This is a genomic window from Sphingomonas sp. BLCC-B65, from assembly GCF_028550675.1.
GTDB lineage: Bacteria > Actinomycetota > Actinomycetes > Actinomycetales > Microbacteriaceae > Microbacterium.
The window spans coordinates 1,596,857-1,654,527 of sequence record NZ_JAQQGL010000001.1 but is presented as its reverse complement, the minus strand read 5'-3'; the positions used below and the strand labels follow the sequence as shown (position 1 = coordinate 1,654,527).

Annotated in this window: 39 protein-coding genes (2 of these 39 running past the window's edge); 29 read left to right on the top strand and 10 right to left on the bottom strand. The window is 70.8% G+C overall.

The features are described 5' to 3' along the window. Positions 1-1,199, top strand: the 3' portion of a protein-coding gene (locus PP359_RS07840) for an acyl-CoA dehydrogenase family protein (RefSeq protein WP_036319123.1). Its footprint begins 907 nt before the window's first position; the window shows 1,199 of its 2,106 coding nt (coding positions 908-2,106); its start codon lies beyond the left edge, outside the window; the stop codon is at positions 1,197-1,199. Between the two features lie 24 nt (positions 1,200-1,223). Here the strand turns inward: PP359_RS07840 and PP359_RS07835 are convergent, their stop codons facing one another. Beyond that, positions 1,224-1,823, bottom strand: a complete 600-nt coding sequence (locus tag PP359_RS07835) for a DUF4166 domain-containing protein (protein WP_499250274.1) — start codon at positions 1,821-1,823, stop codon at positions 1,224-1,226. Between the two features lie 47 nt (positions 1,824-1,870). On the opposite strand from PP359_RS07835, the gene PP359_RS07830 reads away from it, so the two are divergent. The 18 genes from PP359_RS07830 (at position 1,871) to PP359_RS07745 (ending at position 30,953) form a co-directional block, all read left to right on the top strand. Further along, complete coding sequence (locus PP359_RS07830) at positions 1,871-2,905, top strand: epimerase (protein WP_499250273.1); 1,035 nt, start codon at positions 1,871-1,873, stop codon at positions 2,903-2,905. 9 nt (positions 2,906-2,914) lie between these two features. Further along, entirely contained in the window at positions 2,915-3,493 is a 579-nt protein-coding gene (locus PP359_RS07825) for a DNA-3-methyladenine glycosylase I (RefSeq protein ID WP_295777496.1), read from the top strand. 60 nt (positions 3,494-3,553) lie between these two features. Beyond that, positions 3,554-5,902, top strand: coding sequence for an ATP-binding cassette domain-containing protein (locus PP359_RS07820; RefSeq protein WP_499250272.1), 2,349 nt, complete (start codon positions 3,554-3,556; stop codon positions 5,900-5,902). 158 nt (positions 5,903-6,060) lie between these two features. Continuing rightward, the gene (locus tag PP359_RS07815; RefSeq protein WP_499250271.1) at positions 6,061-12,162 is read left to right on the top strand and encodes an Ig-like domain-containing protein; all 6,102 of its coding nucleotides are present in this window, start codon (positions 6,061-6,063) and stop codon (positions 12,160-12,162) included. A 37-nt stretch (positions 12,163-12,199) separates the two neighbouring features. After that, positions 12,200-13,171 carry an AAA family ATPase gene (locus PP359_RS07810; RefSeq protein WP_112932281.1) on the top strand — a complete coding sequence of 324 codons (972 nt, stop codon included), beginning with the start codon at positions 12,200-12,202 and terminating at the stop codon, positions 13,169-13,171. Positions 13,172-13,236: 65 nt separating this feature from the next. Continuing rightward, the gene (locus PP359_RS07805; RefSeq protein ID WP_239498513.1) at positions 13,237-14,556 is read left to right on the top strand and encodes a DUF58 domain-containing protein; all 1,320 of its coding nucleotides are present in this window, start codon (positions 13,237-13,239) and stop codon (positions 14,554-14,556) included. Continuing rightward, positions 14,553-16,976, top strand: coding sequence for a transglutaminase TgpA family protein (locus PP359_RS07800; protein ID WP_499250270.1), 2,424 nt, complete (start codon positions 14,553-14,555; stop codon positions 16,974-16,976). The genes PP359_RS07805 and PP359_RS07800 overlap by 4 nt, the downstream gene beginning before the upstream one ends. Continuing rightward, positions 16,969-18,141 carry an RDD family protein gene (locus tag PP359_RS07795; protein WP_378793671.1) on the top strand — a complete coding sequence of 391 codons (1,173 nt, stop codon included), beginning with the start codon at positions 16,969-16,971 and terminating at the stop codon, positions 18,139-18,141. The genes PP359_RS07800 and PP359_RS07795 overlap by 8 nt, the downstream gene beginning before the upstream one ends. After that, on the top strand, positions 18,138-18,980 hold the full coding sequence (locus PP359_RS07790) for a PP2C family protein-serine/threonine phosphatase (protein WP_294981068.1): 843 nt from the start codon (positions 18,138-18,140) through the stop codon (positions 18,978-18,980). Before PP359_RS07795 ends, PP359_RS07790 begins: the two co-directional genes overlap by 4 nt. An 11-nt stretch (positions 18,981-18,991) precedes the next feature. Then, positions 18,992-20,431 (top strand): FHA domain-containing protein, encoded by a 1,440-nt coding sequence (locus PP359_RS07785; protein ID WP_499250269.1) that lies wholly within the window; start codon positions 18,992-18,994, stop codon positions 20,429-20,431. Continuing rightward, entirely contained in the window at positions 20,428-22,098 is a 1,671-nt protein-coding gene (locus PP359_RS07780) for a serine/threonine-protein kinase (protein ID WP_499250268.1), read from the top strand. The genes PP359_RS07785 and PP359_RS07780 overlap by 4 nt, the downstream gene beginning before the upstream one ends. After that, positions 22,095-22,892 carry an FHA domain-containing protein gene (locus tag PP359_RS07775; RefSeq protein ID WP_036319079.1) on the top strand — a complete coding sequence of 266 codons (798 nt, stop codon included), beginning with the start codon at positions 22,095-22,097 and terminating at the stop codon, positions 22,890-22,892. Before PP359_RS07780 ends, PP359_RS07775 begins: the two co-directional genes overlap by 4 nt. After that, positions 22,889-27,397 carry a type VII secretion EssC family protein gene (locus tag PP359_RS07770; protein ID WP_499250267.1) on the top strand — a complete coding sequence of 1,503 codons (4,509 nt, stop codon included), beginning with the start codon at positions 22,889-22,891 and terminating at the stop codon, positions 27,395-27,397. The genes PP359_RS07775 and PP359_RS07770 overlap by 4 nt, the downstream gene beginning before the upstream one ends. Before the next feature lie 127 nt (positions 27,398-27,524). Continuing rightward, on the top strand, positions 27,525-27,821 hold the full coding sequence (locus PP359_RS07765; protein ID WP_005054492.1) for a WXG100 family type VII secretion target: 297 nt from the start codon (positions 27,525-27,527) through the stop codon (positions 27,819-27,821). Between the two features lie 109 nt (positions 27,822-27,930). Then, positions 27,931-28,251 (top strand): hypothetical protein, encoded by a 321-nt coding sequence (locus PP359_RS07760; RefSeq protein ID WP_135949618.1) that lies wholly within the window; start codon positions 27,931-27,933, stop codon positions 28,249-28,251. Then, entirely contained in the window at positions 28,251-29,876 is a 1,626-nt protein-coding gene (locus tag PP359_RS07755) for a hypothetical protein (RefSeq protein WP_499250266.1), read from the top strand. Before PP359_RS07760 ends, PP359_RS07755 begins: the two co-directional genes overlap by 1 nt. Next, positions 29,869-30,330: a hypothetical protein gene (locus PP359_RS07750; protein WP_239498516.1), complete on the top strand. Its 462-nt coding sequence runs from the start codon at positions 29,869-29,871 to the stop codon at positions 30,328-30,330. Before PP359_RS07755 ends, PP359_RS07750 begins: the two co-directional genes overlap by 8 nt. Beyond that, positions 30,327-30,953, top strand: coding sequence for a hypothetical protein (locus tag PP359_RS07745; protein ID WP_499250265.1), 627 nt, complete (start codon positions 30,327-30,329; stop codon positions 30,951-30,953). Before PP359_RS07750 ends, PP359_RS07745 begins: the two co-directional genes overlap by 4 nt. Positions 30,954-30,956: 3 nt before the next feature. On the opposite strand, the gene PP359_RS07740 is transcribed toward PP359_RS07745, so the two are convergent. The 3 genes from PP359_RS07740 to PP359_RS07730 are packed head-to-tail and all read right to left on the bottom strand — an operon-like array spanning position 30,957 to position 34,281. Continuing rightward, positions 30,957-31,385 carry a recombinase family protein gene (locus tag PP359_RS07740; RefSeq protein WP_499250264.1) on the bottom strand — a complete coding sequence of 143 codons (429 nt, stop codon included), beginning with the start codon at positions 31,383-31,385 and terminating at the stop codon, positions 30,957-30,959. Positions 31,386-31,442: 57 nt separating this feature from the next. Continuing rightward, complete coding sequence (locus PP359_RS07735) at positions 31,443-33,269, bottom strand: cation:proton antiporter (RefSeq protein ID WP_499250263.1); 1,827 nt, start codon at positions 33,267-33,269, stop codon at positions 31,443-31,445. Positions 33,270-33,276: 7 nt separating this feature from the next. Then, positions 33,277-34,281: a malate dehydrogenase gene (locus PP359_RS07730; RefSeq protein WP_499250262.1), complete on the bottom strand. Its 1,005-nt coding sequence runs from the start codon at positions 34,279-34,281 to the stop codon at positions 33,277-33,279. Positions 34,282-34,325: 44 nt separating this feature from the next. Here PP359_RS07730 and ypfJ point away from each other — a divergent pair, with 44 nt between their 5' ends. The 3 genes from ypfJ (at position 34,326) to PP359_RS07715 (ending at position 38,069) form a co-directional block, all read left to right on the top strand. Beyond that, complete coding sequence (gene ypfJ / locus PP359_RS07725; RefSeq protein WP_499250261.1) at positions 34,326-35,195, top strand: KPN_02809 family neutral zinc metallopeptidase; 870 nt, start codon at positions 34,326-34,328, stop codon at positions 35,193-35,195. Further along, positions 35,192-36,169, top strand: a complete 978-nt coding sequence (gene pip, locus PP359_RS07720) for a prolyl aminopeptidase (RefSeq protein WP_499250260.1) — start codon at positions 35,192-35,194, stop codon at positions 36,167-36,169. Before ypfJ ends, pip begins: the two co-directional genes overlap by 4 nt. Positions 36,170-36,479: 310 nt before the next feature. Further along, positions 36,480-38,069 carry a DEAD/DEAH box helicase gene (locus PP359_RS07715; RefSeq protein WP_499250259.1) on the top strand — a complete coding sequence of 530 codons (1,590 nt, stop codon included), beginning with the start codon at positions 36,480-36,482 and terminating at the stop codon, positions 38,067-38,069. A gap of 31 nt (positions 38,070-38,100) precedes the next feature. Here the strand turns inward: PP359_RS07715 and PP359_RS07710 are convergent, their stop codons facing one another. From PP359_RS07710 to PP359_RS07685, 6 genes are all read right to left on the bottom strand, one after another. Continuing rightward, entirely contained in the window at positions 38,101-39,747 is a 1,647-nt protein-coding gene (locus PP359_RS07710; RefSeq protein ID WP_499250258.1) for a GMC family oxidoreductase, read from the bottom strand. Then, entirely contained in the window at positions 39,744-41,525 is a 1,782-nt protein-coding gene (locus PP359_RS07705) for an aldehyde dehydrogenase family protein (protein ID WP_499250257.1), read from the bottom strand. Before PP359_RS07705 ends, PP359_RS07710 begins: the two co-directional genes overlap by 4 nt. 116 nt (positions 41,526-41,641) lie before the next feature. Next, positions 41,642-41,902 carry a glutaredoxin family protein gene (locus PP359_RS07700; protein WP_036319047.1) on the bottom strand — a complete coding sequence of 87 codons (261 nt, stop codon included), beginning with the start codon at positions 41,900-41,902 and terminating at the stop codon, positions 41,642-41,644. Then, complete coding sequence (locus PP359_RS07695) at positions 41,899-43,032, bottom strand: glycosyltransferase (protein ID WP_112932295.1); 1,134 nt, start codon at positions 43,030-43,032, stop codon at positions 41,899-41,901. The genes PP359_RS07700 and PP359_RS07695 overlap by 4 nt, the downstream gene beginning before the upstream one ends. Before the next feature lie 118 nt (positions 43,033-43,150). Next, on the bottom strand, positions 43,151-44,290 hold the full coding sequence (locus PP359_RS07690) for a polysaccharide deacetylase family protein (RefSeq protein ID WP_499250256.1): 1,140 nt from the start codon (positions 44,288-44,290) through the stop codon (positions 43,151-43,153). A 139-nt stretch (positions 44,291-44,429) separates the two neighbouring features. Beyond that, positions 44,430-44,891: an FAD synthase family protein gene (locus tag PP359_RS07685; protein ID WP_036319026.1), complete on the bottom strand. Its 462-nt coding sequence runs from the start codon at positions 44,889-44,891 to the stop codon at positions 44,430-44,432. Between the two features lie 219 nt (positions 44,892-45,110). Here PP359_RS07685 and PP359_RS07680 point away from each other — a divergent pair, with 219 nt between their 5' ends. The 7 genes from PP359_RS07680 to PP359_RS07650 all read left to right on the top strand — a co-directional run. Then, entirely contained in the window at positions 45,111-46,307 is a 1,197-nt protein-coding gene (locus PP359_RS07680) for a hypothetical protein (RefSeq protein ID WP_051039572.1), read from the top strand. A 130-nt stretch (positions 46,308-46,437) separates the two neighbouring features. Beyond that, positions 46,438-47,763 carry a YveK family protein gene (locus PP359_RS07675; protein WP_499250255.1) on the top strand — a complete coding sequence of 442 codons (1,326 nt, stop codon included), beginning with the start codon at positions 46,438-46,440 and terminating at the stop codon, positions 47,761-47,763. Beyond that, complete coding sequence (locus tag PP359_RS07670; protein ID WP_162722441.1) at positions 47,760-49,046, top strand: O-antigen ligase family protein; 1,287 nt, start codon at positions 47,760-47,762, stop codon at positions 49,044-49,046. Before PP359_RS07675 ends, PP359_RS07670 begins: the two co-directional genes overlap by 4 nt. A gap of 64 nt (positions 49,047-49,110) precedes the next feature. Next, positions 49,111-49,737 (top strand): hypothetical protein, encoded by a 627-nt coding sequence (locus PP359_RS07665; RefSeq protein WP_294943196.1) that lies wholly within the window; start codon positions 49,111-49,113, stop codon positions 49,735-49,737. Between the two features lie 73 nt (positions 49,738-49,810). Continuing rightward, a complete protein-coding gene (locus PP359_RS07660) occupies positions 49,811-55,165 on the top strand; it encodes a PKD domain-containing protein (protein ID WP_499250254.1) in 5,355 nt (1,784 codons plus the stop codon). Continuing rightward, on the top strand, positions 55,162-55,875 hold the full coding sequence (locus PP359_RS07655) for a CDP-alcohol phosphatidyltransferase family protein (RefSeq protein ID WP_036319022.1): 714 nt from the start codon (positions 55,162-55,164) through the stop codon (positions 55,873-55,875). The genes PP359_RS07660 and PP359_RS07655 overlap by 4 nt, the downstream gene beginning before the upstream one ends. A 134-nt stretch (positions 55,876-56,009) precedes the next feature. Next, positions 56,010-57,671, top strand: the 5' portion of a protein-coding gene (locus PP359_RS07650; RefSeq protein WP_499250253.1) for a right-handed parallel beta-helix repeat-containing protein. The gene runs 948 nt beyond the window's last position; the window shows 1,662 of its 2,610 coding nt (coding positions 1-1,662); its start codon is at positions 56,010-56,012; the stop codon falls past the right edge of the window.

The window sequence follows — 57,671 nt, the reverse complement described above, 5'->3', positions numbered from 1 at the left end:
GCTTCTTCACCATGCTCGGCGCGCTCGTGCAGGGCCGGGTCTCGCTCGACGGCGCGGCGACGACCGCGACCGCGCTCGCGCTGCACATCGCGATCACCTACGCCGGTCAGCGTCGCCAGTTCGACTCGGGGTCGGGCAGCGACGAGGTGGTGCTGCTGGATTACGGCAAGCACCAGCGGCGCCTGCTGCCCCGACTGGCGCAGGTGTACGCGCAGTTCTTCGCGAACGACGAGCTGCTGCGCACCTTCGACGGCGTCTTCAGCGGACGCACCGACACCCCCGACGAGCGCGAGAACCTCGAGACCCTCGCCGCCGCGCTGAAGCCGCTGTCCACGTGGAACGCTCTCGACACCATCCAGGAATGCCGCGAGGCCTGCGGAGGCTCGGGCTTCATGGCCGACAACCGTCTCGTCGGCCTCCACCACGACCTCGACGTCTACGTCACCTTCGAGGGCGACAACAACGTCCTGCTCCAGCTGGTCGGCAAGCGCCTGCTCAACGACTTCGCGAAGCAGTTCAAGGGCGCGGATGCCGCGAAGCTCGCGTCCTTCGCCGCGAAGCAGACCGCCGGCAAGGTGTTCCACGGGGCGGGGCTGCGCCAGCTCGGTCAGGCCGTCACCGACTTCGGCTCCACCGCGCGCTCGGTCGAGCTCGGGCTGCGGGCCGAGCAGCAGCACGAGCTGCTCGCGGAGCGCGTGCGGCAGATGATCGAAGACATCGCCGGGCGGCTGCGCCCGGCATCCAAGGCGTCGCCCGCCGAGGCAGCGGCGATCTTCAATGCCAATCAGGCCGAGCTGATCGAGGCGGCGCGGGCACACGGCGAGCTGCTGCAGTGGGAGGCATTCAGCGACGGCATCGCCGGCATCTCCGATCCCGGCACGGCGCAGGTGCTGGGGTGGCTGCGCGACCTGTTCGGTCTGCACCTCATCGAGAAGCACCTCGCCTGGTACCTCATCAACGGCCGACTGTCGGCACAGCGCGCGGCATCCGTCTCGAAGTACATCGACCGCCTGCTGCTGCGGCTGCGTCCGCACGCGCAGGATCTCGTCGACGCGTTCGCCTTCGAGCCTGAGCACGTCCGCGCGCCCATCGCCTCCGGTGCCGAGCAGGAGCGCCAGCGCGAGGCGCGGGCCTACTACGCCGATCTCGCCGCCGCCGGCGAGGCGCCCGTCTCGGAGAAGTCGCTCAAGAAGAAGTAGGTAGCGCCGCGGAGGGTGCGCTCCTCACCGGAGTTCGTAGGTGAAGCTGCCGCGGTAGCGGAACGCCGTGCCGATTCCGCGCAGGCGCACGACGGCATCCACTCGCTGCAGGCCGTCGGTGATCCGTTCATCGACGACGATTTGGGCGAACGGCGGCAGGGGGATGCGCCGGCCGGCGATCCGCCAGGCGAGCCGATCCGAGCGCAGCCGAAGGCCGCCATCGATCACGGCGGCAGCGAGGCGCACCTCCAACCCTCCCCGTCGCCCGAGCCGGTCGACGATCGCGCCCTCGACGGCCTGCATGCTGTCGAGCATGACGCGCTCGCGTCTGCGAAACCGGAAGGTGCGGACGGCGCGCAGGGTCCCGTCGGGCCCGCGCTCGTTGCGTACCGAGAACGGCACCTCCTGCTCGTTCTCGGGAAACAGCACGCGTCGCCATGCCAGGGCGACGAAGACGGGGCGCAGGAGAGCGATCCTCGCTCCGGCGACCTCGAAGGTGCCCTCGCCGGCGCCGACCGCGCCCGGGGGGATCGGTCCGAAGTAGACGCGTAGGCGTGGGTCGAGGTCGGCGAAGCGCAGACCGAGCACCTTCTGATAGACCGACGTGTCACTGGACGCGCTCATGCCTCCGAGGGTATCTTGTTTTGAACACGTTCAGAAAGGGGATGCCGGTGCACGAGCAGACACGGCGGCGCGTCGTCGTCGCCGGGGCGTCGGGCTTCATCGGGAGGGCCGTCGTCGCGTCGTTGCGCGCTCGTGGCGACGAGGTCACGGTCGTCGGTCGCACCACCGGCGTGGCCTGGAACGACGCCGCCGCACTCGTCAGAGCCGTCGAGGGAGCCGAGGTCGTCGTGAACTTGGCGGGGAAGTCGGTCAACTGCCGCTACACCGACCGCAACCGCGACGAGATCCTGCGCTCACGCATCGAGACGACGCGCGCCCTGCGGACGGCGATCGCGGCGGCGTCGTCGCCTCCGGCCGTGTGGCTGAACGCGTCCACCGCCACGATCTACCGGCACCGCACCGATGCCCCGCACACCGAGCATGCCGGTGAGCTCGGCACGGGATTCTCCGTCGACGTGGCGCGGGCGTGGGAGCACGAGCTTTTCGCGGGAGAGCTTCCGCAGACGCGCCGTGTCGCGATGCGGATGGCGATCGTGCTGGGCGACGGCCCCGCCACCCGGATGCTGACGACGCTCGCCCGTCTCGGCCTCGGCGGATCTCAGCGCGACGGCTGGTGGCTGCAGCACCGCCGCTACCGCGGCATCGGGCCGCATCCGAGCGGCGATGGTCGCGCGCCGCACCACCGCACCCGCGGACGCCAGCGCTTCAGCTGGGTGCACATCGACGACGTCGTGGCCGCGATGCACTTTCTGATCGAGCGTGACGAGCTGGCCGGCGTCGTCAACGTCGTCGCGCCGCAGGCCTCCGACAACCGCACGCTCATGCGCACACTGCGGCGCATCGTCGGCGCTCCCTTCGGGGTGCCCGCCTTCCGCTGGATGCTGGAGCCGGCGATGTGGCTGCTGCGCACCGAGCCGGAGCTCGTGCTGAAGAGCCGCTGGGTCGTCCCCGAGCGGCTGACCGCGGCCGGGTTCGTCTTCGCGCACCGTGACCTGGAGGAGGCGCTGCGAGCGAGTCTCGCATCAGCCGCCCCGCGCGGCGCCCGCGCCGGCGTCGCCGGGGATGTCGGCGCCCGCGGTTAGCCTGACCGGGTGGATGATCTGCGCGAAGGCCCGGACGGCCTGCTCCGGTGTGGCTGGGTGGGCGACGACCCGGAGTACCGGCGCTATCACGACGAGGAGTGGGGTCGTCCCCTGCACGGCGACCGCGCCCTCTTCGAGAAGATGAGCCTCGAGGGCTTCCAGGCGGGGCTGTCGTGGATCACGATCCTGCGGAAGCGCCCCCGATTCCGCGAGGTGTTCGCAAACTTCCAGCCCGCCGTGGTCGCGGAGTTCGACGAGGACGATGTCGAGCGGCTGATGGCGGATGCCGGGATCGTGCGCAACCGCGCGAAGATCCTCGCGACCATCGGCAACGCCCGCCTGGTGCGGGAGATGGAGCCGGGTGCGCTCGACGATCTCATGTGGTCGTTCGCGCCGCCGGTGCGGGCCGAGGGCGAGCGTCCGGTCGCGTTCGCCGACGTGCCGGCCGTGACCGCGGCATCCGATGCGCTCTCGAAGGCGCTGCGTGGCGCCGGCTTCCGCTTCGTGGGATCGACGACGATGTACGCACTCATGCAGTCGGCCGGGATGGTCGACGATCACCTCGCGGGGTGTCACCGCGCGGTGTGAACGCGCGAGCGGGTCGACGCGGGACTGTGCGACGTCGCACCCTCGCGGCAGACTGTCGCCATGACACCGGCATCCGAACACGTCGCCGACTCCCACGGCCTCATTCGCGTCGTGGGCGCACGCGAGAACAACCTGCAGGGCGTCGACGTGGAGATCCCGAAGCGTCGGCTCACGGTCTTCACCGGCGTCAGCGGCTCGGGCAAGTCGAGTCTCGTCTTCGGGACCATCGCGGCCGAGTCGCAGCGGCTGATCAACGAGACCTATCCGACGTTCGTGCAGCAGTTCATGGGCCAGGTCAACCGTCCCGAGGTCGACGCGCTCGAGAACATCAGTCCGGCGATCGTCGTCGACCAGGAGCGCATGGGCGCGAACGCACGCTCGACCGTCGGGACGGCGACCGATGTCCACGCGATGCTGCGTGTGCTGTACAGCCGCATCGGCCATCCGCACATCGGTTCGCCGCAGGCGTTCTCCTTCAACGTGCCATCCGCGTCCGGATCGGGATCCCTCACGGTCGCGGCGGGCGCGTCCACGACGCAGCACCGCCGATTCGAGATCACGGGCGGGATGTGCCCGGCGTGCGAGGGCCTGGGGCAGGCGAGCGAGATCGACATCGACGAGGTGCTCGACCGCTCGCTGTCTCTGCGTGACGGAGCCATTCGCGTGCCCGGCTACACGCCCGACGGTTGGATGGTGAAGGGGTACAGCGAGTCCGGTTTCTTCCCGCCCGACGAGCCCATCGCGCAGTTCACCGCGACGCAGCTGAACGACCTGCTCTACAAGGAGCAGACGAAGGTCAAGGTCGCCGGCATCAACATGACCTACGAAGGACTCATCCTCAAGATCACGAAGTCGATCCTGCAGAAGGATCGCGACAGTCTCCAGCCGCACGTGCGCAGTTTCGTCGACCGCGCGGTGAAGTTCATGCCGTGCACCGCCTGCGGCGGTACGCGCCTCAATGACGGAGCCCGGTCGTCGACCATCGCCGGGGTCAGCATCGCGGACGCGGCGGCCATGCAGATCACCGAGCTCGCGGAGTGGGTCGCCTCCATCACCGATGCTTCGGTGGCCCCGCTCGTCGCGGGCCTGCGTCAGACGCTCGACTCCTTCGTCGCGATCGGCCTCGGCTACCTGTCGCTCGATCGCGCCAGCGGCACACTGTCGGGAGGCGAGGCCCAGCGGACCAAGATGATCCGCCACCTCGGCTCGAGTCTCACCGATGTCACGTACGTCTTCGACGAACCCACCACGGGCCTGCACCCGCACGACATCCAGCGGATGAACGACCTGCTCCTGCTCCTGCGTGACAAGGGCAACACGGTTCTCGTCGTCGAGCACAAGCCCGAGGTCGTCGCCATCGCCGACCACGTCGTCGACCTCGGACCCGGTGCGGGCCGCGCCGGTGGACGCATCGTGTACGAGGGCGACGTCGCGGGGCTTCGTGCCTCGGGAACGCTCACCGGCACCCACCTCGATCACCGTGCGCGACTCAAGCCCGCGACGCGCGCGGCGCGCGGCGCACTCCAGATCCGCGGCGCAAATCTGCACAACCTGCGTTCCGTGGACGTCGACGTGCCTCTCGGCATCCTCACCGTCGTCACGGGAGTCGCGGGATCGGGCAAGTCGTCGCTCATCCACGGCAGCCTGCCGGCGTTCGACGACGTCGTCGTCGTCGACCAGACCGCCATCAAAGGCTCGCGCCGTTCGAGTCCGGCGACCTACACCGGTGTGCTGGATGCGATCCGCACCGCGTTCGCGAAGGCGAACGGCGTCAAGCCCGGATTGTTCAGCGCCAATTCCGAAGGCGCCTGCCCCGCGTGTCGAGGCCTCGGTGTCATCATCACCAATCTCGGGTTCACACAGAGTGTCGAGACCCGCTGCGAGCTGTGCGGCGGCAGCGGGTTCAGCGCCACCGTGCTCGAGTACCGGTGGCAGGGCAAGACGATCGCGGAGGTGCTGGCGATGTCGGCCGACGAGGCTGCCCCGTTCGTCGGCACGGGGCCGGCCCACGCGGTCCTGCGACGGATGATCGACGTCGGGCTGGGCTACACGACGCTGGGCCAGTCGCTCTCCTCGCTGTCAGGCGGCGAGCGGCAGCGTCTGAAGCTCGCGATCGCGATGGCCAAGCCCGGTGCCGTGTACGTTCTCGACGAGCCGACGACCGGCCTGCACCTCGCCGACGTCGACAACCTGCTCGCGTTGCTGGATCGTCTCGTGGATGCCGGCAACTCGGTGATCGCGATCGAGCACCACCAGGCGGTCATGGCGCACGCCGATTGGATCATCGACGTCGGTCCGGGCGCCGGTCGCGAGGGTGGTCGAGTCGTGTTCGCGGGAACACCTGAGGACCTGATCGCCTCGGGTGAGACGCTCACGGCTCGTCATCTGGCTACCTACGTCGGAGCATGACGATCCAATAGTGGGTAGTTCTCCCCATGTGCAAGGGCACGCAGCCGTTGATTTCGTGACGTAGGCTATCCGGGTCTGCACGACGTGTGCGCCTGCTTCAGCAACAGGTCCCGACGCCACGCAAATGAATACGAGCCCGGAGGGGAGCCGAGCCCACAATGAAGTCCTTTGCGTGGCTTCGCGCGCGTCCGCGTACGCTGATTTCGACCGCCGCGGTCACCGCGGCCGCTCTCGTGGTCGGCTTTTTCGCGGTGTCGTACGAGGGCAAGCCGACCACCGAGGTCGACCTCAATGACGGCGGTGTGTGGGTCACGAAGCAGTCCAGCCTGCTGATCGGCCACTTCAACCACTCCTCGCGCGTGCTCGACGGGGGCCTGCGTGCCGGTACGTCCGACTACGACATCCTGCAGAGCGGCACCCGTGTGCTCGTCGTCGACTCGACGGCGTCGTCGATCGCTGCCGTCGATCCCGCCCGCGTCATCATGTCGGACTCCGCCGAGCTCAAGCCCGGGGCCGCCGTCGCGATGGGCGCGGACACCGTCGCGGTCATCGAGCCCACGGGAGCACTCTGGACCAGCCCGTTCACGGCCATCAGCGGTATCGGCGCCCAGGGCACCGAACCCGTCGCCGACGAGGGCAAGAACGCGAAGGTCGCCGTCGGCGTCGACGGCACGGTGTACGCTGCCTCAGCGTCGGAGGCCGCCGTCCGTTCGTACGGACAGGGAGACGACGGCACGACGGTGCAGAAGTCGTCGCGCGATCTTCCCGGTGTGACGGCCGACCACAAGCTTTCCTTGACCGTCGTCGGCACCACGCCGTATGTGCTCGACCACGACACCGACACGCTCTACGGCGGCGACGGGCTGCGCGTGCAGGTGCCGGGCGACGCCGTGCTCCAGCAACCGTCGGGCACGGCCGACGCCGTCACCCTCGCAACGCCGACGTCGCTGGTGCGCATCCCCACGGGGGGCGGCGATCCCCAGACGATCGAGGCCGGCGGCTCGAAGGGCACGCCCGCCGAGCCGGTCTCTGTGGCCGGCTGCGCGTACGGCGCCTGGTCGGGCAGCGGACGGTTCGTCCGCGACTGTCCCGGCGACGCCGACGACGCCGCGCGGGACGTTCCCGGCGTCGAGGCGACGAGCGTGCTGCGCTTCCGGGTCAATCGCGACGTCGTCGTGCTCAACGACGTCTTCGGCGGCGCCGCGTGGATGGCCTCGGACTCGATGCAGCGCGTCGACAACTGGCAGGACATCACGCCGCCCGAGGGCGACGGCGACGATGAGGAGAAGACGACCGAGGAGACCGTGCAGACCACGCTCCCCGAGCGCACCGACCAGAACACCCCGCCGATCGCACAGGACGATCAGTACGGGGTGCGCCCCGGCCGCACGACGGTGCTGCCCGTCCTCGACAACGACACCGATGCCGACGGCGACGTCCTCGTCGCCGCACCCGCTTCGACCCCCGCGTTCGGCAGTGTCGAGCCGATCAACAACGGCGCGGCGCTGCAGTTCACCGCTCCCGAGGGAGCGACCGGCTCCACGAGTTTCCGCTACACCGTGGAAGACGGTCGTGGCGGCGAAGCCACCGCGACGGTCACGGTGACGGTGCACCCGTTCGATGTGAACGCGGCGCCGGTGCAGAAACGCACCACGCCGATCACCGTCGAGTCGGGTGGCACGGCCTCGTACAACGTGTTGTCGGACTGGATCGACCCCGACGGCGATGACATCTTCCTCAAGGACGTCGCCGCCGACGGCGGCGACGAGGCGGACTTCACGCCGGATGGGCAGATCACGTACCGTGCGATCGGCGGCGTCCAGGGGCGCAAGGACGTGCCGATCGTCGTGTCGGACGGCACGGCGGACGGCGCCGGCATCGCGCGCTACGACATCCGCCCGCTCGGCACGACCGTGCCGGTGACCAACTCCGACCACGTCGTCACACAGGTCGGACGCACGGTGACGGTCTCTCCGCTCACGAACGACACGAGCTCCGGCAGTGAGCCCTTGCGCCTCACCCGCGTCGACGAGGTGCCCGGCGCGACGATCGTCCCCGACTTCGCGAACAAGACCTTCACGTTCACGGCCTCCAGCCCCGGCACGTACTATCCGCAGTACCTCGTATCGGCCGGCCCCAACTCCGTTCCGGGTCTCGTCCGCATCGATGTGCTCCCGGCATCCAACGAGGACCTGCCACCCGTCGCGGTGCGCGACGTGGCTCTGCTGCCCGTCGGCGGCGACGTGCTCGTCAACGTGCTGTCCAACGACACCGATCCCGCCGGGGGCATCCTCGTGGTGCAGTCGGTCAGCTCCGTCCCCGGCTCCGGCGTCGCCGCTGCGGTGCTGGGCCACGAGACCGTGCGCATCAGCGACATCGGCTCACTCAGCAAGCAGGTGCGCGTCGGGTACACGATCTCCAACGGCTCGCGCACGGCCGAGGGCGAGATCGTCGTGATCCCAGTGCCGCCGCCCGCGAAGCTGCGCCCGCCGGTCGCCAACGACGACCAGGCCGTCGTACGCGTCGGCGACACCGTCACCATCCCCGTGCTGGCGAACGACTACCACCCCAACGGCGACACCATGCACGTCGCCCCCGATCTCGTGCCGCCGCTGGTCGACCCCGCCGACGGCGAGGCCTTCGTCTCCGAGGACAAGGTCCGCTTCCGTGCCGGCAACACCCCGAAGACCGTCTACGTCACGTATGAAGCCGTCGACTCGACCGGTCAGCGCGACGCGGGGTACGTCACGATCCAGATCCTGCCGCGCAACGACGAGGCCAACTCCGCGCCGAAGCCGCGCGATCTCACCGCGCGCACGCTGAGCGGTTCGACCGTCACGATCCCCGTGCCGCTGGACGGCATCGACCAGGACGGTGACTCGGTCGAGCTGGTCGGCATCGCCGACGCGCCGAAGAAGGGGCGCATCGTCGAGACCGGGGCGAACTCGTTCACCTACGAGGCGTTCGGCGACTCCGCGGGCGTCGACCGGTTCTCCTACCGGGTGCGCGACAGCCTCGGCAAGGACGCCACGGCCACCGTGCAGGTCGGAATCGCACCCGCGGCATCCGTGAACCAGGCGCCTTACGCGGTGCGCGACACGGTGACGATCCGCCCGGGACGCGAGGTCGCGGTGCCGGTCCTCGCCAACGACTCCGACCCCGACGGCGACGAGTTCGGTTTCGCCCAGGACGACCCGGTGACGCTGCCGCCGAACGTCCCCGGCCTGAAGGCGCGCGTCAGCGGGAAGTATCTGCTCATCACGGCTCCGAACGAGCAGATGAACACGTCGCTGCAGTACGCGATCACCGACTCGCGCGGCGCGCGGGCCTCGACCAGCGTGCAGATCACCGTCGACCCGAACGTTCCGCTCGAGCGTCCCATCGCCCGCGACGACCGCGTGCGCGCCGAAGACGTCAAGGACGGCACCACGGCCGATGTGGCGGTGCTCGAGAACGACGACGATCCCGACGGCACGAAGAGCGATCTCACGGTGACCCTCGGTGCGGGCGGGGACAACGCCCGCGTCGGCGCGGACGGCACCGTGCGGGTGCAGGTCACCGACCAGCGCCAGCTCATCACGTACACGGTCACCGACCCCGACGGTCTCACCGACTCTGCGTTCATCCGGGTGCCGGCGCTGTCGGAGCTGCCGCCGAGTCTCATCTCCACCAAACCCGTCGAGGTCAAGAGCGGCGAGACCATCGATCTTCCGCTGTCGCAGTACGTACGCGCGGCCGGTGGCAAGAGCGTCGTGATCACCGAGGCCGCCAAGGTGTCGGCGGTGCACGCCAACGGCGCGAACCTCATCAAGGATCAGCAGACGCTCGTCTACACGTCGGCCGACCGCTACTTCGGCTCCGACGCACTGACCTTCGAGGTCACCGACGGCGACGGTCCCGACGACCCGACCGGGCGCAAGGCCACGCTCACGATCCCGATCACGGTTCTGCCGCCCGACAACCAGTCGCCGACGATGCTCGGCGCCTCCATGAACGTCGCGCCCGGCGAGGATGCCACCGTGCTCGACCTCGCGGCGCTGGCGACCGATCCCGACCCCGGCGATCAGGGCAAGCTGAAATTCGCGATCAAGGGCTCCACGCCCGACGGACTCACCGCCTCGGTCGACGGCACACAGCTGAAGGTGTCGGCCGCGGCATCCACGAAGAAGGGCACGCGCGCCGACCTGACGGTCACCGCCGACGACGGCACCACGACGCCGGCGGAAGCGACGATCTCGATCACCGTCACCGCGTCGACGCGGCCGCTGGCCAGCGCCAACGACGACGTCATCGCCGAGTCGGCCCAGGGTTCGACCGAATCGGTGCCCGTGCTCGCCAACGACGTCAACCCGTTCCCCGACACCCCGCTCAAGATCGAGAACGCGGTGCTGGAGACCGGGCAGGCCCAGGTCGCCGTCAAGGGCGACCGGGTGGAGGTCACCAGCGACAAATCGTTCGTCGGCACCGTCATCGCGCGCTACCGCGTGATGGACGCGACCGGAGACCCCGACCGCGCGGTCGAGGGACGCATCCGCATCACGGTGCAGGGAAAGCCGGATGCCCCGGGTCGCCCCGTCGTCTCCAGCATCCAGAGCCGCACGGTCGTGCTCTCGTGGACCCCGCCGACCGACAACGGGTCGCCGATCACCGGGTACACCGTGACCTCGACGGCGAACAACTACATGAAGCAGTGCGCGTCGACCACGTGCACCCTGGATGGGCTGACCAACAACGTCGAGTACAACTTCGTGGTCACCGCCAGCAACAAGGTCGGCACGTCCGACCCGTCGCTGCCGTCGGAGACCGCACGCCCCGACGTGCGCCCCGACACCCCCGCGCCGCCGACGCTGCAGTTCGGCGACCGCAGCCTCACCGTGTCGTGGGTTCCGCCGCGCTCGGAGGGCTCGCCGGTGACGTCGTACACGCTGGAGATCTCGCCGGCGCCGCCATCGGGCATCGTGCAGAAGACGGGCGTCACCGGAACCTCGATCGTCTGGGACGGCCTCGAGAACGGGGCGTCGTACCAGGTGCGCGTGCGCGCCCACAACAAGGCGCCGGATCCGAGCGAGTTCAGCCCCTGGTCGGCGTCGATGGTGCCGGCCGGAAAGCCTGACGCGCCCGCCGCGCCCACGACGACGCTCCTGTCGCCGGTGGGCTCGCAAGCCCAGATCCAGGTCGACTGGAAGGCGCCCGCCAACAACGGCGACGCGATCTCCGGGTACGAGCTGCGCGTCCTGCGCGGCGGTTCCGTGGTGAACACCATCCCGGTCTCGGGCAGCCAGACGAGCCAGGCCGTCAAGGTCGACACCTCGACGACGGACTACACGTTCGACGTCCGCGCTCAGAACAAGGCCGGCTGGGGCGACCGCAGCCCGCAGTCCGCCCCGCGCCGCGGTGTCACCGCTCCGGCGGCACCGACGGGCGTCGCCGCCACGGAGGGCAACAACACGGTGAGCGTGACGTGGCAGGCCGGTTCCGGCAACGGCGCGAACGCGAACGAGATCCAGTACCAGTACTCCGTGAACGGCGGCGGCTGGCGCGGCGACTGGGTCGGCGGCGGCACCAACGGCGCCGGCACGATCGGCAACGGCCAGGTCAACAACAACGGCACGTACACGATCCGCGTGCGCGCCGTCTCGACCGTCGACGGCAGCACCTACGCCAGTGGGGCCTCCAACGACTCGAACGCCGTGTCGCCGTACGGCCCGATCGGCAATCCGTCGGCGAACGCCTCGGCATCCGGGACGAACATCACGTACTCGTGGTCGTCGCCGTCCCGCAACGGGCGCGACATCGGCACCGAGGTGTACATCGACGGCGGCCTCGTCAGCCGTGACGCGAGCGGCTCGATCACGCGCGGCTACGGCTACAGCGAGACGCACAGCATCGAGGTCCGCACGAGCGCGGCCGGCCAGACCACCACGGCGTCCGACTCGGCACGCACGGTCGATGCCCCGCCGCCTCCGCAGCCTCGGGTGTGGGTCACGCGCGGCAACTTCGAAGCGGCGGGCTGTGTCAACGGGTGCTACCACTTCGTCGTCAACACGCGGAACTTCGATGCCGGCAACTACCGCATCGAGTGCTGGAACGACTCCGGTGGGGCGCACAAGTTCGGCACCACCTACGCGTTCGACCTTCCCCGCGATGGTGCGGTCGAGCTCTACTGCTACAGCGGCGCCGACGGCTACAACGTGTGGGTCGACATCCTCGGATGGGGTGGCTCCGTCGATACGGAGAAGCAGTGGTGGCCCCGAAATTGACCTCGACAACGACAGTCCGACAGCAAGGAACGAACGAATGAGCATGACCCCCGAACAGGCCGCGTGGTTCCGCGACACCTTCACGCGTCTCGTCGACAATGTCGATCAGGCGCTGCTGGGAAAGCGGGAGGTGGTGGGCCTGGTGCTCTCCGCGATGCTCGCCGAGGGACACGTGCTCCTCGAGGACGCCCCGGGCACCGGCAAGACGAGCCTCGCGAAGGCGATCGCCGCCTCCGTCCAGGGCACGAGCACGCGCATCCAGTTCACGCCCGACCTGCTGCCCTCCGACGTCACGGGCGTCACGATCTACGACCAGCAGAACCACCGGTTCGAGTTCCACCGCGGTCCGGTCTTCTCCTCGATCGTGCTGGCCGACGAGATCAACCGTGCCTCGCCCAAGACGCAGTCGGCGCTGCTGGAGGTCATGGAGGAGTCGCGCGTCACGGTGGACGGCGTGGCCCACGAGGTGGGTCGACCGTTCCTCGTGATCGCGACGCAGAACCCCATCGAGCAGTCGGGAACGTACAAACTGCCCGAAGCGCAGCTCGACCGCTTCATGCTGAAGACCTCGATCGGCTACCCGACGCTCGCCGTCACCGAGCGGATCCTCGCGGGGGCGGTCGACCGCAACCCGTCGGCATCCCTCGGCGCCATCATCACCACGAGCGCGGTTGCCGACATGGCGGACCTTGCCGCCACCGTGCACGTCGACCCCGTGGTCGCGCGGTATGCCGCGCAGCTCGTCGAGCACACGCGCGCGTCCGACGCGACCCGCCTCGGCGTCTCGGTGCGCGGAGCGATCTCGATGATGCGCGTCGCCAAGGTCTACGCGGCCGCGCAGGGTCGCCACTTCGTGGTGCCCGACGACGTGAAGACCCTCGCCGTGCCGGTGTGGGCGCACCGCCTCGTGCTCGACCCCGAGGCGGAGTTCTCCGGAACGACCGCCGAGAGCATCGTCCAGCGGGCGGTCTCCGCCGTGGAGGCCCCCCTGGCGCGGGCCGCCAGCTGATGTCGCCGGCACCGGACACTCTCACCCCGTCGCGCCGCGCGCGGCGACGGGGTGATGATTCCGGCGTGCCCGCGGACGCCGCCGCGCCCGTCGCCCCGACGCCGCCGACGTCGGATGCCGAGGGCGAAGCCGACGCGCCCCTCGTCGCTCCCCGGGAGGCCACCGCGGCCGAACGCCGGCGGGAGCGCATCGACGCGGTGCGCCGCCGCGTCGTCCGCGTGCTGCGGGCGATCGGCGACGTCGTGCAGCCACTGGGGTGGGTGCTGATCGCGACCGCCGTGCTCGTCTGGTGGCTGGCCTTCGCCTACGGCTGGCGCGAGTTCCTCGTCATCGCGGCCGTCATCACGGTGACCCTGATCATCAGCCTCGGCTTCCTCTTCGGCCGCACGACGTACGAGATCGGGCTCGACCTCACGCGCACTCGCGTCGTCGTGGGCGAACGCGCCGTCGGTGGGCTCATGCTCGCCAACCGCACGCCGCGAACGCTGCTGCCCTCCGAAGTCATCCTTCCCGTCGGCGCCGGTCGCGGCGTCTTCCAGGTGCCGCGCCTCGCGCCCGACGAGGAGCACGAAGAGGTCTTCGCGATTCCGACGACGACACGCGGTGTGCTCTCGGTCGGACCGGTGAGCGTTCGCCGCGGCGACCCGCTGGGGCTGTTCGAACGGGCGCACGACCGCCGCCAGGCCGTCGATCTGTACGTGCACCCGCAGACGACGGCGCTGGAGGGCCTGTCGCTCGGCCACCTCCGCGATCTGGAGGGTCTGCCGGTGCAGCACCTCGCGCGCGACGACGTGTCCTTCCACGCGCTGCGGGAGTACCAGCCCGGCGACGACCTGCGCCACGTGCACTGGAAGTCGACCGCGCGGGTCGGCGAGGTGATGGTGCGCCAGTACGAAGAGACGCGCCGCTCGCACTTCGTCGTGGGCCTGTCCACGCTTCCCGACGAGTATCGCGAGGCGGCGGAGTTCGAACTCGCCATCTCGGTCGCCGGGTCGATCGGCCTGCGCGCCCTGCGAGATTCCCGCGTCCTCGATGCGCGCACTCAGCAGGGGCCGCTGCGCTCGCTCAGCTCCCGTCGCTTCCTCGACGAGCTCTCGATGCTCGGGCACTCGCGCGCCCGGCTCGGCGGCATCGTCGCGCTCGCCGGCGGCATCGCAGCCCATGCACCGGATGCCGCGGTCGTCGTGCTCGTCACGGGCTCGCGCACCGACGCGGCCGAACTCCGCCTCGCCTGCTCACGATTGCCGCTCGGCGTGCGCGCACTCGCGGTCGTCGCCGACACCCGGGTGGACGCACCGGCACTGCAGCGCATCGGCGAGGCCGACGTCGTCACCGTCGGTGCGCTCGACCAGCTGCCGCGGGCCGTCCGGAAGGTGCTCTCGTGAGCGCGCGCCCGCGGCTGCCGCGTCGCGCCCCGCGCCCCGCTGCACAGGCGGCGACGATCGAGCCGCGCGTTCTCGCTCTCGACCTGACCGCCGCCGCCGTGCTGCTCGCGGTGTCGATCGTCGGGTTCGCCCCCACCTTCGATTCGCCGCAGTACCTCGTCGCCGGCGTCGGCGGGCTCGCTCTCGGGCTGGCGCTGGCCTGGGCGGGAGCCCGGTGGCGCCTCGGGGTGCTGAGCCTGGCCGGCGCGACGATCGGCGCCTACGTCGTCTTCGGCGGTGCGCTCGCGCTGCCGCACACGGCGCTGCTCGGCGTCGTCCCGACGCTGGAGACCCTGCAGCAGCTCGCCCTCGGGACGATCACGTCGTGGAAGCAGCTGCTGACCACGGTGCCGCCGGTCGCGGCATCCGACGGCCATCTCGTGGTCCCCTTCATCCTCACTCTCGTCGGCGCCGTCCTCACCGGATCGCTGGCTCTCCGGGCACGCCACGGCGCTTGGGCTCTGCTGCCCGCGCTCGCGGTGCTGGTCGCGACGATCCTGCTGGGTGTCGCGCAGCCCGCGGCCCCGCTCGTCCAGGGCATCGTCTTCGCCGTCGTCGCGACGGTCTGGCTCGCGCTGCGCCGCGCGTGGGACCACGACCGCGCCGCGTTGCGGATCGAGGCGGCGGGGGCCTCGGATGCCGGGGCGGTGCGCAGTTCGCGCACGCGCCGACTCGTCGCCGGTGGGATCGTGCTCGCCGTCGCCTCGGCCGCGGGAATCGCCACCGCCGCGGTTGCCACCCCGCCGCGGTACATCCTGCGCGACTTCATCGTGCCGCCGTTCGACATCACCGACTATCCGAGTCCGCTGCAGTCCTTCCGCGGCTACGTGCGCGACGACGCCGACAAGACCCTGTTCACCGTGACGGGACTGCCCAAGGACGGCCGCGTGCGGCTGGCGACGATGGACGCGTACGACGGCATCGTCTACAACGTGTCCGACGACGGGGCCGGCTCCTCCAGCGCGTTCACCCCGATCCGCTCCAACATGTCTCCCGCGGCGACCGGCACCGCAGCCACGCTGCGGGTGGAGATCGGCGACCTGAGCGGAGTGTGGGTGCCCGATGTGGGCGCCGTCCGCGACTTCACCTTCGACGGCCCGCGGGCATCGGAGCTTGCCCGCACGACGCACTTCAACGACGCCACCGGCACCGCCGTCGCCCCTGCGGGGCTTGCATCCGGCGACGCGTACACGATCGACACCGTCATCCCCGACCTCCCGAGCGACACGGCGCTGGCCGACGTGCCGTTCGCGGCTCTCAAGATGCCGAAGCAGACGGGCATTCCGGAGAAGATCGCCGACATCGCCTCCAAGGCCACCGCCAGCGCTGACACCCCGATCGAGCGCGCGCGGGCACTGGAGAGCTACCTGCACACGCAGGGCTTCTTCAGCCACGGCCTGGGCGACGACGTCGTCTCGCTGTCGGGACACGGGGCCAACCGCATCACGTCGCTCTTCGGCGGCGACCAGATGGTCGGCGACGACGAGCAGTATGCCGTCGCGATGGCTCTGATGGCGACGCAGCTGGGCATGCCTGCACGCGTCGTGATGGGCTGGCACGCCGACGAGAAGCACCCGCAGGACGGTCCGACGCTCACGGCCACCGGCGGCAACCTGCACGCGTGGGTGGAGATCGCCTTCCAGGGCTACGGCTGGGTTCCGTTCGATCCCACCCCCGACGAGGACAACAAGCCCAACGACCAGTCGACCAAGCCGAAGGCCAACCCGAAGCCGCAGGTGCTCCAGCCGCCGCCGCCCGCCCAGCAGCCCGCCGACCTGCCCCCGGCGATCGCGGAGAACCGTGACCAGGACGAGGAGCAGGCCGCAGACCTCAGCTGGCTCGGACCCGTGCTGCTGTACGGCGGCCTCACCCTCGGCATCCTCCTGCTGCTGGCGGCGCCGTTCATCGTGATGGGCGTGATCAAGGGCGTGCGCCGTGCGCGCCGCCGCAACGCCGAGCGCACCGCGGACCGCATCTCGGGAGGCTGGGACGAACTGGTCGATTCGGCCGTCGATCTGCGGGCTCCGGTGGCGATCGGGGCGACCCGTGCCGAGAGCGCGCTCGTCGTCGGCTCGACTTTCGACGACCCGCGCGTCACGCAGCTCGCCACCCGCGCCGATGTGGATGTCTTCGGTCCGGGCGACCCCGCACCCGAGGATGTCGACGCCTTCTGGCGCGAAGTCGATGACATCGTCGGCCAGATGCGCGGATCGACGACCGTCTGGCAGCGCCTTCGCGCACGGTTGAGCGTGCGGTCGCTGCGCCGCAGCGGCTGGTCGTGGCACGCCCTCGGCCAGGCGATCGCCGGCACCGGTGGCGCCGTCGTCGCGCGCGTGCGCCGCGGCATCCGCCCTCGTGGAACGGAGTCCTCCGATGACTGATCTGGATCTCGTGCGGCGCCCGGCACAGGTGGGCCGGCGGGTGGGCGCCTACCTGATCGACGCGGCGATCGGGATGGTCGTCCTGCTGATCGCGGTGGGCGTGTTCGCCGGTATCTCCTTCGGCACCGGAGGGGCACTGCCCCTGCCGCTGGCCGTGGCCCTGGCGTACGTGATCGGTCTCGGTTGGTTCGTCGTCTACACCCTGATGCAGGCCGGCGCCGGCTCGCTCGGCATGCGCGCGCTCGGGCTGCGACTCGTGCGGGAGGGTGGGGCGGTCGATGCGTCGGCCCCGGCATCGCGCCTCGGCTTCGGCCGCGCGCTCGGCCGCAACCTCGTCTGGGCGTTGGGCGGCGCGATCGTCGTCGGGTACTTCTCCCCGCTCTTCGACTCGTCGCCGTGGCACCGGGGATGGCACGACCGCGCCGTGGGGGCCGTCATGACCGATGTGGCCGGCCGCTCGCCGGTGCCGGCAGCAGATTCCCGCGCCGAGGCGGCGCCCCCGTCGCCCCCGTCGAGTCTGGCGCCGACGGTGCTGCCAGCTGCCCCGATTCTGCCGGAGGCGCCGGCGCCCGAACTCGGCGGCTGGTCGCCTGCCGAGCCTCCCGCGCCGGTGCGGAGCACTCCGCTCGCGAGCGGCGTCATCTCCTTCGTCCCCGGGGTGAGTGACGCCGACCGACTCGATCAGCCCGCGCCCGCGCCCGCACCCGGCCTGCCGACGGTGGAGGTGTCCGACGCGACGCCGCCGGTCTCCGGCGCGCCGGCCGCCGATCGCGGGCCCGTATCCGGTGCCGGCGTGGTCATCGAGAGCATCGACGAGACCCGGATCTCCACCGGAGAGCGTCCTTTCGCGCGCCTCGTGTGGGACGACGGAACGCGGCAGGCGCTCTACGGTCGCACGCTCTTCGGCCGTAATCCCGCACCCGAGACGGGCGCGATGGTCTCACCCGTGCGCGATGAGACGCTGTCGCTGTCGAAGACGCATTTCGAGATGATCCCCGACGACGATCGCGCGGTGTGGGTGGTCGATCGGCACTCCACCAACGGGGTCGCGGTGCGCCGCGGTGACGACCTCCTCCCGCTGGAGCCGGGCGAGCGCACTCGCGTCCGGGCCGGAGACGTGCTCGTCTTCGGCGACCGGCAGGTGACCGTCGAGGTGACCTCGTGACCGACGCCACGCCGGCGGAGCCCCCGATCGCCGTCCGCGTCGGTGCGGCGTCGCACACGGGTCTTCGCCGCCGCGTGAACGAAGACGCCTACCTCGCGCAGGCGCCCCTCTTCCTCGTCGCCGACGGGATGGGCGGACACGACGCGGGCGACCGCGCCAGTGCTGCGGTCGTGGCCGAGTTCGCCCACCTGGTCGGCGGTGCGAGTCTCGCCATCGACCAGGTGCGCGCGGCGCTGCGGCGCGCCCGGTCGCGTGTGGAGGCGATCGCCAGCGACGGACGCGCGGCGGGCACGACGTTGTCGGGCGTCGTCGTCGCCGACGTCGGTGGGGTCGGATACTGGCTGACCGTGAACGTCGGCGACTCCCGCACGTACCGCTTCGCGCAGGGCGTGCTCGAGCAGATCAGCGTCGATCACTCGGTCGTGCAGGAACTGCTCGACGCCGGCGTGCTGTCCGGCGCCGACGCCGCGACCGACAGCCGCCGCAATGAGATCACGAGGGCGATCGGCGCCGGAAGCGAAGGGCAGGCCGACTACTGGATGGTGCCGGCCGAGCCGGGCGATCGCATCCTGGTCTGCTCCGACGGCCTGTCCGGCGAGGTGCCGGCCGATCGTCTGCGCGACATCCTCGCCGAGGAGAGCGATCCCGAAGCCGCGGCGACGCGACTGATCCATGAGGCGTTGCTGCACGGCGGACGCGACAACGTCACCGCGGTGGTCGTGGATGCCGTGCACGTCGCCGGCTTCGACGACGTGTACGACACGGCACCCGCAGGGGCGCGCCGAGCCGAAGCGGACGGCGACACCCGACCGCGCGCGGGCACGAGAGGTGATGTGTGATGACGGATGCGATGACGAAGACGCGGATCGACTACCGGCCGGCGACGACGACCGACGCCTGGTGGCTCGCGGCCGACGGCGACGCCGTCGTGCTGCTGTCTCCGGCCGTGTCGGCCGCGACGGCCGCCGGCGTGTGGCGCGGGCTGGGTGCGGGGGGCATCGGTGCCGTTCTCGAGGCGCTCACGGGTGCGTTCGGTACGTCCCTCACGGCGATCCCGCCGTTCGCACTCGCGATCGCGGAGGCGGGCGGTGCGCGCGTGGCCGTGCGCGGTGACGTCGAGGTCGTCGTGGAGGGCGACCACCCCGAGGCCGTGTCGGGACGGGGAGTGGCGACCTGGGCAGAACGCTTCGTCCCGGGAGCCGTGCGTGTGAGTGTCGCCCCGCACCCGGGCACGCACGCACCCGCGGCCGACGTGCCGCTGCAGTCCGGAGTGGTGCGCGCCGATCTCGTCGAGGTCGTCCTCGCCGCCGCATCCGTTGCTTCCGCTCCCTCTGTTTCTCCCGTTCCGCCGGCAGCCTCCGCGCCGGCCGTGGCTCCGGCCCCGGCGGTGGCTCCGGCCCCCGCGGTGGCTCCGGCCGAGGCCCCGGCCGACGCGCCGTCTGACGCCGAGGAATCGTCGGATGCCGAGGAAGAACCGGCCGTCGGCGTCACCTCGGCATCCGCCGTCTCCTCGGAATCGCTCATCGATTCGGTGCCGCCAGGGCTGTTCGGCAGCGCCCCCGTATCGCAGCCCGCGCCGGACGCCGAGCCGCAGCCCGCGGCGCCGGCTGCCGACACCTCGGCCGATACGCTGATCCCCGAGGCGACCGACGTTCAGGATGCCGCCGCGCCCCCGGTCGACGAATACGACCTCCTCTGGGGCGAGACGGTCGCACGCCCGGTCTCGGCCGCCGCCATCGTCGTCGCGGACCCCGAGGACGCGCACCTCGACGACGTCGAAACCGCCTCCGCCGAGCCCGCGTCGCCGGAGCGCGAGCCCGCGCCACGCGATGATCACGGCGACCTCGGCGACCACGACGGTGCGACGATCGCCGTCGCCGAGATGCGGGCGCTGCGCGCCGAGCGACCCGCGTTCGATTCGACCGACAACGTTCCCGCCCGCCGGCCGGCTCGCGGGCGCATTCGGCTGTCGACCGGTCGGGTCGTCGAGCTCGAACGCCCGGTGATCATCGGCCGTCGCCCGAAATCGACGCGCACCACGGGAGCCGACCTGCCGACGTTGGTCGCGGTCGACAGCCCCGATCAGGACATCTCGCGCAGCCACGTCGAGATCCGTGCGGAAGGCGAGCACGTGCTCGTCACCGACCTCGACACGACGAACGGCACCGTGCTGCTGCGCGGCGGCAGCGAACCGGTGCGGCTGCACCCGAACGAGCCGACGATGGTCGTCACCGGTGACGTCCTCGATCTCGGCGATGACGTGACCGTGACCTTCGAGGACCTCCCGTGAGCGCCGCCAAGCGTCCGCCGGCACCGCCGCCCGCCCTGCCCGGATTCACCTACGTCGACGTGCTCGGCTCGGGTGGGTTCGCGGACGTCTATCTCTATGAGCAGCAGCTTCCCCGCCGCCGCGTCGCGGTGAAGGTCATGCTGCCCGACCGCTTGGCCTCGGGCTCGGCCGAGCAGTTCACCGCCGAGGCGAACGTCATGGCCCTGCTGTCGACACACCCGGCGATCGTGACGATCTACCAGGCCGGCGTGTCCGACGACGGCCGGCCCTACCTGGTCATGGAGTACTGCTCGCGGCCCAACCTGCAGGTGCGCTCCCGTACGGCGGCGTTCTCCGTCGCCGAGGCGCTGCGGGTGGGTGTGCAGGTCGCGGCCGCCGTCGAGACCGCGCATCGCGCCGGCATCCTGCATCGCGACATCAAGCCGGCCAACATCCTCGTCACCGAGTACAACCGCCCCGCGCTCACCGATTTCGGCATCGCGACGACGGCGGAGTCGGAGGAGTCGTCGGGGGGCATGTCGATTCCGTGGTCGCCGCCGGAGGCGTTCAGCGACGCCCCGGGATCCGGGGTCGCCACCGACGTCTATGCGCTGGGCGCGACCGTCTACACGCTGCTGGCCGGGCGCTCGCCGTTCGAGCAGCCCGGCGGCCGCAACGGCGGCGCCGATCTCATCCAGCGCATCGAGTCCCAGCCGGTGCCGCCGCTGACGCGGGCCGACGCCCCTGCCTCGCTGCAACTGGTGCTCGAGCGCGCGATGGCCAAACGTCCGGGCGATCGGTACGAATCCGCCCTCGCCTTCGCCCGTGCCCTGCAGCGCGTGCAGATCGAACTCGCCCACTCGGTCACCCCGATCGACATCCTCGACGATGCCCCGCACGAGGATGCCGACGACGACGCCGACGGCGAGCTCACCCGGGTCCGCGGCATCGTCAGCATCGAACCGAACACGAACCCCGCCGCCGGCCCCACCCGCCGCCGTGACAGGGACAACCCGTGGGCGCCCGAGACGACGGGCACCCTGCCCGCGGCATCCACCTCCGCCGCCCCGGCCGACACGGCCGAGCCGACGCTGTTGCGCGGTCCGGTCTCGATCGCTCCGCAGGTTGACATCGATACGTCCTCGACGATCCGCCGCCCCGCCGCCGGGGCGCCGGTGACGGCGCACACGCTCGATCCCGCGGCCGCACGCACGGCGACCGCACCGGAGGCCGACGCCGTCGCGGGCGGGGACGAGCCGGTGGTACCGCGGTCCCGCCGCGGTCTGTGGATCGGTCTCGGCATCGCCGCGGCCGTCGTCGCCGTCGTGGGGGCCGTCGCCGTCGGTGCGAGCCTGTTGGCGCCCGCCGTCGAGCCCCAGGCGTCTCCGACGCCGTCGACGACCGCCGTCGCGCAGGACCCGTTCGAAGACGTCGTTCCCGCGGTGACGCAGCTCGCCGGCCGGATCGAGGGCGGCAACGTCGTCTTCACCTGGACCAACCCCGACCCGAAGGACGGCGACGGCTACCTCTGGTACGCGTACACGCTGGCCGGCAACGGCGACGTCCGCAAGGTCACCGAGCCCACGGTGTCCCTTCCCGTGGATGCCGCGGGCACCACCTGCGTCGCGGTCACTCTTGTCCGCAAGAGCGGCGTGGCGAGCACCGAGATGCGGAAGTGCGTCCCATGACCGACATTCACGACACGGTTCCGCCCCTCGACGAGGCCGCAGCGGATGCCGCGAGCAGCGACATCACGGTGGAGTTCGCGGGCGAGTACATCACGGTGCCGTCGGGCACACGGTTCACGATCGGCCGGGAGGGCGATCTCGCGATCGACGACAACCGGTTCCTGCACCGCCACTTCCTCTCGATCGAGCAGTCCGCCGGGCTGTGGTGGCTGGTCAACATCGGTTCGCGCCTGTCGGCCACCGTCACCGACACGGAGGGGCGGGTGCAGGCCCAACTCGCCCCGGGCGCCCGCCTGCCGATCGTGTTCGGAGTGACCACGGTCGTCTTCAGCGCCGGTCCCACCACCTACGAGCTGTCCGTGCACACGGCGCAGCCGGCTTTCCGCGAGACGGCGCCCGAGAGCGTCTTCGACGGGGAGTCGACGATCGGCGCCGTTCCCCTCACACCGAGCCAGAAGCTGTTGATCCTCGCTCTGGCCGAGCCGGTGCTGCGGCGCGAGGGCACCGGGATGAGTGAGCTGCCCAGCTCGGCCGCTGCGGCGCAGCGCCTGGGCTGGAGCATCACCCGCTTCAATCGCAAGCTCGACAACGTCTGCGACAAGCTCGACCGTCAGGGCGTGCCGGGCCTGCGCGGCGGCGTGACCAGTTCGGCCACGAACCGCCGCGTGCGCCTGGTGGAGCACGCCGTCGCCTCGCGACTGGTGGTGCGAGAGGACCTCGCCATGCTGGACGACCCGGCGGCGTACGATCGCGACGCCGCCGATGACGCACCGCGCAGGAAGGAACAGGGATGAAGCTGCGCACCACGCTGGTCCGCCCCGGAGGCGAGCCGGAAGACCTCGTCATCAACGCCGATGCCGATGCGACCGTCGGCGACCTCGCACGCACCATCGCCGAGCTCGATCCGCGCGGCGGCGGCGCGGCGGCGGGCGACGAGGTGACGCTCGAGGCGTTCGGCACGATCGCTCCGGGCCCGGGAGAGGTGCTGGATGCCGCGGCATCCGTCTCGCACGTCCAGCTGGGTGCGGGCTCGGCCGTGCGCATCGTGCCGACCGGCTATCAGCCTCCGCAGAAGCTCGGCGACGTCGAGATCGCCTCGGGTGCCGGTGCCGGCACCACGATCCCGCTGCAGCGCGGGGTGGTCATCATCGGACGAGACCCCCAGTGCGACATCGTGCTCGACGACCCGCTCGTCTCCAAGCGGCACGCGCGGCTGGAGGTCGGACAGGGCCGGGCCGAACTCGTCGACCTGAACTCCGCCAACGGCATCCTCGTCGACGGGGCGCCGGTCACCTACCTGACGGCCGCCGACGGCCAGATCGACGCCGTGCTGGGCGACACGCGCCTGCGCATCACGGCGGCCCCCGCCGACGCCACGGCGGCGCCCTCGACGTGGCGGCAGGTGCCGTTCGTGCGCTCGCCGCGGGTGGAGGCGCGCTATCTCGGCGAGGAGCTGCCCGGCACCGACCTGCCGGCACCGCCCGCTCCGCAGATGTTCCCGTGGCTGGCGATGATCGCCCCGGTGATCATGGGCGTCGTGCTCTTCTTCGTCATGAAGAATCCGATGGCGCTCGTGTTCGTCGCGGCATCCCCGCTTCTGATGCTCGGCACCTGGCTGACGACGCGCCTGCAGGGCCGCGCGCAGCTGCAGCGCGACAAGGACCGCTTCGAGCAGCAGCTCACCCGCCTGTCCAGCCGCCTCGAGCAGGAGCGCGAGACCGAGCGCCGCGTCCGCCGCGGCGAGGTGCCCGAGCTCGATCCCATCTGCGCCGACGCGCTCGCCGCCGGGCCCCTGGTGTGGACGCGCCGGCCCGAGCACTGGTCGTTCCTGCACGTCCGTCTCGGCGACGGCACCGCCCCGAGCCGCAACTCCGTCGCCGAGTCGACGAAGCGCGACGCGGCGATCCCGTCGTACGTCGACCGCCTCGACGAGGTCGTCGACGCGTTCCGCGAGGTCGACGACGTGCCGATCCTCGAGTCGCTGGCCGAGGCCGGCGCGATCGGCATCGCCGGCTCGACGGCGCGCGTCGGCGACACGGCGCGGGCGCTGCTGGCCCAGACGGCGGGGCTGCACGCGCCGTCCGACGTCCACATCGTCGCCTTCGTCGGCCCGGCCACCCGTGCGGCGCTTGCCGACCTCAAGTGGCTGCCCCACACGTGGGCCGCCGAGGACGCCCTCGGCACGGCCCCCATCGCCGACAACGCGGCGACCGCGTCGCGCCTGCTGGCCGAGCTGGAGGAGTTGGTCGACACCCGCACGAAGCAGCTGCGGCGTCTGCGGGCGCTCAAGGCGACGGATGCCGCGACCGCCGCCGGCGCCGAGGTCGGCGAGTCGCGGGGGCGCGAGGAAGAGATGCCGCTTCCGGCATACGTCGTGATCATCACGCCCGACGCGCCCGTCGACCGGGGGCGACTCATCCAGCTGAGTGAGCGTGCCGCCGGCAGCGGTGTCATCCCGGTGTGGGCGACGTCGCGCGTGTCCGACCTGCCCGCCGCCTGCCGCACGTGGGTCGAGCTTCCCGCCGACGGGGAGGCGAGCGCCAACTTCGTGCGCCTCGGCACCGTCATCGCGCCGCTGCGCGTGGAGGCGTTGGATGCCGCGCGCTTCGGCGTCGTGGCCCGGGCGCTCGCCCGCATCACCGACATCGGCGATGTCGCGGAGGACGCCGGGGACGTGCCGCGCACCATCCCCCTGCTGCAGCTGCTGGGGTCGGACATGGCGACGAGCGCCGACGCCGTCATCGACCGGTGGACGCAGAATGCGTCGATCCGTGCGACGCGCTCCGGCGCCGGCTACCAGCCCAAGCTTCGTGCCCTCGTCGGACAGGGCGCGCAGGGCGCTCTGCACCTCGATCTGCGCCAGCAGGGTCCGCACGCCCTCGTCGGCGGCACGACCGGCTCGGGCAAGAGCGAGTTCCTGCAGGCCTGGGTGCTCGGCATGGCCGCCGAGTACAGCCCCGAGCGCGTGACGTTCCTGTTCGTCGACTACAAGGGCGGCTCGGCCTTCGCCGACTGCGTCAGCCTGCCCCACTGCGTGGGCCTCGTGACCGACCTCAGCCCCCATCTGGTCCGCCGGGCGCTGACCAGCCTCCGCGCCGAACTGCATCACCGCGAGCACCTGTTCAACCGCAAGAAGGCGAAAGACCTCCTCGAGCTCGAGAAGGCCGCCGACCCCGACGCTCCCCCCGCACTCGTCCTCGTCATCGACGAGTTCGCCGCACTCGCCAAGGAGGTGCCCGAGTTCGTCGACGGCGTCGTCGACATCGCCCAACGTGGGCGCTCGCTCGGCATCCACCTCATCATGGCGACGCAGCGCCCCGCCGGTGTCATCAAGGACAACCTGCGCGCCAACACCAACCTCCGCGTCGCGCTGCGCATGGCCGACGAGACCGACTCCGACGACGTCATCGGCTCGAAGGAGGCGGCACTGTTCGATCCCGGCATCCCGGGACGCGGCATCGCAAAGACCGGTCCGGGCCGCATGAACCTCTTCCAGTCGGCCTACTCGGGCGGGTGGAGCCTCCGGGCCGAAGCCGAACCCGCCGTCGAGGTGCGTCCGTTCCTGCTCGGCGACGCGCCGGTGTGGGAGAAGGCCGCCGTCGAGGCGCCCGCCGAGACCGAGGATCTCGGCCCCAACGATCAGCAGCTGCTCGTGGCGCGCTTCGGCGACGCCGCGCAGCTCGCCCGCATCGCGCCGCCGCGTCGGCCGTGGCTCGACGAGCTGGCCACCACTTTCGACCAGACCAAGCTGCACCAGCGCACCGACGCCCGGCTGGTGCTCGGCGTCGTGGATGTGCCCGAGCGGCAGGACCAGGTGCCCTTCTTCTTCGAGCCCGACACCGAGGGCCACCTTGCGATCTTCGGCACCGGCGGCTCGGGAAAGTCCGTGACCCTGCGCACGCTCGCCGTGTCGGCGGGGATCACCCCGCGCGGCGGCCCCGTCCACGTCTACGGATTGGATGCCGCGACCGGGGGCCTGCGCATGCTCGAGTCGCTGCCGCACGTGGGCGCCGTCATCTCCGGCGACGACACGGAACGCATCGATCGCCTGTTCGCCACGCTCCGCAGCGAGCTCGACCGTCGCGGTGACGCGTATGCGGCGGCGGGCGCCTCCACGCTCACCGAGTACCGTGCTCTCGCCGGCCGCCCCGACGAGCCGCGCATCCTCCTGCTCGTCGACGGCTTCCCCGCGTTCCGTTCCGCGTTCGAGGGTGTGCCCGGTCGCGCCGAGGCCTACCGCGCGTTCCAGCAGGTGCTCACCGACGGTCGCGGGCTCGGCATCCACGTGGCCCTCACCGCCGACCGCGGCCAGAGCGTGCCCACCTCTTTGCAGGCGATGATCCAACGCCGCATCGTGCTGCGGATGGCCGACGAAGACGGCTATGCGCTCCTCGGGATGCCGCGCGACATCCTCGGCCCCGACGCGGCGCCCGGTCGGGCCATCGTCGACGACCACGAGGCGCAGATCGCCGTGATCGGCGGCACGTCGAGCACGAAGGACCAGTCGCTCGCGATCGATCGGATGGCCGAAGCGATGACGCGACGCGGCACGACGCCCGCTCCCGGCATCCGCGCACTGCCCGTCGAGTACGGTGCGGACGACCTGCCGGCGACGACCGCCGCGGGCGTCGCCATCGGTCTGTCCGATCTCGACCTCGGCCCGTACGGGATCGAGGCGAGCGGGACGTTCATCGTCGCCGGCTCGCCCGGCGCGGGCCGCTCCACCGCCGCCGCCGCGATCGCGCGGCAGACGCTGCGCGCGCGGCCCGACACGCCCGCGTTCTACATCGGCGACCGTCGATCGCCCGTGCAGGACGTCGTCGCGTGGACCGCGACCGCTGAGTCTCCCTCGGCGGCCATGGCGGTGCTCGGCGCCGTCGATGAGGCGGCCGACCGCGCCCAGGCGGGCGGACCCGTGCCGCTGGTCGTGCTGGAGGGCATCGGAGAGTTCGCCACGTCGATCATCGAGATGAATCTCTCCACGCTCGTCAAACGCGCCGGTCGCGGTGAGGTGTTCTTCGTCGTGGTTGGGGAGATGAGCGAGTGGACGACGAATTTCGGGCTGCTCGGCGAGATCAAGGCCGCGCGGCGCGGCGTCGTGCTGCAGCCGGAGACGATCGACGGCGAGGTCGTCCTCAAGACGCCGTTCCCCCGGTTGGTGCGGGGCGAGCTCCCGGTGGGACGCGGAATCCTGGCTCATCGCGGCAAGACCGTGCGCATCCAGTTCCCGCTGGTGGCTGGGGACGTCCCGGTCGGCGTCGAGTCGGGCGCCCTCGCCTCCTCGGCGGCGCAGACATGACCGCGGTGGGCCGGACGCGTGGGCGCTCATGGGGAGTTCTCCCCATGGTCACGGGCCGCGACGCCGCCTATCTTCGAAACAACAAGACCTCCCGGCACACCGGCCGGGCCAGATGAAAGGGGCCCTCATGGCCAATCTGAATGTCACCTACGACCAGATGAACTCGGCCGCCTCGCGCCTGCGTGACGGACAGAACGAGCTCGAGGCGAACCTGCAGCGCCTGCGTCAGCTGGTCGCTCAGCTCGTCCAGGACGGCTTCACCACGAGCCGCGCCTCGGGCGCTTTCGACGCCTCGTACACCGAGTTCACCACCGGTGCGACCAAGACGGTCCAGGGCATCGAGGGCATGGCTTCCTTCCTCGAGAAGGCCGCCCAGGCCCTGCAGTCCACCGACGAGCAGCTCGCCAGCCAGCTCGGTCAGTGATGTCGACCTGCGGGGCGCTCGCGCGCCCCGCAGGTTCACGAGGCCTTCCACCCGCTTCCGTCACCCGGACACCGCGGGTGGCGGGCCTCGCGAACCTCGGGAGAAGAAGATGACTGACCTTCAGCTCGACTTCGATGCGTTGCGCACGGCGCGCACCCGCGTCGACGACGCGCTGTCGACCTTCGAGTCGGCCGGCACCGTCGGCGGCGACCTCGCCGGACTCACCGGTGAGGACCGGTTGGCCGGAAAGGTCCGCGACTTCGCGGACAACTGGGACTACAACCGGGGAAAGCTCACCGAGAAGCTCCAGTTCCTGCGCGACGGCATCGATGCGATCGTCGACAGCATGACCGAGGTCGATGCCGAACTCGCGCGTCAGGCTCAGGAGGCCGCGCCCGAGACCCAGAACGACGGAGAGGGGGAGGGCTGATGAGCGCCATCTCCGTCGAATTCGAAGACATCCTCCTCGGCAAGCCCGATCAGCTCGACCCGCGCGCCGCCGACCTCGTGACGGCCGCCGCCGCGATCGAGAAGGCCACCGCGTCCCTGCGCGGACTCATCGAGGGGCAGGCCTCGCGATCCACCGAGGCCCTCGCCGAGACGGCATCCGAGGTCGCCCGCTCCCTCAGCCGGGCGCGAACCCGCTATCGCAACACGGGTCAGGCGTTGCAGACGTACGCGGCCGACCTGCGCCCCATCCAGCAGGATGCGACAGCCGCGATCGCCACCGCGGAGTACTACGAGCAGAAGTCCGCGACGATCCCGAACGACATCTCCCGCCGCGAAGGCGACCTGCTGCGTGCCGAGGCGGTCGAGGCCCCGCAACCCCAGATCGACGAGATCGAAGCCGACCTGCGCCGGATGCGGCAGGCGCAGTCGAACGCGGCCTCGCAGGTACAGGACGCCCGCCAGCAGCTGTACCGGGCGCGCGAGCGCCTGCGCGCCATCGCCGACGTCGCCATCAGCCACATCGAGACCGCCATCGAGGGCGACAGCGATTCGGCGTTCGACAACTGGAACCAGTTCTGGGACGGTGCCGCCGGATGGATCGGCGAGTGGGCGGCGAACGTGCTCAAGGGCATCCTCGAAGTCCTCGGGGAGTTGCTCGCGATCCTCGTCGCCATCGTCGTCATCATCGTCGTCATCATCATCGTGATCGCGGTGCTCTCGGCGATCGCCGCCATCATCGGGTGGGTGGCCCTCGGCATCCTCGCCGCCCTCCTCGTCGGCGCCATGCTGCTCACCTTCCTCATCCGCGATGGCCTCGGCACGCCGATTCGCCGCAGCCCCGCGCCCGGCGAGGAGCTGAAGCCGAAGAAGAAGTACCCCTCCGATGCGGACGACGCCACCACGACCGACCAGTACACGTCCCAGGACTACGGCGACCTCTTCGAGGAGGTCGGCCGTCAGGATGTCGCCGGTGGTGACCAGCGCACGGTCATCCGTGTCGTCGCCATCACGGATGCCGCGGGCAACGTCATCGGCTACCGCGTGCAGCTGCCGAGTACCCAGAACTGGTCGCCGATGAACCGCGACGGCGCTCTCAACGACCTCTCCGCAGACGCCATGCTCGCCCTGTTCCCCGGCCTGGAGACGCAGTACAAGAAGGCCGTGTGGGACGCACTCGAGTCGTCGGGCGCGCTCGACAGCGACGCGCCGATCATGCTCACCGGGTGGAGCCTGGGCGGCATGATGGCGGGCGACCTGGCCACCGATCCGCGCCTGTCCGGCCGCGTGCAGTCGGTCGTGACGGCCGGCTCTGCCATCGACAAGCACGCCGGCGAGATCGACCCGTCGGTGCGGGTGACGCAGGTCAACAACCGTTGGGACCCCGTGCATACGCTGGAGTTCGTCGGCTACGGACCCAACGACGTGCCGGGGCCGAACTGGCAGACCTACCACCCCGTCGACATCCGCATCCACGATGCGAACATGTACGGTGAGCTGGCCGACGACCTGGTTCCCGAGGTGCGGCCGGGCGACGAGATCTTCTTCGCCGACGATCTGAAGAACACGCACGAAGAGGTGTATGAGATGGTCTACAGCCGTGGCTGAGCTGCGCCGCGCCGGAGTCGGGGCGACCATCGCCCTGGCCATGATCTTGACACTGACGGGATGTAGCGGGATGAATGAGAACGCGGTTTCCGAGCGGCTGACGCAGGCGTCGGGCATCAACGGCGCGATGGTCGAGGTGCAGCATCCCGGTGCCCCCTGGGTCAACAAGATCGTCATCCGACTGTTCGTCCGCGACGCCTCGGCCGCCGCGGTCGCCGACGACGTGCGCGCCGTCGCCGCGTTCGCCGTCGATGATCGCGACCTGGGCGGTCAGCCCCTCACGCTCCTCGCCGTGCAGGGTTCGCCGGGCGACTTCTCCGATCCCCTGACGGCGACCATCACCGACAGTGCCTACGTCATGGGCAGCGTCTCCGAGATCCTCGGGGCGGGCAAAGGCGTCGAGAATATCCTCGACCTCAGCGCCGCGGACGTCAGCCGCATCGCACAGCGGTGAGCGTCGACACGACGCCGCAGCTGCGCTTCCGGCTGCCCGGCGAGTGGATCGCGGTCGACCCGCGCGACGAACAGGCGGCACGCGAGCACAGTGCGGTGATCGCGCGCGAACTGGTGGGAGCCGCCGACGACGCGGTGCTCACCCGCCGCCGCGTGCAGCGAGGTTTCGACGAGGCGGCTGCTGCCGCGCGGGAGGCCTCGGCCCATCTGTTGCTGATGTGCCGCGAGATCGCGCCGGGCATCCCCACGCCCGTCACGATCACCGTGCACACGCCGATCACGATCACGCCGTCGGTGGGCACCGCGGCCGAGGCCGTGATGCGCGCGTTCGAGCTGAGCCTTCCGCACACCGGCGAGCCCGATCTGCAGACGGCGACTCGAGTGGATGCCGCAGGCTCGGCCGTGCTGCGTCTGCACGCCGTGAGCACCCAGCTCATCGAGGAAGACGGCGCCTCCGCCGAGCAGAAGCGCCTCGTCGCCCGATACTGGTACACGGTGCCCGGCCACAAACAGGTCGCCCTCGTGCAGATGTCGACGCCGCTGGGTGACATCCCGCACGCCATGCTGGGCCTCTTCGACGCGATCGTCGCCGCATCGTCGTGGGGCGCGGCTGACGCGACCTGACGCTCAGCTGCGGGAGTGGCCCAGCACCTTCACGATGATGCCGCGGCGCCGCAGCTCGGCGATGGCGTGCGTCTCTTCATCGACCGTGCGCCCCAGTGCATGCTTGTCGGCGACGACGACGACATCGCCCGACACGAGGCGGCCGAACAGGCGGTTGAGGCGCTCGGCCCAACTCTCCCCGGTCTCGGGGGCGGGGTGGCGGAAGCCCTCGATCGGCACCCCGAAGTCTGCGAGGGCGTCACGCTGCGCGATCACCGACGGCAGATCGTCGCGCGCGACGACGAGTCCTACGAGGCGTGAGCCGGCGGGACGGGCCGCCCACCAGTCCGTGCCGGACACCACGACCGGCACGGCCGACGTGACGGCGGGCAGGGCGACCGACTCGGCGTAGTCGGCGGGGGCGCGCTGGTCGTCCGGCTGATCGGTGCTCACGGCATCCATTGTGTCCTACCGCGCCGACACGCGAGCCGATCCGCGGCGTGATCCGGTTCAGTCGTCGGGATCGCGTCGCAGCTGGATGCTGAGCTGGTCGGCGTCGAGCTGCGCGAGCGCGTGGCGGAGCGTCGCCGAGGAGTACGACCCCTCGCTCGATACATCGACGAGACGCTCGCGCATGGCCTCGATCAGGGAGATCCGCAGGTCGATCACACTCGCGGTGCTGATCTCGGGCGCCTCGATCGGCGGGCTGCTCATGCGCTCGGCGAGTTTGGAGAGCACCTCCGGGGGAAACGGCTCGCCGGAGGAGTCGGCGAGCCCGGGTGTGCGCAGGTGCGCCAGCGCCGCCGCGCGCAGTTCGTCGGCGAGGCGGTCGGCCTCCTCGCTGCTGCTGCCGTCGCCGGTGGCCGACGGAATACGCAGCATGCGGATCACCCACGGCAGGCTCAGCCCCTGCACCATCAGGCTCACCAGCGCGACGACGAACGCGATGAGGATCAGCAGTTCGCGGGCGGGCGTCGTGTCCGGATCGAGCGTCTGCGCCGCGGCGAGGGTGACGACACCCCGCATCCCGGCCCAGACGATGACGACGCCCTCCTTCCAGCCGAGCGGAGAGGCCTGGTAGTAGTCCATGTCGTTGAGGACGCGCCCGACGCGGGCGCGCACGCCCTCGACCCGACGCTGGGCGGAGGCGGCATCCGGCGTGCGCCGCGCCCACCGCCGCGCGACGCGCCGGGCCGCACGCCCGGTCGTGCGCCGGACGAGTCCGCCGCGACGCGGAGCGGGGTTCGGGTTCTCGCCGGGCTGCGGACGCAGATCGCGCAGGTCGCCCTTCTCGACGTCGAAAGCGTCCAGCCGATCGCTGAAGGCCTGCAATCGGTCACGCTGCATCCGGCGGGCGCGACGACCGATGAGTGTCACCAGACCCGACACGTAGAGCGCCCGCACCGCGAGCACGATCGCCAGGGCGGCGAGGGCGAGACCGATGCCGACGCCCACGCCGCTGTGCTTCTCGATGTTGGCGCTGACGATGTCGCGCAGCTCCAACCCCATGATGAGGAAGACCGCGCCCTCCAGCAGCAGCTCGAGCGTGTGCCAGTTCAGTTCGTCCGACACGCGCTGCTCGGGAGTCGACCAGCGGGCCGCGCCCTGGCCGGCGGTGATGCCGGCGGCGACCGCGGCGACGAGCCCCGACCCGCCGAGGTGCTCCGTCGGCAGGTAGGCGACGAAGGGCACGATGAAGCCGACGGCGGTGTTCGCCACCGGCTCGCCGATCCACCGCCGCACCCGCAGGGTCAGCAGGCCCACCGCGACGCCGATCACGACGGCGACGAGCACGCCCCAGGCGAAGGCGCCGATCGTGCTGCCCAGCGAGAACCCCGCCGCGGATGCCGCGACGGCGCTGCGCAGCAGCACGAGCGCCGTCGCGTCGTTGAGCAGGCTCTCGCCCTCCAGCATCGTGATGACGCGCGGGGAGATGCCCAGCTTCTTCGCGATCGAGGTGGCCACGGCATCCGTCGGGCTGACGATCGCCCCGAGGGCCACGGCGAGGGCGAAGTCGAGTCCCGGAATGGCGACGTAGAAGAGCGTCCCCAGAGCGAGCGCGCTGATGACGACGAGCACGACGGCCAGGCCCGCGATCGGCACGGCGTCGCGGCGGAACTCGATCGCCGGCAGGCGCACCGCCGACGCGTACAGCAAGGGCGGGAGGATGCCGACGAGGATCAGCTCCGGGGGCACCGAGAACTTCGGCATCAGGAGCGAGGCGACGAGCCCGATCGCGACGAGGATGAGCGGGCCGGCGACGCCCAGTCGTCGGGCGAGCACCGTCGAGACGCCGATCACCGCGATGCCGGCGATCAGCCACGTGAGATCGGTCACCGCCGACTCAGATCACGCCGAGGGCCTGCACCGCGTCGCGCTCGGCGACCAGCTCGGCGACGGAGGCGTCCAGGCGCGCGCGTCCACGGGGATCGAGATCAAGCCCGTCCACCACGCGGTAGGCGGTGCCGTCGCTGGTGACCGGCGCCGAGGAATACAGTCCTTCCGGCACGCCGTATTCGCCGTGCGACAGCACCGCCGCCGAGGTCCATCCGTTCGCCGTGCCGTGGACCAGGTCGTGCACGTGCGAGATCGCGGCGTTGGCGGCGGAGGCCGCCGAGGACGAGCCGCGCACCGAGATGATCTCCGCGCCGCGTTTCGCGACGCGGGGCACGAAGACGTCGTCGAGCCAGGACGCCGCGGCATCCGCCCCGCCGAGCTTGTCGGCCAGCGCATCGAGCACGGGGCGGCCGTTCACGCTCGCGTGCGCCACGTCCGGGAACTGTGTCGCGGAATGGTTGCCCCAGATGGCGACGCCCTGCACCGCCGCCACGGGCGCCTCCAGAGCGGCGGCGAGCTGGGCGAGGGCCCGATCGTGATCCAGCCGGGTCAGTGCGGCGAAGCGTTCGCCCGGGATGTCGGGCGCGGCCGCCGCGGCGATCAGCGCGTTCGTGTTGGCGGGGTTTCCCACCACCACGACGCGGATGTCGCCGGCGGCGACCTCGTTGAGCGCCGCGCCCTGCGGTCCGAAGATGCCCGCGTTGGCCGCGAGCAGGTCGGCGCGCTCCATGCCGGCGCCGCGCGGGCGCGCCCCGACGAGCATCGCGAGGTTCGCTCCGTCGAAGGCGACGCGCGGGTCGTCGGTGATCTCGACGTCCGCGAGCAGCGGGAAGGCGCAGTCCTGCAGCTCGAGCGCCGCGCCCTCGGCGCTCTTGAGCCCCTGGGGGATCTCCAGCAGGCGCAGTCGCACCGGGCGGCCGGCTCCCAGCATGTCGCCGGCGGCGATGCGGAACAGCAGCGCGTAGCCGATCTGTCCGCCGGCCCCGGTCACGGTGACTGTCGTGGCATCCATGTCTCGAGCCTACGGCGACGCGTCACGGGACGATACGGTGGGGCATGACCTTCAACAGCAATGCAGAGCTGGGAGGCACGACCGCACGGCGACGAGGCCGCGGGGGAGGCACCGCAGCCGTCGCCGGCGGCGGTCTCGCCGGGCTCGGCGGCATCGCCGTGCTGCTGCTCATCCTCTTCACCGGCGGCGACGTCACGAGCCTGCTGGGCGGCGCCGGCGGCAGCGCCCAGGACTCGGCGATCCAGGGCTGCGACACCGGAGCGGACGCCAACGCGAACGACGACTGCCGCCTCGTGTTCGGCCAGAAGGCGCTCGACGGGTACTGGTCCACGCACGTGCAGGGCTATCGCGCGCCGCAGCTGATCATCGTCGACGGCGCGGCCTCGACCCGCTGCGGCACCGCCTCGAATGCGACCGGCCCGTTCTACTGCCCGCCGGAGGAGACCATCTACGTCGACCCGACCTTCTTCGGCGTGCTGCGCAGCCAGTTCGGCGCGCAGGCGGGCAGCCTCGCCCAGCTGTACGTGCTCGCTCACGAGTACGGCCACCACATCCAGCAGTTGACCGGCATCATGGACCGGCACCCGAACGATGGGACCGGCCCGGACAGCAACGGGGTGCGCACCGAACTGCAGGCCGACTGCTACGCCGGCGCGTGGATCGCCGACGCGACGGGAACGAAGGACGCCAACGGCGTCGCCTACCTCCAGCGGCCCACCGACGCCGAGCTGCGCGATGCGCTGGATGCCGCGGCCACCGTCGGCGACGACAACATCCAGGCCCAGTCGGGCCGCGTCAACCCGGAGACCTGGACCCACGGCTCGAGCGCCCAGCGGCAGCGCTGGTTCACGGCGGGCTATCAGAACGGGCTCGGCGCCTGTGACACCTTCTCGGTGTCGGGAGGAGAACTGTGAACGGCCCCGCCCACCTCGACGAGATCCTCTACCCCGACATCGAGCCGTACGAGACCGGATACCTGCTGGCCGGCGACGGTCAGCGCGTCTACTGGGAGCAGTCCGGCAATCCCGACGGCAAACCGGTCGTGTTCCTGCACGGGGGCCCCGGTTCGGGCACCTCCCCGTGGCACCGGCGGTTCTTCGACCCCGCGAAGTACCGGATCGTGCTGTTCGACCAGCGCGGCTGCGGAAAGTCCACGCCCCACATGAGCGCGCCCGTCGCCGACCCGCGCTTCAACACCACCTGGCACCTGGTCGCCGATATCGAGCTGCTGCGGCGCAACCTCGGCATCGAGAAGTGGCAGGTCTTCGGCGGATCGTGGGGGTCGGCGCTCGCGCTGGCCTACGCCCAGTGCCATCCGGATGCCGTGAGCGAGATCGTCCTGCGCGGCGTCTTCACCCTGCGACGCCACGAGCTGGAGTGGTTCTACGAGGGCGGCGCCGCGGCGATCTTCCCCGACCGGTGGGAGAGCTATCTGGCGCCGATCCCCGTGCTCGAGCGCTCGCGGCTGATCGAGGCCTACCATCGCCGGCTCACGAACCCAGACCCGGCGGTCCACGAGCCGGCCGCGATCGCGTGGACCACGTGGGAGATGTCGACGCTCACGCTCCACCCCGACCCCGACCTCGTCGCGTCGATGACCGATGCGGCCACCGCGGTCGCGTTCGCCCGCATCGAGAACCACTACTTCATGCACGGCGGATGGCTGCGCGAAGGACAGCTCATCGACGACGTCGGCGCGATCCGCGGCATCCCGGCGGTCATCGTGCAGGGCCGCTACGACATCTGCACGCCGATCATGACGGCGTGGGACCTGCACCGGGCCTGGCCGGAAGCCGAGTTCGTCGTCGTCGACGACGCGGGACACGCGGCATCCGAGCCCGGCATCGCCCGCGCCCTCCGCGCAGCCACCGACCGTTTCGCCACCTGACCCCGCACCCGCGCACGCCGTGTCCCACTTTCGGCGGAGGGTGTCCCACTTTCTGTCGCCTGAGCGGGGTGCGGGCGACAGAAAGTGGGACACCGGCGGGGTGGATGCCGTGGCCTCCGCCGCCGGAGAACCGGCGGCGCTGGTAGGCTGGAACCACTTGCGGCACCACTCGGGTGCCTCTCGCGTCGTAGAACGCTTCCCTCGCCGCCCGGTTCTGACCGGATGATCGGCTGACATTCTTCGTACGGCGACCCTGTGCGCATCCGCGCAGAGGCCACCGATCCGGGCCCCCGTGCCCAGAAACACCACCATGTCTGACATCACCTTCGGCGCGCTCGGCGTGCCCGCCCCCCTCCTCGACGTCCTCGCGAAGGACGGCAAGACCACCGCGTTCCCCATCCAGGTCGACACCCTGCCCGACACACTCGCCGGTCGTGACGTGCTCGGCCGCGGCAAGACCGGTTCGGGTAAGACGCTCGCCTTCTCCATCCCGCTCGCCGCGCGCCTCGGCGGTCCCCTCGCCGGCGGCACCCGCCGCTCCGGCCGCGTGCTCGGTCTGGTGCTCGCGCCCACCCGTGAGCTCGCGACGCAGATCAATGCGACCCTCGAGCCCCTCGCCGCCGCGTACGGAATGACGACGACGACCATCTTCGGCGGCGTCAACCAGAACCGCCAGGTGGCCGCGCTCAAGGCCGGCGTCGACATCATCGTCGCGTGCCCCGGCCGTCTCGAAGACCTCATCTCGCAGGGCTTCGTCAAGCTGGATGCCGTGGAGATCACCGTCATCGACGAGGCCGACCACATGGCCGACCTCGGGTTCCTGCCGTCGGTGACCCGCATTCTCGACAAGACCCCGCGAGACGGTCAGCGACTGCTGTTCAGCGCGACGCTGGACAACGGCGTCGACAAGCTGGTCACGCGCTTCCTGCAGAACGAGGTGCTCCACTCCGTCGACGAGGCCCACTCGCCGGTCGCCGCGATGACCCACCACGTGTTCCACGTCGGCGGCGTCGACGAGAAGAAGGAGCTCGTGCGCACCCTCGCGTCGGGGATGGGTCGTCGCATCCTCTTCATGCGCACGAAGCATCACGCCAAGAAGCTCGCCCAGCAGCTGACCGCGCAGGGCATTCCGGCGGTCGATCTGCACGGCAACCTGTCGCAGCCGGCGCGCGACCGCAACCTCGCCGCCTTCAGCTCCGGCGCTGCCAAGGTGCTCGTCGCGACCGACGTGGCGGCGCGCGGCGTGCACGTGGACGACGTCGAACTCGTCATCCACGTCGACCCGCCCATGGAGCACAAGGCCTACCTGCACCGTTCGGGCCGTACCGCCCGCGCCGGCGCCGAAGGGTCGGTCGTCACCCTCGTGCTTCCCGGTCAGGAGAAGGACGTCAAGGATCTGCTGCGCAAGGCCGCGATCTCCGCGACGCCCGTGCCCGTGACCGCGGCGTCGCCGCAGGTGACCGCGCTGGTCGGCGAGGTCGCCCCCTACGTCGCACCCGCACCGAAGTCTGAGCAGCCCGGTCGTGGCCAGGGCGGCGGCGGTCGCAGCCAGGGAGCGAACGCGCAGCGCAAGCGCGCCGCGCGCGAAGGCGCCCAGAATCAGGGCGGCGCTCGTGGTCAGGGCGGTCGTGGTGGCCGCGGCGCCGGTCAGGGAGCGCAGGCGGGTCAGCCCCGCACCGACCGTTCCGGTCGTCCGGCCGCCGAGCGCTCCGCCGCCGGGCGCGAGCAGCGTCCTGCTCGCGACCACCGCCCTGCCGAGCGGTCGGCGCAGCCCGCGGCATCCGGAAACGCCCGCACCACCGGCCGTCGCGCCTCGCACGGCGGTGGCGCCGGCGGCGGAAAGCTCATGGTCGGCTCCGTCGTCCGCCAGAACGGTGGACCGCGCCGCTCCGGACGCTGATCGCGACCGGAGACCGATCCGATCCGTGCGCTCAGATGCCGCGGATCAGATCGGCGGCGCGCTCGCCGATGACGATGGCGGGGGCGTTGGTGTGCCCGCGGATGACCGTCGGCATGACCGACGCATCCGCGACCCGCAGGCCGTCGACACCGCGCACTCGCAGCTCGGCGTCCACGACGGATGCCGCGTCGAGCCCCATCCGCGCCGTCCCGACCGGATGGTAGAGCGTGTGCGAGTAGCGCCGCAGCGACAGCTCGATCCGCTCGGCCGCGCTCATGCGCTCGCCCCCGATCGGCTGCACCCAGCCTCCGGTCGTCACAGCACGCAGAGCCGGAGCCGCGATCAGGCGCTCGCACTCCGCGAGGCCGGCGCGCAGGGTCTCAGCGTCGATGCCCTCCGGGTCGGTCAGATACGCGGGGTCGATGATCGCGGCATCCGTCGGATCGCCGGAGGCGAGGCGGATGGTACCGCGACTGCGCGGCTGCAGCAGGATCGCGCCCACCGTGATGCCCTCCGCGGGCGGCGGTACCAGGCCTTCGCCGACGTACGGCGCCGTCGCGAAGATGATCTCGATGTCGGGTAGGTCGGCGGGCGCGCCCGTGCGATCGGCCACGGCGGTGCGGACGAAGCCGTAGGCTTCGGCGACGTTGGAGCTCAGCATGCCGCGCCGCGCGCTCACATAGCGCGCGAGCTGAGCGGGCCGCCGCGCTCCGTAGAGCGTTCCGCCGCGCGCCGCGGGCGCGAGACCGGCGACGAGATGATCCTGGAGATTCTGGCCGACCTGCGGTGCGTCCACGCGCACGGGGATGCCGTGGGAGGCGAGGTGATCCTCGGGCCCGATGCCGCTCAGCATCAACAGCTGCGGGGTGTTGATCGCGCCCCCGCAGAGGATGACCTCGCGCCGAGCGCGGGCGTGGCGGGTGATGCCGCCGAGATCGACGTAGACGCCCGTGGCCCGCGGCGCCGCACCGGCATCGCGCTCGGCGAAGGTGACCCGCCGCACCAGCGCGTCGGTGAGCACGCGGAGGTTCCGGCGTCGACGCGCCGGACGCAGGTAGGCGTCGGCGGTCGAGGCCCGTGCGCCGCGATGCTGCGTGACCATCGTCTGCGAGAAGCCCTGCCTCGTCGGGAGGTTCGCCGGCGTCACGGGATGCCGCAGCTCGCGCGCCGCCTGGAGGAAGGCGGCCGTGTGCGGACGGGGGTCGCGCTGGTGTTCGACGGACTGCGGGCCTCGGGTGCCCTGCGTGGCATCGGCGGCATCCTGAGTGGCCTCCGCGCGCACGAAGGAGGGTGCGAGCGCATCCCACGACCACGTCTCGCCCGCGGCCTCGGCCCAGGCGTCGTAGTCGGCCGCGAACCCGCGGATCCACATCATGGCGTTCAGCGATGACGACCCGCCCAGGGTCTTGCCGCGCGGCCAGTAGATGGTGCGCCCTTCCAGCTCGCGCTGGGGGACCGTGTCGTAGTTCCAGTCGTAGCGACCGCGGAACAGCGTCGAGAACGCCGCCGGAACGTGCAGTTCGAGGGCCGCATCCGTGGGGCCGGCTTCGAGCAGCAGCACGCTGACGGCGGGATCTTCCGTGAGCCGGGCAGCCAGCGCAGCGCCGGCCGAACCGGCCCCGACGATCACATAGTCGGCTTCGAGGGTGCCGCCCGTCGCCGCCGGCCGCGGGCTCATGCGCCGAAAGCCTTGACGAGGGTGAGCGCCATCTTCGCCGGGTTGCCGTCGATGCGGAAGCGGGTGAAGCCCTCGCACACCGCCGCTCCGGTTCGCGAGGTGACGAACCACGGGGGCTTCGGCAGCACCGAAAGCCCGTAGCCTCGGACGGCCGACGACGCCGAGCGCGGGAAAGGCCGGAACGGCCCCCGCACGACCGTGCGTTCGACGTGGTCGAGCAGCAGGGCGTTGTGCACGACGCCCATGCCGCTCGGGGCGTCGTCGAGGGTGCCGCCGGGGAAGGCGCCCCAGGTGGCGGTCGGGGTGAGGAAGCCGAAGGCCGTCCACGCATTGACCGCGACCGTTCCGTAGCGGAGGTCGGCGAGAGCCCTCTCGAACCCGTCGCCCAGAGCCCGCTGCGTCTCGGGATCGATCAGCACGTTGGCACCGAGAGTGCCCACGAGTCGTTCGTTGGCGTGGGCGACGGCGTTGTCGAGGAACTCCTGGCCCGTCCCGCGCAGGGCCACCACCCCGAGAACCGGCGAGAAGTACTCCGTCGTCTCGAGGGTCTGCGCGTCGGACGGGGTCGTCTCGATGAGGGCGCGTGTGCCGCCGCCGCACCACGCGGCATCCGGGTACGACGTGCGGGCAGCGTCGAGCTTGCCCTGACTCTGCGGATACCAGACGGGGCGGGACGGCGCGCGGTCGTACGCCGTGCGCAACGCGTCGAGGAACGCGTCGCGCTGCGCCCAGTCGTCCGAGAGCAGCACGACCTGGCCGGCGATGCAGTTGTGGCCGCTGTTGTGCAGGCGCATGGTGACGACGTGCTCGGCCTGGAAGCGCAGGTCGGCGTCCGACCACCGGCCCGGCACGACGATGATCGGCGAGACTCCGCCCAGTTCCGCCGTGATCGGCTTCTTCAGCAGCGGCCTGCCTTCGCGGCGGCGGCGTGTGGCGGCGCCCGCAGCGGCGGGGGTGTGCGAGGGACCCCACACGATGGAGCGGAACGTCGCCTCCGATCCGGTGATGTGGACGTGGTCGATCTCCGGATGCTGGGTGAGGTAGGCGCCCACATCGCCGCCGCCGCGGACGATCCGCAGGAACCCGGGCTCGATGAGCGGTGCCAGCGCGCGCTCGAAGACGGACACCAGCGCGTCCTGCGTCGGATTGACCTTGAGCAGAGCGACCCGGTTCGACGCCAGCAGCTCGTACAGCACGTCGAGGTAGGGGATGGAGGTGATGTTGCCGGCGCCCAGCACGAGCCCGACGCCGCCCGCGCTCGCCGGATCGAGCTGTGCGAGCCCCGCCTCTCGTCGCGCCGTCGCGGCATCCACTCCCGGCTGCAGCCAGACCTCGGTGGTGTAGCCCGACAGCAGCAGGGCGTCGGTGGCCGACAGCGGCGAGGTGTGCACCACGGTGCGGTCGCCGGGCGCCGCGCCGAGGCGGACACCGTCCACCGGCGAGCGTCCGATGGAGAGGGCGCGGAGGGTGTCGGCGTAGGCGTCGAGGGCGACGATGGCTGCGTACGGCCCCGACAGCCACTCTTCGCCCCGAAGCGGGTGCCCGGGCGGCAGGCCCTTCGACACGGATGCCGCGTCGGCCCATTCGGCCGCGACCGCGGACGTCGCGACGCGGACGCGCTGCAGCAGCGTGCGACGTTGCGCGAGAGTGAGAGCGCTCCAGGCGCGCTGTCCGGCGCGAAGGGCCGTGATCGCGGCATCCAGCTGGTCGCGCACGTCCTCGGCCAGCGCGGGCGCGGCGGTGGATCGTTTCGCTGTGCTCGGAGCTTCTGCGGTCACGGCGTTCTCCTTCGAAGCGGTGGTCGCGCTCGCGCGCGGGCCTCCAGCTTACGACCGGATGAGACGCGGTTCCCGGAAACGTGCGACGCGATGCCGCGCCCTGTCGCCGCCGAGCGTCAGATCAGGGAGAGCTCGCGCAGCTTCGACTCGACGTCGGCGTTCGACGGCTCGACGTGGTGAGACGCGTCCGGGTACACGACGACGGGGATGTTCGTGCGGCCGGAGATCTCGCGGGCGACGTCCGCGGCGGCGGGGTCGGCCACCAGGTCGACGTACGTGTATTCGACACCCAGCTCGTCGAGCTGCTTCTTCGTGCGGATGCAGTCGCGGCACCAGTCGGCGCCGAACATCGTGATCGGAGTCTTCTCGGAGGTCATGATTCCAGGGTACGCTCGCCGGCGCGGGCCACGGCCGGGGTGACGATACGCGCGGTCGCCTTGCGCTTGGGCGCGTAGACCCAGAGCGCGTGATAGACGAAGCGCACGACGAACGCCGCCGCAAGGGTGATGGCCGCGGCCAGCACGCTCGGGATGTGGGCGCCCTGCACGAGCAGGGGGATGATCGGGATGCGTACGACCGCTTCGACGTTGTTGAACGCGAACGACTTGAGGAATCGCATCCACATCGCTCCGGACTCGGAGCGCATGTCGGCGAAGACGAGGTACTCCAGCAGCAGGAAGTTGCCGATGATCGTCACCTCGCTGGCGATGATCGCCGCGGAGACGTAGTTCATCCCCAGGTGGACGAGACCCCACATGATGATGAGGTTCGCGATCGCACCGACGCCGCCGACGAGCGCGAACGCCGACATGCGGCCGAAGCGGAGCATGGCCAGCTGCGTGAGGAAGCGCATGCCCTGACTGAAGGTGGCCTTGGATTCGCCGGCGAAGCGCGTCGCGAACGCGAACGGGATCTCACCGATGCGCATCTGGCGGCGCGCGAGGATCTCGAGCAGGATCTTGAAGCCGCGGGGGCGCAGGTCGTCGAGGTCGACGGTGTCGCGGTCGACCAGGAAGAAGCCGGTCATCGGGTCGGTGCAACCGTGGAGCTTCCGCGGGAACATCGCCTTCGTGAGCAGCGTCGAGGTGCGCGAGACCGCGGTGCGCGTCGCTCCGGCGAGGCCGCCGGCCGTGCCGCCCGCGACGTAGCGCGAGGCGACGACGATGTCGACGTCGCCGAGGGCGGCGCGGTCCAGCATGCGCGGGATGTCCTCAGGCGGATGCTGCAGGTCGCCGTCCATGACCAGGCACCAGCGGGCCTGGGCGTTGCGGAAGCCCTCGAGGACCGCACCGCTCAATCCGCCCTCGGGCTCATCGCGATGGATCAGTCGCACCGGGAACTCCGTCGCTGCGGCGACGGCCTGGATGGTCGCGGGCGTGTCGTCGGTGGAGTCGTCAACGAAGACGACCTCGAAGTCGACGTCGTGGAGAGCCGCACCGATGCGGCGGACCAGCTCTGCGACGTTCCCGCCTTCGTTGAAGGTGGGAACGATGACGGAAAGATCCATGGGGATGCGCTCGCGATCGGTCAGGGACAGAACCGTCTCAGCCTACCGAGGCGGAGTTGGGCAACTCCTGTGCGTGCTCTGTCAGTTCTTTCTGGTCTCTGCGGCTCTCGCGCCGGCGTCAGCCGATCTGCTTCTTGAGAGCGGCGACACCCATGCCGTAGTTGATGCGCACGCAGGGGAGGGTGAGCTTGTCGCTGCCCACCGAGACGTAGCCCTGCTCGATCGTGCGGGCCATCTCGAAGCCCGCCTGGCGCAGGCCCTCGTGCGAGGTCTCGTTGTTGTGCCCGTAGGGGTACGCCATCACTTCCTTGACGCCGCCCAGCGCGGCCGCCGAGGCGGTCATGTCTGCGGCGATCTCGGGAGCGGTCAGGTTCACCATCTGGCCCTTGCCGTTGGCTCCCGCATGATGCATGTCGTGGGTGTGGGACCGCTGCAGGATGAAGCGGTTCTGCGTGGGGACGCCCGATCCCGTGATCACGAAGGAGGTCGCCATGAGCTGCAGCTGCTCGTTGATCGGCGAGGCCATCGTGAGCCAGCTCGGGTCGGCGTCGTCGTCGGTGATGATCACCGCGTGGTCGGGCAGGTAGAGCGCGCCGTCGATGAACGCGCTCAGCTCGTCCCAGGTGGGCAGATAGAAGGACTGATCCTTGATGTACTGCATCTGGGCGCGGTAGTCCTCGATGTACGCGTAGTTGCCGCGCAGCCAGCCGGACTCGCCCTCGGGCTTCGCGGTGAACTGGTGGTACATGAGGATCGGCACGCGGGCCTTGGCGGCGGCCACGGCATCCGTCGTCGTCCACGCGCCGTAGAGCGTCTGCTGGTGGGCGGTGCAGGCGACCGGCCTCGAGCCGTTGATCCGCGTCGCGGGACTGCCGGCATGTGCAGCGGGATCGGCGGATGCCGCGGCCGCCGTCGCCGCGTCGGCGTACCAGCCTGCGAACACGCGGCCGGCCGCCCGCGGGATCGGCAGGTGGTCGTAGAGGCGGTCCTGCACTTGCAGCTGCGGCTCGAGCGTCGTGCCGTCGATGCTGAAGCTGACCGCGCACGCTCCCGGGACATCGGCATGCGCCGCCAGGAGCGCTTGAGCCGGGGTGAGCGGCGTGGGGGTCGGGGAAGGCGTGTGCGTGGTCGGTCGCGGTGACGACGTCGCGGCATCCGTGTTCTCCGTGGCGCAGCCGGCGAAGCTCGCCGCCGCCGTCAGGACCACGCCGATGGTGAGCGCGCGGATGAGGCCGCGGTGGCGGTGCACGAAACCCATGAAAACAACCCCCAAGGTCGACGGCGCGCCCCCGCGCCGCGCTCATCCTAGGAGGACAGGGTGTCGTGAACCGGAAATCACCGGGTGCGCGGATGTTTTCTTCGACTTTCGTCGCAGATTCCCTCCGCTCGGGGGGTGCTTACCCGACGTCCGAGCGGATGCCGCGACGTTCGTCCTTCGCCACGATGGCCGCGTCCAGCGCGCGTCGCAGCTGCGAGCTCGACGTGTGCGCAGTGTAGGGAAAGTAGACGACCTGCACGCCGACGGCCGCGAACTCGCGCTCCAGGCGCAGACCCTTCTCCGTGCCGCGCCAGTCGTCACCTTTGAAGAAGTGCGTGAAGCCGACCTCGCGCCACACCTCGAGCTTGTCCGGCACCGTCTCGATGTGGACATGGTCGACATAGCGGATGTCGCGCACGATCTGCGCGCGCTCCACGGTCGGGACGAACGGTTCCACGCCCTTGACCTGGCGCAGCATCTCGTCGCTGACGACACCCGCGATCAGAAGGTCGCACTGCTCCTTGGCATGGCGAAGGATGTTCAGATGCCCGATGTGAAAAAGATCGAACGCCCCGGCGGCGTAGCCGATCGACACAGCCATAGCGAGCTCCCCCAGCTCTCGATGTGATCCGAGCTCGACGACGAGCGTCGTCCCGGTTCGAGCCCCCGGCTCGATGCGGGCCCCCCGGCCCACGTCTGCACACTACCGCAGGTGCGCGCGAGACGACAGTGCCGTGCACCTCGACGACGGGGTGAAGCGGGGCGAGGCTGCCGCCCGGGCGCGCCGTCGGGCAAGATGGGCGCGGGGGAAGGGGCTCGCGTGAAGCGGAAGGCGCTGGGAGCGATCGCCGCGCAAGCGGCTCAGGCTGCGGTGAGCCTGGCGCTGCAGATCCTCGTCGCACGGCTGCTCGGAATCGCCGATTACGGACGCTTCGCGATCCTCTACGGCGTGATCGTGCTGGCGTCCGGCATCGTCACGGGACTCGTCGGAGACGCGCTCGTCGTGCTCGATCGTGCGGACCGACGCATTCGCGCCGGACTCGAGGTCTGGCTCGCGATCGCGGCGGCGACCAGCGCTGTGATCGCCGCCGTCGTGGCCGCGGTCACCGGCTTCGCGAGCCCTGCCGAAGCGGGACTGTTCGCCCTCGCGATGGTCGCCTTCGTCGTCGAGGAGATCGTCCGACGCCTCCTCATGGCCGGGTACGCCTTCTCGCGGGTGATCGCCGCCGATCTGACCGGCTTCGTCATCAGCCTCGCCCTGCTGGCCGCGGCAGCGGCCCTGCAGGCGCTGTCGCTCGGAGCCTTCCTCGGTGTCATCGCCGCAGGCCAGACCGTCGGCGCGATCGTCGGGTGGCGTCTGGTTCCCCGATCGGAGCGCGTCCTCGTCGGCTGGCGACGCGCGGACCTGCGCACCGTCTGGAGCTATGGAGCGTGGCGAGGGCTGCAGCAGACGTTGCGGCCGGCGATGCTGACGGCGGTACGGGTGGTCGTGCTGGCGGCCGCCGGGGCCGCCGCGGTCGGCATGCTCGAAGCGGCGCGCACCTACACCTCACCGCTCCTGCTCGTCGTCGGCGGGCTGTCGTCGTTCCTCTTCGTCCGCTTCGCCGACCACCGGCGCGAGGGCCGCTCCGGTTCGCTGCGAGAGGCCGACCGTGTCGTGCTCGTCCTCGTCGGCGCGACGGTGCTGATGAGCGCGGTGGCGCTCGGCGCCGGGCCCTGGCTGGGGCCGTTGGCGTTCGGTGTCGCCTTCGATCCGACGATGCTCGTGGCGTGGCTCGTGTACGGGCTCTCCGTGGCGGTGGTCACGCCCTACGGTGCGCTCAGCGCCGTCGCCGGGCGTCAGCGGGTGGTGTTCTTGGTTCGCCTCAGCGACACCCTTCTCGGCCTGGTGCTGACGGTCGTGATCGTGCTCGTCGGCGGCAGTCCGGCCCTCATTCCGTTCGCGCTCGCCGTGGCATCCGCGCTCGGCGGCGTCGCGCTGCGCTGGATCGCCGCGCACACGCCGGCGGAGCCTTGATCCTCTCAACCGGCTGAGAAGGGTCGGCAGGCCACGTCGACTGGTGGTAGGTTCAGCCCAGCACGAAGGCGTCGGACGAGGGAAACAGGGGTACGTCCGGCGCTCGGGCTCATCTTGGGGGGTGGGGAGCATGGAGGACGTCCCGTACGCGCGGATACTCCGCGAAGGGTGGTTGCTGGTCCTGATCGTCGCGCTGCTGGGAGCAGGCGGCGCCTACGGCATCGCGAAGCTGTTGCCGGAGACATACGCGTCGACGTCGACGCTGATGCTGCAGGTCGATTCGAAGGAAGCGTCGCTGTTCGAGCGCAACCAGTTCAGCCTCGCGCGCATCCGCTCGTATCCGGAGCTCGTCGACAGTCCGGAGGTCATCGCCGGCATCCGCAGCGATCTGCACCTCTCCGCTGCCGACTACAGCGATCGCGACCTGCGAAAGATGGTGTCGGCGGACAACACGACCGACACCGTGCTGCTCGTCGTGCGCGCCGAGGCGCCCACTGCGCAGCTCAGCGCGGCGATCGCGAATGCGGCCGCAGCGCACCTGTCGAAACTCATCCAGTCGACGGAGAACTCCGACGCCGATGAGCGCTACCAGGTGAACCTCACCGTGGTGCTGCCGGCGGTCGAACCGCTCGCGCCGGTGTCTCCGCAGACGCTCGCGATCGTCGGGCTCGGACTGATCGTCGGGCTGGCCGTCGGCGGGATCGTCGCCGTCTATCGCACGGTGACCAACCGCAACGTCATCACCATCTCCGACGTGCGCCGCCTCGTGGGCATCCGTGTCGTCGGGCGCATCCCCCGCCGTCGCCGCTGGAGGCGTTCGGACGACGAGGACGAGTCCGTCGCCTTCGACGAGACCGTCGCCAATCTCGGGGTGCTGGGCGGCAGCGACCTCTCGTCCGTGCTCGTTCTGACCGCTTCGGACGATGCCATCGGGCAGGCGGAGCGCAGTGGTCTGGCTGCTGCCTTCGCTGCTGCGGGTCGTACCGTCACGATCCTGGAGACGCGCGCCACATCCGACGCCGCGGCCGAGACGCGCTCGCTCGCCGAGGTGCTCGACGGGGAGGACGTCGACGCCGCTGTGGGTGAGGCCGCGGGCCGGCAGTTCGCCGATCCTCTGCCGGTCGCGGCGGCAGCGCTGCAGGACGCACTGCCCGCTCTCCGCTCGAGCCTGCGGGCGCATGTCGACGTCGTCGTGGTGGTGGTGGATGCCGCATCCGTCGCCGTGGTGCGAGAACTCGTCGACGACGCCACAGGAGTCGTGGTCGCGGTGCGGAGCGGATCGACGGCGGCATCGGCGCTGTCGGCCCTGATCACCAAGCTCTCCTTCGTGGACGTGCATCCGTTGGGTGTCGTCCTCACCGGGACCGCCCGGCATGCGTCCGGCGTCGTGACCGAGACGTGGCGCGATGCGGTGCCCGTGGGGGCCGCCGGAACGGGCGCGGCCGCACGGCCATGACGGCCGCAGGGCTCGCGATGCGCGGGCAACGGGTGCACGGGGGCGTCCACGCGGATGCCTCGCGGCCGACGCGTCGACGCTTCGCGGCTCTCGTCGCGCTGTTCCTCCTGGTGATCGTCAGCGTCATTCCGTGGCGGCCGCAGTCGTTCTACGCGGGCGGGCTCGACCCTGTGGTCGTGGCCAAGGCGGCGATCGCCCTGGTCGCGCTGGGCGGCGCCGTCGGCCTGACCCTTTTCACGCGCCGACGGATGCCGGTGGGGCTCGGTCCCGCGGCGGTGATCGCCGTCACCCTCATGATCAGCCTGCTCGGCGGGGTCGTCGCGGGCAACGGGTCGGCGACCACCGTGCTGGTCATGAGGGTCTTCATCGTCATGGCCACCCTGCTGCTTCTGCTGACGAACGCCCCGTGGGATCGGGCCGTCGCCGCCCTGTTGACGGCGATGGGGATTCTCGCCGTGGTCGCCGCCACGACGGGCGCGCGCACGCTGGTCAAGGGCCGGCTGGGCGGCGGCATCCCGGAGATCCATCCGAACGAGCTCGCCGGACTCGCCGCCCTTCCGCTGATCGCCCTCGTCGTTCTGATCCTGCGCCGCGGTGTGCGCGTGTCGGCCGTGATCGCGAGCGTCGTCCTGTTCGGGATCGTGGTCGCCACAGGATCGCGCATCGCCCTCGTCGGCATCCTCTTCGGCGCGATCGTGGCGCTGGTGACCAACGGCGTGCGTCGGCGCGGCGTCCTCTACGCCCTTCTCGTCTTCGTCCCCGTCATCTACGGTGTCATCGTCTTCACCGGCGTCGTCGACGGCCTCGCCAGCCGCGGCGGCACGTCGGCGGAGAGCACGGCGTTGGATTCCCGTCTCACGGGCTGGCAGGTGGTCCTCGGCTGGGATTGGGCCTCGTGGCAGCGTTGGCTGGGCGTCGGTCTGTCGGTCAAAGAGGTCGCGGTCCAGGAGAAGTGGCGATCGTCGCAGGTGCTCGACAGCAGCTGGGTCTCACTTCTGGCGCAGGCGGGACTGCTCGGAGTGCTGCTGATCGGTCTGCTGGTGGCGTGGTGCGTGATCACCGCCGTCACAGCGGCGTCGCGTCGCGGACTGCTGTTGCCGCTGCTCACGATGTTCGTCATCCGCACGTTCACCGAGAGCGGCATGGTCGACAGCGCGATGCCGTTCGTCCTGTTCGTGACGCTGTCGGCGTTGCTGACCAGAAGGTCGCGACAGGCGTCCGGGCCGCCGGGTCACGAGAACCAAACTCGTGCTCGCTCTGTGACGATGCCGGGCGTACGCTGAGGGAGCGCACGCGGGGAACTGGGGCCCGCCGCGGCGCGGGGCACATGGGGGAGGTGCTTTTCGCATGGCACAAGACATGCCGACAGCCGGACGCGGACGCGCTCCGTGGATCGTTTTCGTGGTCGTGGCGGCGCTGCTGGTCGGCGGCGTGGTGTGGGCGGTGGTCGGCCGGGGCCAGCCGGACGCATCCGCGGCCGCGTCTCCGAGCCCGTCGTGGGCGACGCCGACGCCGCAGCCGACGGCGTTCGAGACACCCGCGGCGGGTTCGACGACCGAGATCACCAAGCCGCCGACGGATGCCGAGGTGCCTCTCGACCAGCCTGCACCGCCGGTGGCCGGCGCGACGGTGCAGCTCGTCGCGGTGACGAAGGGCACGTTCACGGGCGATGTGCCCGGCGAGCCGAGCGGCGACGCCATCACCGTGTCGGTGCGCGTCGTCAACAACGGCTCGGCACCCATCGACACCGGCGCGGCGGGCGTCAACCTGACCTACGGGGGAGACGATCGCACGCCGGGCATCGCCGTGACCGACAAGAAGGCGCGCGTGTTCCCGGCATCGGTTGCGCCGGGCGCCGAGGCCACCGCGGATTTCACCTTCGTCGCACCCCTTGCGGCGGAGGGGGATATCCGTGTTACCGTCGACCTGCTGGCGTCTGAGCCAGACATCGTCTTCGTCGGCCCGCGGCCGTAGAAGACCTGGGGGATTATCGCCTTCGCGGCATCAACGGATGGGGATCCGGCTGCGAGGGGTGACTGGGGGAGTCATGGTGCGCATTCGTACCGGCGTCAGCGGACAGCAGACGCGGATCATCGCGACGGTTCTTGCGGCAGCCGCCGCCGTCATCGTCAGCAGTCTCGTCGTCGTCGCGCCCGCGCGTGCCGATGTCAGTCCGCCGGAGGGCACGCCGTCGACCGTCACGGCCGATGCGCTGCCGACCGTCCAGATCAACGGCATCGTCTGGGACCAGGCCGTCGTCGGCAATGTGGTCTACGCGGCGGGCAAGTTCACCTCGGCCCGCCCGGCGGGGGCGGCGGCCGGAACGAACGAGACGCCGCGCAGCAACCTCCTGGCGTACGACATCACGACGGGCAACCTCATCACGTCGTTCGCGCCGTCGATCAACGCGCAGGTGCGCCAGGTCGAGGCGTCGCCCGACGGCACCCGCCTCTACATCGTCGGCGACTTCACGACCGTCAACGGTCAGACGCGCAACCGCGTCGCCGCCTTCGATCTGCCCAGCGGGACCCTTTCGACCTTCAATCCGAACTCCAACGGAGTGACCTCCGGCGTCGCGGCGACGAACGACACGGTGTATCTCACCGGCACCTTCGGCCGCATGTCGGGAAACGACCGCGCCGGCGCCGCCGCGGTCACACGCGCCGGGGCGCTCCTGCCGTGGGCCCCCGTGCTCGAGGGACGCCAGGGTCGCGTCGTGGTCGTCTCGCCCGACGGCACCAAGGTGGTCCTCGGCGGCAACTTCCAGACGCTCAACGGCAGCAGCAACCCCGGGTACGGCCTCGCGATGGTGAGTGCCGGGGATGCCTCGTTGCTGCCGTTCCAGACCAACAATGTGATCCGCAACGCCGGGCTCGACGCGTCGATCATGTCGCTCAAATCCGACGGTGCCGGATCGTTCTACGGCACCGGCTACGTGTTCGGCGACGGCGGCAATCTGGAGGGCAGCTTCCGATCCTCCTGGGCCACCGGCGACCTCATCTGGGTCAACGACTGCCACGGCGATGAATACGACGTGCAGCCCATGGGCGACGCCGTGTACGCCGCCGGTCATCCGCACTACTGCGGCAGCCTGGAGGACGGTTTCCCCCAGAGCGACCCCTGGACCTTCTACCGCGGCATCGCGGTGACGAACGAGCCCGCCCGGATCACGCCGTCTGGGCTCAACAACGGCTACTTCGACTTCGGCGGCAACCCGGCACCTCGGCTGCTGCACTGGTTCCCCAGCTTCAACGCCGGCTCGGTCAGCGGCGCCTCGCAGGGACCCTGGACGGTCAACGGCAACTCCCAGTACCTCGTCTACGGCGGCGAGTTCACCCGCGTCAACAACACGGGGCAACAGGGTCTGGTGCGCTTCGCGGTCCCGTCGAAGTCGACCAACGCGCAGGGGCCCCTGCTGTGGAACACGGCCTGGCCGGCGACGGCGATCGCGCTGTCCGGGGGATCCGTCCGCGTCAGCTGGCCGCTCAACTACGACCGTGACAGCGAGTTCCTGACGTACGAGGTGCTGCGCAACAACGTCGTCGTGAAGACCTTTGAGAACGTCCGATCGAAGTCGCCCGACTGGGGTCTGCCGGCGATGGCCTACATCGACAACTCGGTGTCCAACGGGACGACGTACACCTATCGGGTGCGGGCGACCGATGCGCAGGGTCATTCCATCCTGGGTGGGACGGCGACGGTGACCGCTACGGGGACCTCGACCGCGAGTGCGTATCGCGACGCCGTGCTGGCCGACACCCCCCTGGACTACTGGCCGCTCGACGACGACTCCTCCACCCTGTCCTACGACTGGGCCGGCGCCGCCGACCTCACGGTCAACAGCGGAGTCACCAGAGGGAGCGCCGGCGCGATGCTCAATGACACGCGCCCGTCGTCCACCTTCGACGGATCGAGCGCCGGATTCGCATCCACGACGCAGCAGATCGCAGGTCCCGACACCTTCGGCATCGAGGCCTGGATCAAGACGACCACGACGGCAGGCGGCAAGATCGTCGGGTTCGGAAACAGCTCGACCGGAACGTCGGGCAGTTACGACCGGCATGTGTACATGGAGCCGGACGGGCGCATCACCTTCGGTGTCTACCCCGGTTCGGTCCAGACGATCACGTCCTCGGCGTCGTACAACGACGGTCAGTGGCATCAGATCTCGGCCGGCCTGAGCTCGGGCGGCATGGTCCTGTACGTGGACGGCGTGCGCGTCGCGATGCGCACCGACGTCACCTCCGCTCAGCCCTACAGCGGCTACTGGCGGGTCGGCGGCGACAGCCCGTGGTCCGGTGCCGCGTTCTTCGCCGGGGCGATCGACGACGTCGCGATCTACGGCGCGCCCCTGACCCGCCAGCAGGTGGCCGCCCACTACGTCGCCTCGGGGCGCACGCTCGCCGCCGCCACGGCGCCCGCCGATGCGTACGGCGCCGCCGTCTACGCGCTCGAGCCGTCGCTGTACTGGCGGCTCGGAGAGAGCTCCGGAAACGTCGCCGCTGACGCCTCCGGCTTCGGCCAACCCGGCACCTACGTCGGCGCGGTCGCACAAGGCGCGGCCGGAGCGCTGAGTGGAGTGAGCGACACGGCGGCGACGTTCTCCGGTGGGCAGGTGATCAGCAAGAACACGTTCTCCAACCCGCGTTCGTATTCGCTCGAGGCCTGGTTCAAGACGTCGACGACGACCGGCGGAAAGATCATCGGGTTCGGCAACAGCCCCGACGGAAACTCCAACAACTACGATCGGCACGTCTACATGACGCCGGACGGCAGCCTGATCTACGGCGTATGGGTCGGCTTCAGTGAGACGCTCCAGACGGCGCCGGGCTATAACGACGGTGCGTGGCACCACGTCGTCGCCACGCAGGGCGCCGAGGGCATGAGGCTCTATGTCGACGGCGCGTTGAAGGGGTCGAACGGTCAGGCCAACGCGCAGGACTACACCGGCTACTGGCACGTCGGCGGCGACGTCACCTGGGGCCCCGGTGACTGGGAGTTCGACGGACAGATCGACGAGGTCGCGGTCTATCCCATGCCGCTCGCGGCGAGCGACGTCGTGCAGCACTACGCGCTCGGCGCGACGGGGACGCCGGCGAACGTTCCGCCGACCGCGTCGTTCACCTCGGCGGTCACCAAGCTCGCCGTGGCGGTCGACGGTACGGGCTCGAGCGACAGCGACGGGACGGTCGCCGGGTACAGCTGGTCGTGGGGCGACGGGTCGCCGGACGGCACCGGTGCAACGGCAACGCACACCTACGCGGCGGCCGGCACGTACACCGTGACGCTCACGGTGACCGACGACAAGGGGGCAACGGGTGTGTCCTCGACGCCCGTCACCGCGGTCGCCAACCAGGCGCCCGCCGCGTCCTTCACCTCGACGGCGGCGGACCTGACCATTTCCGTGGACGGCGGTGGATCGACCGACAGTGACGGTCAGGTCACCTCCTACGCGTGGGCTTGGGGCGACGGAACCCCCGCGGGCGCCGGAGCGACGGCATCCCACACCTACGCCGCTGCCGGCTCGTACACCGTCACGCTCACCGTGACGGACAACGACGGCGCCACGGCGACGCAGGCGATCCCCGTGACCGTCACGGCGCCGGTGGTGGGGTCGACGTACGCCAACGACTCGTTCAACCGTACGGTGGCATCCGGACTCGGCACGGCCGACAACGGCGGTGCATGGACACTGTCGAACACGGCGTCCAACTACCGGGTCGATGGGACGAAGGCCGTCTTCATCCAGCCCTCCGCCACGGCGCAGCGCTACGCGTACCTGACGGGTGTGTCTTCGACCGACACTGCGGTGAACGTCGACATCAGCTTCGCTCAGCGGCCGGTGGGCGCCAGCGCGTATGCGACGGTGCACGCACGGCGCGTCGGCGCCGTCGACTACCGTGCGCGCGTGATCGTCGCCCCGTCGGGCGGGGTGACCGTGCAGCTCTTGCAGACGACGACCACGCTCACCAATGTGGGCACGGCGCTGAACGTCGCTGCGGGCGATGCGCTGCACGTCCGTGTCGAGGCGGTCGGCACGGCACCGACGGCGCTGCGCGTCAAGGTCTGGAAGGTGGGCACCGCCGAACCGGCGGCATGGACCGCGACGGCGAGCGACGCCACCGCCGCACTGCAGGCGGCCGGCTCGGTCGGGCTGGGCGTCTACCTCGGCGGGGGAGCGACGAACGTTCCGTTCGAGACCGGGTTCGACAACTTCTGGACGGGATCGTCCGCGGGGACAGCCCCCGCGAACCAGCCGCCCGTCGCCGCGGTGACGGCGACCCCCTCGGGACTGTCGGTCGCCGTCGACGGGTCCGCGTCCTCCGATGCGGACGGGACCGTGTCGGCATATGCCTGGGACTTCGGCGACGGGGGATCGGGCACGGGAGCGACCGCCTCGCACACCTACGCCACCGCGGGCACCTATACGGTGAAACTCACCGTCACGGACGACAAGGGTGCGACGGGGAGCGCGTCGACATCGGTGACGGTCACCGCGCCGGCCGGACCGCCGAACCAGGCACCGACCGCGGCCTTCACGGCGACGCCTTCGGGAGTGTCGATCGCCGTCGACGGGTCCGCGTCGACGGATGCCGACGGCACCGTATCCGCTTACGCGTGGGACTTCGGCGACGGGACGAGCGGCACAGGGGTCACGGCCACGCACGCCTACGCGGCATCGGGAACGTACACGGTGAAGCTCACCGTGACCGACGACAAGGGGGCGACAGGCACGACGACGAGGGCCGTCACCGTCGCCGCCCCCGCGGCTGCGCCGTTTGCGGCCGACGACTTCGGTCGAGCCTCCGGCACTGCGCTGGGCGCGGCGGTCGTGGGCGGCACCTGGACCCAGACCTCGGGCACCGCCAACGTCGCGATCGACGCAGGAAGGGCGAAGCTCACCTCGCAGGCCGCGGGACAGACGCGCTCGGCGACGCTGAACGCGACGACCTCGGCGAGCACCGATCTCACCTTCGGATTCGCACTGCCGGCGCTGCCGACCGGAGCGCGCATGTACGTTTCCGCCCTCGGCCGCGTCGTGGGGTCGGACGACTACCGCGCGCGGTGGGTCATCGCGCCGGGTGGTGGCGTGCAGGCGCAGCTCGCGCGCGGCGGCACGGTGCTGTCCTCGCTCGATCTTCCCGGATTCACCCTCGCGGCCAACACCGTGTACACCGTGCGCGTGCAGGTGGATGGTACGGGGACGACCGCTCTGCGCAGCAAGATCTGGCCCGCGGGCACCGCGGAGCCCTCGGCATGGCAGCTGAGCACCACCGACACCACGGCGGCGCTGCAGTCGGCGGGCTTCACCGGCTTCACCACCTACGCGGGCACGGGCTTCACAGGCCTGCCGTTCGTCGTGCTCGTGGATGACTTCCAGGCGAAGGTCGTGGTGCCGTGACCGTCGCAGCGGCCTACGCGCAGCTCGGCGCCGCGCAGAAGGGTCGGGGACGCGGAGCTCCGGCGTACTCGCTCTACGTCAACCGTCCGGTCGGCCGGGTCATCGCGGCCGGCGCGTACGCGGTCGGGCTGACACCCAATCAGGTGACCGCCGTCAGTGCCGGGCTGACCTTCACGGGGATCGTCCTTCTCGCGACGGTACCTCCGTCGTTCCTCCTCGGCGTCGTCGTCTGGCTGCTGCTCGCCGCCGGCTACGCCTGGGACAGCGCAGACGGGCAGGTCGCCCGGCTGCGCGGCGGAGGGTCTCTGGCCGGCGAGTGGCTCGATCACGTGGTCGATGCGGCCAAGCTGGTCAGTCTGCACGTGGCGGTCGCCGTCGGGGCGTTCCGCTTCTTCGATGCGCCGGTGGCGTGGATCCTGGTACCGCTGGGCTTCGCGATCGTTGCGACGGTCGCGTTCTTCGGGATGATCCTGAACGATCTGCTGCGCGCCCGCGCTGGCGTGGCCCAGGCGGCGGAGGCGGGAGGATCGTCGCCGCTGCGATCGATCCTCGGGCTCCCTGTCGATTACGGGGTCTGGTGTCTCTCGTTCGTGCTGTGGGGAGCGCCGCCGGTGTTCGTCGTGGTGTACTCCATGCTCGCGTTGACGGCTCTCGTGCACCTCGTTGCGGCGCTGCCGGTGTGGTTTCGCCGCATGAAGCACCTCGGATGAGCGCGCGGTGCGCCGCGCTCGCGGTGAGAAGAGTCTCATAGTCGGCAAGGGCGCTCTCCGCACTTGCTACGCTCGACACACCCCGCGTGCGATCGTTGCCGCGTGGTGGACTCTTGGGGAGAAAGAGACTCCTCATGCGTTCCACGGCGTCTGCCGTCCTTCTCGTCAGCGCGCTCCTCGTCGGCAGCGTTCCCACCGCCGCCTTCGCCGTCGAGCGTGACATCGCCTCCTCGCCGACGGTTGTGACCGCTGCGGCACCCGCCGTGGTCTTCGCGGATGACATGCAGCGCAGCGTCGCGACGGGACTCGGCGGGGCCTCGGGCGCGGCCACGTACCGAATGTCCGACCCGCGCGCCTTCTCCGTCTCGGGCGGAGCGGCGCGTGCGGTCATCCGCGTTCCCGGAACGTCGGTGGCCGCATCGCCGTCCGGGCTCACAGCGCTGGACACGACGCAATCGGTCGCATTCACGGTGCCGAGCCTTCCCGCGTTCGGACGCGGGGTGTATCTGAATCTGCAGGCGCGCAAGACCGCCTCCGGGTTCTACCACGTGCAGGTGGTCGTCGATCCGAAGGGCTCCGCGGTGCTCGAGGCGCTCCGAGTCACCGGATCGCGCCAAGTCGTGCTCGCTCGCACCACCCTCTCGACCCGGCTCCGCGCCCACACCTCCATCGTCCTCGAAGCGAGTGTGAGGGGCACCACTTCCGTGGCGGTCGACGCCGTCGTGACGGTCGGTGGTGTCACCACCCGGCTCGCCGCCACGGACGCGAGCTCGGCCCGTCTCGCCGCCGCCGGCGCGGTCAGCGTGGGCGGCTACCTCTCGAGCAGCTCGTCTGCTCAGCAGTTCGCCTTCGACGACTACCGTGTCGCCGTCGCGCCGACGGGGGCCGGTCCCGGCAGCAACAGCCCTCAGCCCACGCCGTCGCAGCCGTCGACGCCGCGCCCCTCTCCGACGCCGTCCCCGACACTCACGCCGTCCCCGACACCCGCGCCGACGCCGTCCCCCGCGCCGACTCCGTCTCCGTCCGTGCAGCCCGACCCGTCGTCGAGCTCCACGCTCACCTGGGACGAGTCCGGCACACGGCGCCACCGTGGTGCCCCGTCGCCGGGCGTGTCCAGCGCGCCGATTCCGGTCGGCGCCGTCATCGTCGACGGTTCCGCACGCGCCGGGGGCACCGGGTCGGCCTCCGCACCCTTCTCCACCATCCAGAGCGCTGTCGACCGCGCCAGCACCGGTGCCGTCATCGTCGTCCGCAGCGGCACCTACAACGAGAACGTCACCGTACCGGCCGGTAAGCGCGTGACGATCCAATCCGCGCCCGGTGCGCAGGTCTGGCTCGACGGCGCTCGCCCCGTCACCGGGTGGCGCAGCGCCGGAACGACGTGGGTCGTCGACGGGTGGACGGCGCAGTTCGATTCCAGCCCCACGTTCACCCGCGGCGCTCCCGACGGCATGACCAGCGGATGGCAGTGGATCAACCCGGAGCATCCGATGGCCGCGCATCCGGACCAGCTGTGGATCGACGGCGCGGCGCTGGCACAGGTCGGCAGTCGCGATCAGGTGCGTCCCGGCACCTTCTTCGTGGATACCGCCGCCGATCGCCTGTACATCGGTTCCTCACCGGAGGGCCATCAGGTGCGCGCGTCATCGGAGACCAAGGCGCTCTCGATCCGAGGCGCCGGCACGGTCATCCGTGACATCGGCATCCGGGGATATGCGACATCGGTCTGGATGATGGGCACCGTGACGATCGAGGCGCCGGATGTCACCCTTCAGGGGGTGACCGTCGCCGACAAC

What these genes read in the sequence shown, in the direction of transcription:
- PP359_RS07775 (WP_036319079.1), top strand. Translation starts at nt 22,095, where the DNA reads ATGACCGACATTCACGACACGGTTCCGCCCCTCGACGAGGCCGCAGCG.
- PP359_RS07755 (WP_499250266.1), top strand. Translation starts at nt 28,251, where the DNA reads ATGAGCGCCATCTCCGTCGAATTCGAAGACATCCTCCTCGGCAAGCCC.
- PP359_RS07715 (WP_499250259.1), top strand. Translation starts at nt 36,480, where the DNA reads ATGTCTGACATCACCTTCGGCGCGCTCGGCGTGCCCGCCCCCCTCCTC.
- PP359_RS07765 (WP_005054492.1), top strand. Translation starts at nt 27,525, where the DNA reads ATGGCCAATCTGAATGTCACCTACGACCAGATGAACTCGGCCGCCTCG.
- PP359_RS07770 (WP_499250267.1), top strand. Translation starts at nt 22,889, where the DNA reads ATGAAGCTGCGCACCACGCTGGTCCGCCCCGGAGGCGAGCCGGAAGAC.
- PP359_RS07730 (WP_499250262.1), bottom strand. Translation starts at nt 34,281, where the DNA reads ATGGATGCCACGACAGTCACCGTGACCGGGGCCGGCGGACAGATCGGC.
- PP359_RS07820 (WP_499250272.1), top strand. Translation starts at nt 3,554, where the DNA reads ATGACACCGGCATCCGAACACGTCGCCGACTCCCACGGCCTCATTCGC.
- PP359_RS07795 (WP_378793671.1), top strand. Translation starts at nt 16,969, where the DNA reads ATGACTGATCTGGATCTCGTGCGGCGCCCGGCACAGGTGGGCCGGCGG.
- PP359_RS07760 (WP_135949618.1), top strand. Translation starts at nt 27,931, where the DNA reads ATGACTGACCTTCAGCTCGACTTCGATGCGTTGCGCACGGCGCGCACC.
- PP359_RS07810 (WP_112932281.1), top strand. Translation starts at nt 12,200, where the DNA reads ATGAGCATGACCCCCGAACAGGCCGCGTGGTTCCGCGACACCTTCACG.
- PP359_RS07660 (WP_499250254.1), top strand. Translation starts at nt 49,811, where the DNA reads ATGGTGCGCATTCGTACCGGCGTCAGCGGACAGCAGACGCGGATCATC.
- PP359_RS07690 (WP_499250256.1), bottom strand. Translation starts at nt 44,290, where the DNA reads ATGGGTTTCGTGCACCGCCACCGCGGCCTCATCCGCGCGCTCACCATC.
- PP359_RS07670 (WP_162722441.1), top strand. Translation starts at nt 47,760, where the DNA reads ATGACGGCCGCAGGGCTCGCGATGCGCGGGCAACGGGTGCACGGGGGC.
- PP359_RS07785 (WP_499250269.1), top strand. Translation starts at nt 18,992, where the DNA reads ATGACGAAGACGCGGATCGACTACCGGCCGGCGACGACGACCGACGCC.
- PP359_RS07815 (WP_499250271.1), top strand. Translation starts at nt 6,061, where the DNA reads ATGAAGTCCTTTGCGTGGCTTCGCGCGCGTCCGCGTACGCTGATTTCG.
- PP359_RS07665 (WP_294943196.1), top strand. Translation starts at nt 49,111, where the DNA reads ATGGCACAAGACATGCCGACAGCCGGACGCGGACGCGCTCCGTGGATC.
- PP359_RS07710 (WP_499250258.1), bottom strand. Translation starts at nt 39,747, where the DNA reads ATGAGCCCGCGGCCGGCGGCGACGGGCGGCACCCTCGAAGCCGACTAT.
- PP359_RS07685 (WP_036319026.1), bottom strand. Translation starts at nt 44,891, where the DNA reads ATGGCTGTGTCGATCGGCTACGCCGCCGGGGCGTTCGATCTTTTTCAC.
- PP359_RS07675 (WP_499250255.1), top strand. Translation starts at nt 46,438, where the DNA reads ATGGAGGACGTCCCGTACGCGCGGATACTCCGCGAAGGGTGGTTGCTG.
- PP359_RS07700 (WP_036319047.1), bottom strand. Translation starts at nt 41,902, where the DNA reads ATGACCTCCGAGAAGACTCCGATCACGATGTTCGGCGCCGACTGGTGC.
- ypfJ (WP_499250261.1), top strand. Translation starts at nt 34,326, where the DNA reads ATGACCTTCAACAGCAATGCAGAGCTGGGAGGCACGACCGCACGGCGA.
- PP359_RS07835 (WP_499250274.1), bottom strand. Translation starts at nt 1,823, where the DNA reads ATGAGCGCGTCCAGTGACACGTCGGTCTATCAGAAGGTGCTCGGTCTG.
- PP359_RS07695 (WP_112932295.1), bottom strand. Translation starts at nt 43,032, where the DNA reads ATGGATCTTTCCGTCATCGTTCCCACCTTCAACGAAGGCGGGAACGTC.